Consider the following 52,152-nt stretch of genomic DNA (forward strand, 5'->3'; position numbering starts at 1 on the left):
AGGTCGCCCTCGACGACTTCGGCAGCGGCGTGAGTTCCTTCGCCTACCTGAAGCACTTCGGGGTCGACAGCGTGAAGATCGACGGCAGCTTCATCCGCAACATCACCCGCGACGAAACCGACCGAGCCATCGTGGAGTCCATGAATGCGCTCGCCCACCGACTGGGGGCGACGACGGTCGCCGAGTTTGTCGAAGACGCAGACACCCTGACGGCGGTCACCGCGATCGGGGTCGATTATCTGCAGGGCTATGCGTTCGGCCGACCAAGGCCTTTCGAAAGCGTGCTGGAGGCGCTCGCCCCGAAGCCCCCCCATCCCAATCGCGCCGCCTGACTTCAGCGGCAGGTTCCCGGGCTCTGGACCCGCGCGCACGGCGCCTGCCCGCGGCCGGTTCGCCGGAGCGGACGGCGGGTCGCGTTCGTCAGGTTCGTCCCGTGGCGCCGGGTCGCGCGGGAACGCGACGATCGTTCGGGCGCCGCGCGTCCCGCAGCGCTGTCTGGGCGGGCCGATCCTTCCGCCCTCGAGGGCCTCAGCGGCCGCCTGCCAGCAGACGGCGGGCCGCCTCGCCGACCGCAACGCCCCAACGCCACGGCCCCGCTGGCGTCGCCTCGCCGCCCAGGGCGGCGTTCAACGCCGCCATGTACGGCGAGTGCGGCCGTTCGAGCGCAATCGGCCGGCCCAGGTTCAGCCCGTTGATCAACTCGTCCCGACCGGCTGGCAGGCGGACCACGCGCTCCAAGCCGAGCGCCGCCTGCATCTGCTCAGGCGTCACGTTGATCATCGGGCTGTACTCATCGACGATCAGGGTGACGCGGCGACGGGCGTCCACGTCATGCGGCAGGCGCAGCAGGAGATCCTTGGCGTCCCGAAGCGCCGTGAACTTCTGCGGGCAGACCAGGTAGACGTCGGACGCCCAGCTTACGAAGGTGCTCAGGAGCAGGGCGTGGCGGATTCCAGCGGCGTTGAGCACCGTCTCGCCGAACAGAGACCGCACCGCCCGGATGGTCCTCAGAAAGGCTTCCGGAGAGACCGCCGTCTCATCGCTGGCCCGCACGGAGAGCGGCAGGAGCCGTAATCCGGAGCCAGGATGGTGCGCGAAGGCGGACAGCACCAGGGAGCGGTCGAGACGCACAAAGTCGCGGACGGCGTCCGAGATCGTGTAGGCCGGCGCAATGTCCAGAGCCGCCCCGGCCTCGCTGGCCGGCAGCTGGCAGTCGATCAGCAGCGCCTCGGGCTGGCGCCGTGCGCACAGGAGAGCCAGATTGAGGGCGAAGAGGCCCGCGCCGCCGCCCGGCTGTGCGCTCAACACGAGGGAGAAGGCGCCGGTGGCGGCGCGTTCGTTCTCCTCCAGCCTTCGCAAGTGTCTCTCCAGGCGCTCACGCCACGTGTCCGAGCTGGCGTCGCGATGGAGAAGCTCGGCGCAGCCGGCTCGCATGGCGGCAAGCACATCCCCGTCGTCGCCGGCGTCGCCCAGGACCAGCACGGCAAGGCTCGGGTGCGCAGACGCCACCCTCGCCACCATGTCCGGCAACTCGGCCGCGGCCAGTCCTTCGTTCAGGTCAAACAGCAGGAGGCTGGGCTTCAGCGTAGCCACGTCGTGGGCGACACCGTTCAGCGGACCCTGGAGGAGCGTAACGCCCGCCAGACCCTCCGCCGCCGCCCGCACCCGGCGATAGAGCCGCTCATCCTGGCTCACCAAGGCGATCCCGGGCATGCGCCTACCTCACGACGCCGGACGTGCGATGCGCGGACGTCCGGCGCTTTGCGGTCGAACCGCGTCGGGGCCCCTCGGGCGTTCGGCGTGCATCGGCCTCAGGGGACGATCTCGGCGTCCCGCCGCGCCGCTGTCGCTCGCGGTCGCAAGGGCAGGCGCGCTGCGTCGCTGGTCCCGCATCGAGGGCGACGCAGCCGCCCCCCGCATGGGCCCAAGCGGCTCGAGATGATCGCCAGGCCCGGCGCACGGCCGCGCGCGCTCGACGCTTAAGGCGAGACTGCTGGACTGGATCACGCCCCTTCCCCCAACCTGGCGCCGCTGATCTTCGCGAGGCTGACGGACAATGGCAAGGCTCGCGACGCCGCGTCGCGCGATCGTCCAGCGGCCTCGCCGCCGCCAGACGATGGGTCGGCCGATGCTTTGGCGGTCCTGACGCCTGTGCGCGCACCCGCCCGAAACGCCTTCGTGGGACGAACGCCAGGCCTGACCGGGCGGCGTCGCCGCGGCGGCCACGGGGCGCAAACCGCGCGCCGCCGCAGCTTCAGCCGACGGCCCTGCAAGCGCCCGCCAAGCCCTGCGGGCTTGCGGAGCCGTTCTCAACGTGGCTGCGGCTGCCCGGCTGGGACAGCAAGCCATGACCTTACCGCTCGCGGACGCCCGCTTTGGTCCGGTGGCGTTGGCGCATCGGCGCCCCGGACACCTTACGCCCGCGGCGTGGCGGCTCGACCGGCCGCCGCCCCACGACTAGGATCGCCAGCAAATCTTGCCTCTCTTGCAGAACCTTGGCGGCCTCCCGTCGCGCCGCAATGAGGAAGGACGCCGAGACTTGAGCGACACGCGCAGCCAAGCGGGCCGGTCGTCCGCAGCCTCCGGTCGCGGGGGCGCGGATCCGGCTTCGCGACCGTCCGCGGGCGGACGCCCTCAGCGCGATCTGCGGGATCGACCCTTCGCGCTGCGCCTGCAGAGGGCCTGTGACGAGAACGCGCAGGTTCCCGCGTACAACCACGGACGGCAGGCCTGGGTCCGCCACCAGCTGGAGCATCGGTTCGGGACGCGGGTCAGCAACGAGACGGTCAGCAAGTGGTTCACCGGCGTCGCGCGTCCGCGACCCGACAAGATCCGCCTCCTGGCCCAGCTGCTGGAGGTGGATGAGGCCTGGCTTGCGCTCGGCGGCGCGTTGGAGGTCGACTATCGGGAGCGCAAGATCCGCAACGCCATGGCCAGCGGGGCCGTGAACCTCGTCGCGGGCCTCATCCAGATGAGCGGCGGCCACCCGGCGTTTCCCGAGGAGAACGACGCGTGCGCCGGACGGGGCGCGCGCATCGACCTGTACGCGATCATCGCGGGCGCGCACTATGTATTGCACGTGACGCTGGCTGAGGCCCAAGGCGACGGCCGCTATCGGTTCCTGGTGCCCTATGGTCACGAAGACCGCACCGTGATCGGGGTCGTGCGGAAGGAACCGCTGAGTTGCGACCTCCTGAAGCTCCCGTCCGACCTGGTGGACACCCATGGCTTACGCCGCGGAGCGCACATTGAGGTGACGGTGCAGACGCCGGACGTTCTGACGGCCAGCGGCTATGCTTCCGGCTCGGACATCTGGCCACGAATCACCACCTTCGCCGAGCGGCTCTGAACAGCGGGGTCGGCCCCGGGGTGTGAGCGCCAGCCCCAATGTCGCGGCGTCGCGGGACGGCCGCCACGCTGCTGTTGACGAAGGCCTTCTCCTGCGGGCGCGGGCGGCTCCCAGGGGCCGCGGGTCACCTTTGGCGCGTCTCCGCCGCCTCGAACAGGGCGGTTGGACCGCCCGCCCCTGGCGAGGACGCCCATCCGCCCCGGCAGCGGGGCGTCTGAAGGTTCTCGCGCACGATCCACCTCGCCCGACGGCCGGCCCCTGCTCGAACGATCCCAGGCCCCGTGGGTCGTGGGCTCGGCGTGCGGGGGCTAGGGCGTCGCCTCCCAGCAGGCGACCACGAGCCGCCAGGTCACCGGCACGCCCGGCGGGTGTCCGCGATGCGACAAGGGGGCAGGCTCGCCGCCCCGCAGCGTCGTTTCGTGCCGGCACTCGCACTGATAGATGCCGGAATATTCAACCCGGGCGGGCGCCGCCCAAAACCGGTCGAAGTCGGCGGCGTCGCTCTTCCGCAGGACGCCCACGTGCTTGTAGATAGCCATGTCAGAGCCTTAAGACGCGGGCGTCGTCGGGGCTAGCGGGCGGCCCGTACGACCTGCAGGTCGTGCAGCGTCAGCTCGGCCTTTCCGAGCGGGGTTCCAGCGGCCAGGCCGGTGAGCACCCACCCCTGCGCCGCCCCGCTCCAGGCATAGCGCGCCACAATATCGCTCTTCGGCCGGGGCGGCCGGCCCTTCTCGCCGCCGAAACCCGACAGGGGGATGAAAGTCACCCGGCAGCTTCGACCGTCGGCGAGACCCAGGGCGGCGAAGCGCGGCTCCGCCGCCCCTGAGCCGGCTCGGGCGAACACCAGATCGTAGCGCTGTCGACCATCGTAGATCGCCAGCCGCCCCGCACAGGGACCCGCCGCCTGCGGCCTCAGCTGCAGCCGGAGAAGCTGGGTGAGCGGATCGACCGCCCCGGGCGCCCGTGGCGCGGGGAAGACCACCAGACGCGTCTTGGATCCCTGCTGCTGACGGTATCGCTCCGAGGCGAGCGCGGCGCCGCGCCGTCGCCCCTCCGACCGGACCACGAGCGCGAAGGGCTTGACGGCGCCGGCCAAGCCGCCGGTGCTGATGCGCGCGCCCGCCCGATAGCCGGCCGGCGTCAGGGCGGCGTCGTGCCGGACGTCGAGGAGCTTGATCACCAGGCGACCCTCGTAGGTCGCGCTGACCCGCGTCTGCGCCTGCGCCACGAGCGGCCCGGCGCCGGCGGCCAGGGCGAGCGCCAGCGCGGCGAAGCGGCTCCCTCGGCGCATGTGGATCAACGACGCCTCCTCGCCTGACAGTGAGCCTGCAGCGCCGTCCCCCGCCTGTCCAGGGCGCCGCAAAGTCCGTGACGGCGGCAGCGCTAGACGTTAGGTTACACAACTATGATCCCGCCGCTCGATGGACAGACCGTGCTCGATGTGTCGCGCGACGACCATGAGGCCCGGGCGAAGGCGACCGCGGCGCTGCGCGCCGTGGCCATGGACGACGCCAACATCCCCCACCCGGTGCGGCTCACCGCCGCCCTGGCGCTGATGGACCTGAAATCGGGTCGCAGCCTCGCCGAGACCCTCGCCTGGTTCGCCCAGGAAACCGGCGTGGACCTGGCTGAACTCCGCGCCTGACCGTATCGCGGGCGGCTTGCGGCAAGTTGGCTCGCGCGGCGTCTGTCGCCTTGACGGCCGTAGCAGCCAAAGGCATCTGCAAGCCGAGAAGCCGCTGGGCGCGGCGCGCACCACGGTCATGTTCGGACTGATCAGAAGATCCAAGCCGACGCGTCAGCGTTCGCTACCGCCGGGGGAGCGGGTCTACGCTGTGGGCGATGTCCACGGCCGAGCGGACCTGCTTCGCCCGCTGCTGGCGGCGATCGTGGAGTCGGCGCGGGGCGCAGGCCGCGCGACGGCGGTCTTCCTCGGCGACTATGTGGATCGCGGTCGCGATTCCCGCGACGTGATCGACGCGCTGCTGGACTTCCACGCCCACAGCGGCCTTCAGACTCGCTTCCTGCGGGGCAATCACGACGACACTCTGTTGCGTTTCCTGGAGGACGCACGCGTCGGCCCGACCTGGATCGATTACGGCGGCGCCGAAACCCTGGAGTCCTACGGCGCCCCCATGCCCGCCACGCGGCACGACGCCGACGCCTGGGAAGACACGCGCAGGGTGTTCGCCGAGCGGCTGGGGGCGCGGCATCGGGCGTTCTTCGAGGGCCTCGAACTCAGCTGCGAGATTGGCGACTACTTTTTCGCCCACGCCGGCGCCCGACCGGGCGTGCCGCTCGAGGCCCAGACGGCGCAGGATCTCATGTGGATCCGCTCCGAGTTCCTCAAGGGGCGCGGCGGCTGGGACAAGACGGTCGTCCATGGGCACACCCCGGAAGAGGCCGCGGTCCTGACCGAGCGGCGCATCGGCGTCGATACGGGCGCCTACGCCACGGGCCGGCTCACGGCGGTGGTGCTGGAGGGCGCCGATCGCCGCCTGCTCCAGGCCGTGGCGGCGCAGGGTCGGGTCGAGATCGAGGGACGAACATCGAGCCAACTTGAGGCGTCTGACGCCTTGAACTAGGAAATGATAATGCGTGCAATCATCACCTCCCTGCGGGCGGCCGTCGCCGTGGCGGCCGTGCTTGCGGCCAGCCCCACCTGGGCGCAACCCAGCGCGCCGAGCGCCAGCGTGCGGACCGCCGACGACTATCGCCTGGACGCCGGTGACCGGCTGCGCATCATCGTCTTCGGCGAGGAGAACCTGTCGGGCGAGTTCGCCGTGTCGGGATCCGGCGATGTGGCTTTCCCTCTGGTGGGCGCGGTGCCGGCCGCCGGCCGCACGATCGCCGAGCTGCAGGAAGCCATCCGCGTTCGGCTCGCCGACGGCTACCTGCGCGATCCGCGCGTCTCGGCCGAGGTCCTCACCTATCGTCCGTTCTTCATCCTCGGCGAGGTGCAGAAGCCGGGCGAGTACTCCTACCGCAACGGTCTGACCATCCTGAACGCCGTGGCCACCGCCGGCGGCTTCACCTACCGCGCCAACAAGAAGCGCGTTCTCGTGCGCAAGGCCGGGGATGGGCAGGAACAGGAGGTCAGGCTGCGCGCCGATACGCCGCTCTCGCCGGGCGACACCATCGTGGTGCGGGAGCGCTTCTTCTGACCCGGGCTCCCGTTCCGCTTCGCCGCAGCGCCGTCCGCGCTGCGAGGCTGCCGCTCGCCGCGGCCGCGGCGTTTGGCGCTTGCGGCTGGGAAACGGCGGCGCTGGCGCAGGAGCTCGGCGTCCTGCAACAGCCCCCCGCCTACGCCCGCGGCCGCAACACGGCCGTGCGCGAACGGCCGCAGCCCGGTTGGGAGCCGGTGTCCAAGCGTCTCGGGGCGTTCGAACTCTATCCGGAGGTGGCGGTCGGCGTGGGGGCCACTTCCAATGTGAAGAAGGCCGAGACGGACGAGCAGGGCGATCGCTACGTGCGCCTGCGCCCCGGCGCACGGCTGTTCTCCACCTGGTCGCGGCACGGCGTGGGGCTGGCCGCCTGGACGGCGCACACCCGCTACGATCGCAGCTCGGAAGACAACGCTACCGAGTACCTGGTTTCGGGCGCCGGTCGCCTGGACATCCAGCGCGATCTCTGGCTGGACGGCCGGCTCAGTCGGGCCCGCTTGGTGACGTCGCGGACCGACCCCGACGTGCCGGTGGACACCCTGGAGCCGGTCTACAATGAGCAGTCCCTGGCCTCGCTCAGTCTGTTCAAGACCACGGCGCGCATGCAGTTCGCCGCGGCGGTGACGGCCCAGAGCGACGACTACGGCGTGGTGGCGCGCGCGGGCGGCGCGCGGGCGGACTTCAACCGCCGCGACCGCGACTACTTCAGCTATGGCGGGCGCGCCACCTATGCCCTGTCGCCGGACTTCGCCGCGTTCGCGGCGGTCCTGCGCGAGACCTCCGAGCGGCCGAACGCCGTGGGCGATCGCCTGGATTACGACAACGTCAGCCTGCTGGGCGGGGCCAACTTCGACCTCACCAACCTCGCCCGCGGCGAGATCGGGGTGGGCTACCTGCGCCAGACCTACGAGGCGGCCGGGCTGGGCTCGGACTCCGGTTTCGCCTGGAACGCGGAGTTCCAGTGGTTCCCCTCCCAGCTGACCACGGTCAGCTTCAACGCGGCGCGCCGCAGCGCGCCGCAGCTGGACGAAAGCTCGCCGGGCGGCATCAGCACCAGCGCCGGCGTCACGATCGATCACGAGCTGCTGCGCAATGTGATCGTGTCGGGCCGGCTGTCCCGGGGCGATGTGGACTTCGCGCTCATCGACCGCAAGGATGAGCAGACCCGCGCCGGCGTTTCCGTGGGCTACCGCATGAACCGCCGGCTGCGCGCCGATCTCGCCTTCGACTACAGCAAGCTCGATTCCACCGGCGCCAACCGGAAGCGTTCCTTCGACGACCGCACGGTCACCTTCACCGTGTACGCCTATCCTTGACCGGACTCCGCTCACCATGACCTACGTCCCTGCCGCCCCGGCGCTTCCCTCCTGGGCCAATAGCCTGGTGCGCGGCCCGGCCGACCTGCGCCGGCTGGTGGTCACCGTGCGTCGCTACTGGCTCGTGTTTCTGGGTGTCCTGGGCGCCGTCATGGCCGCGGACATCGTCTACACCTTCACGCGAACGCCGCTCTACACGGCCAACGCCAGCGTGATGATCGACACCCGCCAGCGCTCGGTGAGCGACGTCAAGGAGGTGGTGTCGGATCTGGCGCCGCAGACGGCGGTGGTGGACACGGAGGTGGAGCTGATCCGCTCCCGGGCCCTCGCCGGCCGGGTGGTCGACACCCTGAACCTGACCCGGGACCCGGAGTTCAACCGCGCTCTGCGGCCCGGCCTCTTCGGCGGCCAGCCCCAGCCTGCCACCACCCCGGAAGCGCAGCGCCGGCATCGTGAGGCCACCATCAATGCGGTGATCAACCGCCTGAAGGTGCAGCGGCGCGGCCTGACCTTCGTCATCGACATCAGCTTCACCTCCGCCAACGCGGAGAAGGCGTCGCGCATCGCCACCACCTACGCCGACCGCTATCTCACCGCCCAGCTGGACGCCAAGGTGGAGGCCACCGCCCGGGCCAACCGCTGGCTGGCCGAGCAGGTCGACCAGCTGGGCGGCCAAGTGCAGCAGTCCGAGCAGGCGGTGGCGCAGTATCAGGCGCAAAGCGGCCTGCTGACGGCCACAGGGTCGCAGCTTACCGAGCAGCGGGTGTCGCAGCTGCTCGCGGCGGAAAGCCAGGCGTCCGCCGATCTCGCCGAACAGCAGGCGCGCCTGGCCACCGCGCGCCAGCAAATGGCCCGGGGCGGCGGCGGCGAAGACATCGGCGAGGCGATCGCCAATGACGTGGTCAAGCAGCTGCGGGTGCAGCTTTCCGAGGAGCAGCGGCGCCAGCAGGAACTGCTGCAACGCTACGGCCCGCAGCACCCGGAAGTGCTGAAGTCGCGCGAAACCCAGAACCAGATCCGCGCCAACATTCAAGGCGAGGTGCAGCGTGTGGTGAGCAGCCTGCAGGCCAACGCCAACGCCGCGCAGCAACGCCTCGCGGCGATCCAGAACGAGCTGGGTCGCGCGCGCGGCGAGCTCGCCCGCGGCAAGAGCGCGGAGGTGGGGTTGAACCAGCTCCAGCGGAGCGCGTCCGCCTCCAGCACGCTCTATCAGTCGTTCCTGGAGCGGCTTCAGGAGACCTCCTCGCAGCAGGGCTCGCTGCAGTCGGACGCTCAGCTCGTGGCGCCCGCCCAGCTGCCGCTGTCGCCCAGTTCCCCGAAGGAGGCCCTGAACCTGGCGGTGGGCTTGGTGCTGGGCCTGCTGCTCGCCACCGCCTCGGTGGTCGGCATGGAGATGTGGTCGGGGGAGGTGCGCACGTCCGAAGACGTGGAGCGGATGCTCGGCGCGCCGGCCATGGGGTCTGTGCCCACGACCCGCACCGAAAGCGCCACGCCGCCGGCGCAGTTCTTAATCGACAAGCCGTTGTCGGCCTTCGCGGAGAGCTTCCGCGGCCTTCGGGCGGCCCTGGGGCGCGCGGACCTGGATCGCGAGATCCAGGTGCTGGCGGTCACCTCCAGCGTGCCGGCCGAAGGCAAGTCCACCACCTCCCTGTGTCTGGCCCGCTCCTCCGCCCTGGCCGGTCAGCGCACCATCGTGGTGGATTGCGACGTTCGCCGCCGCGGCCTGGAGGAGATCCTGCACGCGCGTCCGACGGTGGGCCTCCTGGAGGTGCTGTCCGGCGAGGCGCCCCTCGAGTCCGCCCTGCTCCTGGACGAGCCGTCCGGGGCCATGATCCTGCCGGTGGTCGGCGCGCAGTTCACGCCCCGGGAGATCTTCAACACCAAGGCCTTCGCAGACCTGCTGCAGGCTCTGCGCGAGCGGTTCGACATGGTGATCCTGGATTGTGCGCCGGCCCTGGCCGTCGCCGACACCCGGGTGATCGCCAAGCAGGCGGACGCGGTGCTCTTCCTCCTGCGCTGGCAGAAGACCCCGGCGCGCGCCGCCCGTCTGGCGATGGACGCGCTCACCTCGGTGGGCGCGCGCATTGCGGGCGTCGCCCTGACCCAGGTGAACCTGCGCTCGCAGGCGGCCTACGGCTACGGCGACAGCGGCTACTACTACCGCGAATATGCCAAGTACTACAGCAACTGACCCGAAGGGGCGGCCCGGAGGGCCGCGGCGGACGGGACGCGCCCGGGGTCCAGCCGGCGCGCCATCGCCGCGTCGCCGGCGCCCACGCCCGAGCCGCCGCCGGACGTTGGCCCTCATCCCCTTGTGGCTGCTGGTCCTGGCGCTGCTCGCCGCCGCCGCCGCCCAGGGCCTGGCGCGGGAGGTCTGGCTTGCGGACCTTGTGGCCCTCAGCCGCAACCTCGTGGTCCTGGCCGCCCTCGGGCTGCTGGCGGCCTGTCTCGTCACCCGCCGCCTGTGGCTGGTTCTGGCCGCCGGCCTCGCCCTGGCGGTCAATGTGGCGCTGCTGTTCAACGCCAACGCCGGCCTGCGTCCGGCCGATGGCGTCGCCCCGGCGCAGGCGCCCCTGACGGTGGCGACCTACAACGTCGGCTGGGAGGACGCCGCCTTCGAGCCCTTCGCCGCCTGGGCGCGCCGCGACGGGCCTGAGGTGATCGCCCTGGCGGAGCTGTCGGACGGCTGGCGCCAGCGCCTCCCGGAGCTCGTGGACGCCTATCCCTATCGCGCCAGCCGACGCCTGGAGGGCGACATCCGTCAGGATGTCCTCAGCCGTTCCCCCATCCGGGATGCGGCCGCCTACCGGCCGGTGCCCTCCCGCAGCGCCGTGGCCGCCTCCGTGGAGACCCTGGCCGGCCCCCTGGAAGTGGTGGTGCTCGATCCGCCGAAGCCGAAGTCGCAGGCGGAGTGGCGGGCCCGCAACGCCTACCTCGCCCTGGCCGCCCAGTGGGCCAGCCAACGCGGCGCCGGCCGGCCGGCGGTGGTCACCGGCGTGTGGTACGTCACCCCCTGGTCGCCCACCTTCCGCGACACCCTCACGGCCGCCGGCGTGGCCTCGGTCCAGTCCCTCAGCCTTCCCTTGGCCGGTCCCGGGGCCCTCGGGCGGGTCGGCGCGCTGGTGGCCCAGCCTCTGGATCATCTCGCCGTGACGCCCACGGTGGCCACCGGCGGCTGCGCGCTGGGCCCAGACCTGGGCGGGGAGCATCGGCCGCTGCTCTGCCGCCTGCGGCCCTGAGCGCCCGGATCGCCGGTCAGGCTCCATGCGGACGCGTCGCCCCAGGCTGCTCTACCTGATCAACAGCTTCGACCGGGGCGGCGCCGAGCAGGCGCCGTTCCGCCTGCTGGCAGGCGGCGCGTTCGACGGCCTGGACGTGGAGATCCTCGCCCTGATGCGCGGCGCGGGCGCGTTGCCTGCCCGCGTTGCCAACACCGGCTGGATCGACCCGGCCCCGCAAATGACGCTTCGCCGCCTGGCCCAGGCCGCAGACGCCTTGCGGCCGCGGCTGCAGGGGCTCGACGCCCTGGTGCTGGCCCTGCCGCAGGCCAATCTGCTGGGCCGGCTGCTGGCGCCGACGCAGCGCAAGCCGCTAATCCTCTCCTTCGAACACAACACACGCCTGGCGAACCGCGCCTACGAGCTCGGCTACTGGATCACCTCCCGGCGGGTGGATTGGATGCTCAGCGACTGCGAGGAGACCGCTCGCCGCGCCCGGGCACGGCTCTACCGCCGCCCGCCGCCCCGCGAGACGGTGCTGCCGCTGGTGAGCTTCGCGCCAGGGCGTCCCTGGCCGCTCCGCCCCTTGGCCAACCGGCCCTTGGAGCTGGTGAGCGCCAGCCGCCTGACCGCGGCGAAACAGCCGGGCCGGCTGGTGGGGGCGGTGGCGCGCCTGCACGCCCTTGGCCGCCCGGCCCGCCTGACCCTCTACGGGGACGGCCCCCTGCGCCAGAGCCTGGAGGCGCAGATCCGCGCCGAGGGGCTGGAGACCTGGGTCCGGCTGCCGGGTCATGATCCCGGCTGGCGCGAGCGTGGCCCCGCCGACGCCTTCGTCCTCGCCAGCCGGCACGAGGGGCTGTGTATCGCCGCTCTGGAAGCCATGTCGGTGGGCCTGCCCGTGGTCGCCCCCGCCGTCGGCGGCCTGCGCGACTACGGTTCCGCCGGGGGCGCGCTGCTGACCTCGGATAAGCCGGCGGACCTCGCCGCCTCGGTTCTGCAGGTCGTGGGCGACGAGGCGCAGCGTCGCCATCGAAGCGAAGCCGCCGTGCGCCTGGCGACGACCCGCTATGGCGCAGAACAGGTGAACGCCCTCTACCGCCGCTTCAACGGCGAACTGCAGGCGGTCCTCGCCAGCCGGAGCTAGATGAGCCTGAGCGCCCCGAGGATCGCGGCCCAGAGAAGGCCAGACGCGCCGAAGGCCACGGCGAGACGCACGATCGGCGGCGGTCGGCGCTGCAGGTGCGTGGCGTGCAAGCTGGTGTCGGCCAAGGCGTCTCTCCCGAACCCTGCTTGGCCAACGCCGCAGCGGCGGAACGGTTGCGCGATCAATAGGCGCGCGGGTCGAAGAACAGCAGCGGCACGGTGCGCAGGAGGATGCTCAGCTCCAGGCGCAGGGACCAACGATCGATGTAGGCGTTGTCGGCGGCGATCCGGGCGCGCACCTCGTCCAGATCGCGCACCTCGCCCCGCAGGCCTTGAACCTGGGCGTAGCCGGTGAGGCCGGGGCGAGCGCGGAACCGCAGCGCATAATCCGGAATGGCGCGGCTCCAGCGGGTGTCGTGGCTGAGCGCGTGGGGACGCGGTCCCACCAGGGACATGTCGCCCCGCAGCACATTGATCAGCTGCGGCAGCTCATCCAGGCTAAGCCGCCGCAGGGTCGCTCCGATGCGCGTCACCCGCTGGTCCCCCCGCCGCGCCTGCTGGATGTCCGCACCGTCCTCGGCGACCGTCATGGACCGGAACTTGAGGATGACGAAGGCGGCGCCGCCCAGGCCCGTGCGCCGCTGCCGGAAAAGGGCCGGACCGCCGTCTTCGAGCCGCACCAGGCCGGTGATCAGGATCAGCAGAGGCGCCAGGATGAGCAAGGCCGCGCTGGCCACCACGATATCGAAGCCCCGCTTGACGGCGCTTCGCGCCACGAGCGCCGGCCGGGCGCAATCGCGCCCCGCCGTCAGGACTTCCCATTCCGCCATTGTCTCACCCCAAGGCCCGTAGCCTAGAAATCATTGTGCCGCGTTGCGTGCAAGATGTCCGTGTTCTGCCGACTTGCGACAACACGCCGCCGGGCGGCGCTTGCCATCCTGGCGCATTCCAAGCACAACCGTGCGACGGCGATGCGACGGGCTGCAACCGGGCGCCGGGCGAGTGCGCCCGGACCCGCCGCGGCGGGTCCGCCGCCGTGTCGGGGAGTGCGCGTGTTTATGCGAACCATGGAGCCACAGGAGGCCGGGGGTCTGACGGCGGGCGCAGGCCGAGGGCTGCTGCAGCGGCTCCTCTCCCCGCTGACGCGCGCCGCGCGTCGGCGGCGCCTGCGCAGGGCCATCGCGCAGGTGGTCGCGGCGCCGGCGTCGCCTCCTGCGGCGACTCTTGCTCCGCTGGCGGCCTGGCGCGCCTGGCGCCAGCGCGCGGCGCTCCGCAGCCTGGTGCCGCATGTGAACGGACGGTCGCGGCTGTGGGCCGCCCTCCCCCTGGGCTCGGCGGTCCTTCTGGCGCTCGCCGGCGGAAACCTGGCCGTTCGCCGGGCGAGCGTTCCGTCAGCGACGGCCCAGGCCCATGGCCCCGGCGCCGACCTGCGCCTGGCGTCCACAGCGGCTCCCGGGGACGTGCTCATGCTCTCCGAATGGGAGGGCTGCGTCGGCCTGACCGCAGCAGGACGCGAGCGGGTGCGTCAGGGCCTTCTGAACAAGGAGCACTGGACGGCGTGTCCCGCCGAGGCGGCGCCGATCCTCAGGGCCCATCCGCCGACCGAGTGACCGCTGCGCGAGCGCCTCAGTAGGCCCGGGGATCGTTGAAGATCAGCGGGATGGTGCGCAGCAGGATGGAGATGTCGCGTCCGAGAGACCAGGTCTCGATGTAGCGGTTGTCGGCAGCGATCCGGGCCCGCACCGCCTCCAGTCCGGTAACCTCTCCGCGTAGCCCCAGAACCTGAGCTTCGCCGGTCAGCCCGGGCCGAGCCCGGAAACGGTCGGCGTAGCCCGCGACCGCCGCGCCCCACGCGACATCATGGCCAAGGGCGTGCGGACGCGGCCCGACGAGGGACATGTCTCCCCTCAGCACGTTGATGAGCTGCGGCAGCTCGTCGAGGCTCAGGGCGCGGAGCACCCGGCCCACCGGGGTGATCCGGTCGTCCCCCCGCTGCGCCTGCCGCAGGCCCGGGCCGTCCTCCGCCACCCACATGGAGCGGAACTTCAGGATCACGAACGGCCGTCCGCCCAGCCCGGTGCGGCGCTGCCGAAACAGCACCGCGCCGCCGTCCTGCAGCCAGATGGCCAGGCTGATCAGCGCCAGAAGAGGGGCGAGCATCAGCAGCGCCGCCCCCGCCACGCCCGCGTCCAGCAGGCGCTTGGCGGACGATCGCGCCACGGGCGGGAGCGGCGACGCCAGAGGCGCGTCCGCGACAAGGAGGGTCTGTGACATGGAGGAGGGCTCGCCGACTGCTGTCGCTCCATAGGCGATCACAGCGTTCGCCGGAAGCGCTAAAGAGACGCACCGTTAAGGCGCGTGCGGCAAACTGCGCGGATTGCAGCAAAAGCAGGCTCTCCCATGACCGTGTGCGAACTGATCAGGCAGCTGCAGGCGGCGCCGCCGCAGGCCGAGGTGCGCGTGCTCTGCGGGGCCGACGGGGAGACCCGCCCGGCGGAGATCCTGCTGTCGTTCGATCCGCAGGCGTTTCCGACCCTGGCCCCGGATGGGCGCCCCACGGTCCTGCTGCGCTGATCACAGAAGCGCGGCGCTGAGCGCCGCCGCGCCGCCACCGAGCAGCACCATGAGAAGCGCCACCAGCAGCTCCGGCCGGAGGCCGAGAAGTCTTCGGCGGGTCTTGATGGGCTTGCGGCCGTGCGGCAAAACGGAGGTCCTCCGACGCTGACCATGCGGGCGGCGAGCGGGGTGGTCAATGCATCGGCTGCGCCACGCGAATCTGCCTAGGATCTGCGCTGCTCGAAAAAAAGGAGGGATCCCCGCCGTGCGACAGCCGCCGCGCCACGCCAGCCTCACGGCCGAGTTCGCCGCGCTGGCGGCCATGCGCGAGCGCTACCGCGGAGATTCCGACATGCATCGCCTGATCCTGCTCGTCATGGAGCTGTGCCTCAGCCTTGAGGCCGCCAACGACCATCAGCGGCGCGCCCGCGCCGCGGCGGACCTGAGCCGCGCCGTCGCGCGCTTCAAGCATCTGGCGCTCGGGCTTCGTGGCGCGGATCGCCGCACCCCCACCGGACTCTGAGCCGGGCCAGGCGCGCGGCCTATCAGCCTCCACAGGAGCTCACATGGGCGGCAGGATCACCGCATGGGGCTCGCGGGCGGCGCTTGTTCTGGTTCTGGCCGTCGCCTTCATCGGCGCCACCGACGCAAACGAGCGCTGGCGGTCTGGGTTGAAGCCCGATCAGGTCAGCCACGGGGCCTTGAGTTTCGCCCTGACCATCCTGCTTCTGGCGGCGTTCCGGCGCGTCCCGGCCTGGGTGTTGGGCGGCGGGGTGTTCGCCTTGGGCGCGGGGCTCGAGGGGTTGCAGGGCCTGGGCCTGTTCGCCGGCGACGCTCAGCTGCGGGACCTTATCTCCGACCTTTGCGGCGTGCTTGCGGCCGCCCTGCCCTACGCCCTGGGTCGCGCTCACGGACGCAGGGCCGCCGCCCGCGAGCGCCCGGAGCCGGCCACGCGGGCTTGACGGATGTCTTGCGCGAATCACCCGAAATGGGTTCCGTCCCAACGCTGCACGGGGGGAGCTGCGTGAGCGCTGAGACGAAGGCCGAGGTGCACGCGCTGCGGATGCAGCTCCATCGGCAGGAGGGCCGTCTCGCGGCGGCTCTGGAGGTGATCGACCTCCTGCTCGCCCTGGCCAGCGCCGACCAGCCGCAGCCTATGCTGGACGACGTGCGCGACCAGCTCCTGGCGCGCTGCCGGCAGGACGCCCACCCCGCCCAACGCGGCAGCTACACGGCTGTCATCGAGGCGCTGTTCGACAAGCGCCGGGACGCCGACACGGTCAACTAGCCGGGCGGCCGCGGCGTTGGAGAACCTCCACGAAGGCGGCGCGCGTCGCGCGCGCCACCGCGTCGATGGCGAACTGCTGGTTCGCCCAGGCGTGCAACGCCGCGCTGCGTCGCAGGCGCTCCGGCGCGGCGAGGCCGAGCATCGCCGCCAGGCCGGCGCTGAGGCGTTCCGGGGTGGCGTCGCGCGTCACCACGCCCAGGTCGGGGTCGACCAGCTCTTCCACCCCGCTGGCTGGCGCGCAGACCGGGATCAACCCGGCCGCCAGGGCTTCCAGCAGGGCGTTGCTCTGTCCCTCGCGAAGGGACGGTGACACGAAGATGTCGTGCCTCAGGAGTTCGGCTGGCGCATCGCCGGTGTGGCCGGGCAGCGCCACCCGTCCGGCGAGCCCGCGCTCGGCGGCGAGGGCCGCCAGCGGCCGCCGCTCCGGTCCGTCGCCCAGAATCGTCAGCGTCCACGGCCGATCCCGCGGCAACAGGGCCGCCGCCTCGATGAGGCGCTCCACGCCCTTGTCTGGCACCAGCCGGCCGGCGTAGACCAGGCGCGTTCCATCGCGGCCGGGTCGCGCCGCCGCGAAGGCGGCGCTGGGCACCGGCGCCACCCCATTGGGGATCCGGTAGATCCGCTCGCCCCCCACCCCTTCGCGGCGCAGGTCCTCGGCGATGGTTGTGCTGTTGGCGATGAAGCCGGCGGTGTCGCGCACCACGCGTCGCGCCACAAACCGCCCGTAGAGATACTTCTTGCGCCGCAGGGCGGCGAACTCGGACGCCTCGCCGCCGCCGCCGGGCTTCACGAACACCGGCAGGTTCGCCAGGGCGCCGCCCAGCAGCGGTCCGGCCACGTGCAGCCGGTGATGGAAGACGTAGGCCAGGTCAAGCTCGGCGCGGCGGGCGACGATGCGCCGGGCGGTGCGGGCGGTCCAGGCGAGCGTGGCGCCCAGGTGACGCCCGCCCGACGCGGGCAGGGCGCTCAGGCGCAGGCGTTCCAGGCTGCCGTAGGCTGTCGCCTCGACGCCCTCCGCACCCGTCACGGTGGGCGCGAGCAGGCGCACCTGGCAGCCGAGGCGCCCCAGAGCTTCAGCCAGCAGCGCCGCCTGGCGCTCGGCCCCGCCATGCACGTCCGGCGGAAAGCTCGGGACCACAAGCAGGATGCGCAGCCGCGGCTCGGCGGCTCTCATGGACGGGCCAGAACGATGTCGCAGCTCACCGGCCGGTGGTCCGACCCCACGGCCGGCCCGAGGCGGCAGTCCTGCGCCGCCAGGCCGGACGAGATCGCCACGTGGTCGATGGGCGCGCCCAGTCCCTTCCGGCCGTCGATGAGGCGGGTGGGGGCTGGCCACAGGCCCGGGTCGGCGGAGCGCAGGGCGTTGGCGGCCAGGAAACGCCGGAAGTGTCCGGACCATGGGGCGACGTTCCAGTCCCCCATGATGATCTTCTCCGCCGCGGGCGGGCAGTGGGTCCCGATCCAATAGGCGGCGTACTCGAGGTCGGCGTTGCGCTCGAGCCACTGGGCGCGGTTGCGGATGGTCTGCGGGTGAATGGAGGCCACGCAGATCGGCCGGCCCGCATGCGAAATCACGGCGAGGGTCACCGGCCGCCGCCCAGGCGCGCTCAGGAAGCGGGGCGCCGTCAGCGGCAGGCGCGAGAACAGCTCCACGTTCCGGGCCCGGTCCGCCGCCGTCACCCGGTCCCAGGCGGCCAGGGGCGAGCGGTCCACGGCCGCGTCCCAGGCCGGGTTGGCCTCCTGGATCGCCACCACGTCGGGGTCGGTGCGCAGCAGCCAGTCCTGGATCTGCGCGCGCCGCGGATTGCCGCCGAGAATATTGAAGGTGACCACAGTGAGCGGCTCGGCGGCGGGCGCAGGCTTCGGCGCCCCCAGGCGGGCGGCCAAGCCTGGTGAGACCACCACCAGGACGCCGGCCGCGGCCGCGGCCAGCAGCCAGGGCCAGGCGCGCGGAACCCAGGCGCAGACAAGCAGGAGCGGCAGCAGGCTGAGCGCGACCCACCAGGGGCGGAAGTGGTTCACGGCGTCGAGCAGATATACTCCGCTGGCCAGGCTGGCGCCGGCCTGCAGGGCCACGAAGATCGCCAGCGCCGCCAGCACGGCGATCTTCGCCGAGCGGCTCCAGCGCGCCGAGGGCCGTCTGCTCCGTCCGCCCCCGCGACGGCGGCCGGCGCGCGGCGGCCCGCCGCCGGGCCGCCGGGCTGCGCCTGGCCTGTCGCCGCTCCGCTTGCCCTGGCCCCTGTCCGCCGCCGTCATGGGCGCCTCCCCTCGCGGCTTCTCCCTAGACCGCCTGGGCTCGCCGCGGCAACCGTGGCGGATTGTCAGCCCGCGTCGCTGCCGCTTGACTTCGCCGCCGGCCTCGGGTGGATCGGGAGCCGGTAAGCTGGCGAAGCCGCCGGCAAGGACGCCCCGCTTGACACCGCTCGCCGTCGCCGCTGCGCCCGCCCCCGCCCCGCCGGCGGGGCGCCATATCGACTTCCTGTTCGCGCTGTCGGTGGCCTTGCTGTTCACCAACATCGAGATCCGCCTGGACCAATACGTCGAATGGCTGCGGATCCGCATCTATCCCACACTGCCGGTGATGGCCGTCACCACGGCGCTGGCCCTGGTCGGGGTGGGTCGCGAGCGCCCGCTCCTGCGCACGCTCAGCTGGACCCTGCTGCTCTTCGCCTGCGTGCACGTCGCCAGCGCCTTCAGCCTGCGGCTGAGCAACGGCGTGCGCGAACTCCTCCAGGGGGGCCTGGTGTTCGCCTTCACCCTCGCCTTCGCCGCCCGCTATTCCACCCACCCGCTGCGCCAGTTCGCCGCCATGTTCGCGCCCATGGCCGCGATCATCATGGCCTACAACATCGGCTGGCACCTGGTGAACGGCTACTACTGGGGCTGGAAGCGGCTGGACGAGCCGAAGGCGCTGTTCGACCTGGCGCCGCTGCTGGTCGCGGCCTGGATCTGGACCCGCCCGCGGTTTCCGGCCGTGCTGGGCTCCCTTCTGCTGGTGGGCGTCGGCCTGTTGATCCTGCTCTCCGGGGAGCGGAAAGCCTATGTGGCCTTCGGCCTGGCCCTGCTCCTGCTGTTGAATCCAAAGCACCCCGCCGCCTACCTGGCGCCCCTGGTGGGTCTCGCCGGCCTGTTCGTGGCCGTGGAGGTGATCGACTCCACCTATGTCACCCGTCAGGTGCAGACCCTTCTCGCCGCGGTGGGCCTCGGCCCCACCCCGGACAGCATCAGCAGCGTCATGCGCGAATGGCAGGTTCGCGTGGGGATGATCCTCTTCGAGACCGCCCCCGTGTTCGGGATCGGGACCAACGGCTTCCTGGAGGTGACCCAGCGGGAATACACCTCCGCCGAGTACTACTATGTGGGCCTGCACGGGGAGTTCCTGCGCATCCTGGTGGAGAACGGCGTGGTCGGCGTGGCGGTCTACAGCGCCATGCTGCTCTTCGCGGCCGGCCGGCTCCTGCGCCCGGCGCCGGGTCAGTTCGCCAACTCGCGCGAGTACCGCACCGCGCTCCTGTGGTTCGCAAGTCTGCTGGTCTACACCTCGTTCGAAGGCGCCAACCAGCTGCTGATGGTGCTCCAGTTCAGCCTGGCCTACGTTCCGCTGCTGAACTTCGGGCCTCATTGGCGCCCGCCGCCCCTCTCGGCGCCGGCCGCCGCCGTGCGGGCGCCCGAGGGTCCCGGGATCGCGGCCTATCCGCAGCTCGCCGGGGCTCAGCGGCTGGGCCAGTCCTCCGGCAGCGCATAGGCGCGCACATAGTCCACCTGCAGGATGGAGGGGTTGTCCGCCGCCTCCAGCCCCTTCTGGTGCATGGTGAGGTCCACCAGCATGTACAGCGGTGAGCGATAGGCGGGCTGGGTGGGATATCGCGCCAGCGGAACCCCGTCGTAGTACATGGTCACCCAATCCCGGTCGACCAGGACGCCATAGCGGTGGAACCCGGTCCGGAGGTCGAGGATCGGGATCTTGTGCGAGCGATACCAGGGCCGCTCGATCCCGCCGATGTTCCATCCCACCGGCGGCTTCAGGTGCACCGCCACGTGCAGGCGCAGCGGGTCTGTGCCGTAATGCTCCAGCACGTCGATCTCGCCCCGGTCCTGCACCGGATCGGTGTAGTTGTGCTGGGTGAGCAGCCAGAAGGCCGGCCAGGTGGCCTTGCCCGGCGGCAGCTTGGCCCGCATCTCGAAATAGCCATAGGTCTGGGCGAAGCCGCGACCCTTCCCGTCCACCGTCTGCATCAGACCGCTGCGCCAGCCCGTGGGCGTGCGCCGGGCGTGGATTTCCAGCAGCGAGCGCTCCGAGGGTCGCTTTGCGCGCCGATCCGCCCGCAGGAAGAACGGGCCCTCGGGGCCTGGAGGGTCGAACTTCGCCGCGCCGAAGTCGCTGTGCACCGGGGCGTACCAGGGGCCGGCGCCCCCGTCCGCGGTCACGGACATGCGCTCGAACTCGTCGGAGAAGGTCAGGCGGAAGGGCCTGAGATCAAGGGGCGGGAAGCGCGGCAGGTCTTCCCACTCGGCGGTGGGCGCCGGGGTCACCGGCCGCAGCGGCGCCACCCAGGAGACCTCCTGGGCGACCGCCCGGAGCTTGCCGAGGATCGCCTGGCCGGCGCCCGGCGGCTTCTCCAGGGCCTGTCGCCAGACGGCTTCCTCCGCGCGTATGGCGGCCAGGCGAGCGCGGATGTCCGCGGCCGTCTGCGCCGTCATCTGCCCACGGTTCATCGCCTGCTCCACCCGGGCGAGCGTCGCGCGGGTGAGGTCCTCGAACCCCAACCTTTGCGTCCAGGCGTGAGGATCGGCAGTCGCCGGCGCGGCCGGGGTCCCGCCCTGCGGATTGACCGGCGCAGACGGCGCGGCGCCCACGAACATGGCGGCGAAAACGGCGGCCAGCAGCACTCTTACCCCCATGGTCGACGCCTCCCGGCAGGCTACCAGCGCCGCCGCGGCGCCTCAACCGTTCCTGGCCTGCGACAGCAGAGCGGCCAGCTGGCGCAGGCGCACGGCCCAGGAATGCTCCGCATGGTAGCTGCGCCACGCGGATCGGGCGAGTTCGGCATAGGCGCTGCGGGCGCGAAGCCAGGGCTCCACCTCGTCGGCCACCCGACCCACATCGTCGAAGCTGAAGGCGAAGCCGTTGACGCCCGGCCGGACGATGGACGGCAGGCCGCCCACGTCGGAGCTGAGCGTGGGCACGCCGAAGGCGTGCGCCTCCAGCAGGGCGATCCCCATGGCCTCCGCCCGGCTGGGCGCGAGCAGGAAGTGGGCGCTCTCCAGCGCCCGGAGAAAGCGCGACGCGTCCTGCGGGCGGGACTTGTCGAGGAAGCCCAGCGCGGTCACGAAGGGCGGCGCCGCGGCGCCGCGCCCGGGGTCGGCCCCGATCGCCCGCAGCGCCGCGGGCCGCCCCCCGGCCCGCCGCGCCCCGCGCGCGGGGGGGGGCAGTGTCGGCGCCCCCCCCGCGGGGCCCCGCGGGGCGGCGCCGCGGCGCCGCGCCAGGGGTCGGCCCCGATCACCGTCAGCTCGGCGGGCAGCCCGCGGGCCCGCAGCGTCTGCACGAGCGCCACAGCCCGGTCGCCGCCCTTGCGCCACCAGTCCACGCCCACAAACAGGAAGCGCAGCCGCTCGACGCTGCGCGCCGCGATGGCGGCGTCCACCTCGGTGGCGTCCGGGCTGGTCTCCAGGCCAGGCGCGAAGGGCGCGTAGACCAGCTTGTGGGCCTGCTCCGGATGCCGGCGGGCGAGGCCCGCCTGCGCCCAGCGGGAGGCGCATAGCACCCGCCAGGCGTTGCGGAGGGCCTCGCCCTCCTGCGCCTGCGCCGCCCTGCGGTTGGCGATGCGCGCCCACGACCCGGGCAGATAACTGTCCCAGAGGTCCTCCACGGGCGCGTCGCACCAGTAGACGATCCGCGGATGCCGCGCGGCGGCGGCGCTCACCACGTCCTGGCAGAACACCACCTCAGCGTCGGCGTCCGCCAGCAGACGGCGGATCTGGATTTCGGTGCAACGGCGATGCAGCGCGCTCGCCCGCGGCAGGTAGCGCCGGCGCACCAGGCGCGCGGCGGCTTGCGCCGCCCGAGCCAGGCGGAGAGACCCTGCCGGTTCCGCCCGCCGTGTCGTGACCGCGAAGCCGCCGGCGCGAAGGTGGCGAATGGTCCAGAACGGCTGGCCCGACCAGTCGTTCGACTGCGCGGGATCGGCGCGGGTGAGGTAGAGCACCCGCAGCGGCGCCTCATGCGCGTTCTCAGCCATGCCACACCCGGTCCGCCACGAAGGCCGCCAGCCCCACCAACGCGCAGAGCACCGCCGTGCGGCCTACGCTGCGGTCGGCGAAGCGCAGGCGCCGGCGCCCGAACCAGGCGCTCGTGAGGGTGAAGAGCAGGTTCGCCGCCACCGCCGCCCAGGGCGCCGCCAGCACGCCTTCGGCGCGCACCAGCAGCAGGGTGAGCCCAAGGTTGGTCCCTGCGGCCAGGGCGGTGATCGGCGCCAGGGCGGCCGGGCGCCGATCCACGAAGTAGCCCGCGGCGAAGACGTAGTAGAAGTTCAGCACCCAGCCGGCGAACAGCACCACGGGTATGGCGTCATAGACGTCGGCGAAGGCGCCGTTGGCGTCCACCAGTCTCGCCAGCGGGCGGCAGAGCGCAAGCGCGGCCAGGAAAAGGGCGAGACCAGCGGCGAGCACCAGCTTGGCCGCCGCGCGCGCCCGTTCGGGGGTGTTATCGCGCTCCGCCGCCAGCGCCGCCGGGATCCAGGCCTTGAGCAGGGGCGCCTGCGCCAGCTTCAGCAGATCCCCCAGCCGGGCGAAGAAGGTGTAGGCCCCCGCGCCGGCGAGGCCGGCGGTGAGCAGCACAACCCACCGTCCCGCCAGGTTGTTGAGCTCCGACAGGCTGCGGTGGACGGTCATGGGGCCGGAGTAGCGCAGCAGGTCGACCAGGCCGGCCAAGCGCGGCCGCCGGGCGCGCAGGGCGAACGCCAGGAAGCCGAGGAACAGCGGCGACCAGGCCAGGGCAGCGCAGACCGCGCTGGCCAGCACCTTGTCGGCCGCACGGGGCAGGAGCAGCAGCAGCAGCAGCACGTTCAGCAGGCTGGGGACGGCCTCCAGCAGCGCCTGGGCGATCGGACGGTGATCCATGCGCAGGATCTCCAGCTCCTGATAGGCGAACGCCCGCATCAGGTAGCTCAGCAGATAGATCTTCAGGGCCAGGGCGAAGCCGCCCAGGCCGACCGCCGCCAGGGCCGTGGCCGGCGTCAGGGCCACGAGCACAGCCATCGCCGGCGCATAGGCCAGGTACCCCGCCAGGGCGGCGTCAAGGGCGCAGCGCCGGACGTCGCCGCCCTCCGCGGCGAACCGCGGCGCCGCCACCCGGAAGAGGCCCAGCGGGGCGACATCGGTGACCATGAACCCCAGCAGCGCCACGGCCCCGACGAAGCCGAACTCGGCGGGGGTGAGCGCCCGCACCAGCAGGGCGAACGCCAGCAGGTCGAGCGCCTTGAGGCCGAACTGCCCGACCCCGTAGACGGCCACGGCGCGAAGGAAGCGCCCGTCCGGCGCCAGGCGCGCTCGCAGGCGGGCGATCGGGTCGGCGGGCTCGGCCATTCCCTCAGCCCTGCAGCGACGACAGGCGCCCATAGGCGCGCTCGATGCGCGCCGCCTGCCGCGCCAGCCCCTCCAGCCCTAGCCGACTGACCTCCGCACGCTGGTCCAGGGCCCGGCGAACCCGCGCCACCGCCGCCTCGCTCCAGCCGGGCTGGGTCAGGCCTAGCGCCGAGAACGGATAGTCCATCTGCTGCAGAACGCCGGTGAGCTTGAACACCTGCGGCTCCAAGGTGATCACAGGCGCGCCGGCGGCGATCGCCAGGATCGCGGCGTGCAGCCGGCTGCTCACCACGGCCGCCATGCCCCCGTACAGGTCCGCCAGGGCGTGCGGCCCCGGCTGCCCGTGAATGACCTGAATCGGCGCGTGGCGGGCCAGGCGCGCCGCCAGGGGCGCGTCGTGGTTCATGGCGTTGCTGACGAACACGAGCTTGCGCCCCAGCCCCGCCAGGCCCTGGACCAGCCGTTCCCACTCCGGATCGTCGGGCGCGGCGATCACACCGTTCAGCGCAAGGCCGATCGGGGCGTCGGGCGCAAGCGGCCGCGGGGGAACGCTGGGCGGCCAGCTGAACACCAGGTCGGGCGCCTCCTCGAGCCGATCGGGCGCAACCCCCAGGGACTGGGCCACGTCACGCGAGCCGGCGTCGCGAACCAGCACCAGGTCTGCGGCGCCGTACACCTGCGAGAGGACGGGCCAGAGGCGGGCGTCCTCGAGTTCGAGACTGTGGTTGACGATGGCGGTGCGCTTTCCGAGCCGCTGGGCCAGCCGCACCATCAACAGCAGCCGGAACACCGCATCGCTGTCGCCGCCGGGGTGGATCTCGCCGGCCGGGTTCCACACCACCAGGTCCGCCCAGGCGATGTCGGCCAGGACGCGGTGGAAATCGGCCGCCTCGATGAGGCCAAAGCGCGCCAGGTTGCGGCGCAGGCCGATGCGCCGCTTCAGCGCCCGCACCAACCCCGGCAATTCCCGGCCGCTCGCGTCGAGCTGCGGACGGATCGGTTGACCCGCCTGCGCGGCCGCCGCGGCGGCGGCGGCCGGCGCGCGACGGGCGGCGCGGGCCAGCCAGGCTTCGCCGGCGGCGAAGCGCCGCTCCGGCGCCGCCCCCAGCCGCCAGGCTTCCAGGCGCCGGGGGTAGCGATCCACCGTGCGCAGATCTTCGACCGCCGGGTGGCGGCTCAGCAGGTCGATCAGGCAGTGCGAGAGCGCCGCGTTGCCGGCGTTCTGGGTGGCCAGGCGGGTGATCGCCGCCACGCGCAGCCCGCTCCGCCGCCCATCCTGCGCGGCCAGCCGCAGATGGGCGCGGCCGCTCATCGCCGCGCCTCGTAGAACGGCGCCATCGCGTGCGGCGAGACCAGGGCTTCGCTGCGGCGGCCGTAGAAGTAGGTCCCCGCGGCCACGTCCTCGTGCCCGCGGGTGCGGCCGTCGAACCACGGCAGCCAGCAGAAGGCCAGCCCGGCCGCGCGCCCCAGGACGCGCCGGCCGGTGACCGCGGTGACGAAGCCGCGCACCGCCCAAAGCAGGGCGGTGCCCGCGCCGCCGGTGACGCCGGCGTCGATGAGATCGAAGCGCCGGAACAGCCAGCGATGCCCGCTGAGCGTGAAGCGGGTGAAGTCGTAGGCGCCTTCATGCACGTGCTGGAGGAAGGGCGTGTCGGCGAACACCAGCCCCTCCGGCCGCAGGACCCGATGGATCTCCGCCACCACCTGCGCGGGCTCCAGCACGTGCTCCAGCACAGCCTGAATCCACACCGCGTCGAAGGCGCCGTCCGTGAACGGCAGGTTATGGGCGTCCGCCAGCAGCGCCGTGTGGGGCGACGCATAGATGTCCGTGCCCACGACCGCGAAGCTCTCGTGGAGGCGTTCCGCGCCCGAGCCCACCTCGCCGCCGCCGATCACAAGCACCCGCGCCGAAGGCGGCAACCTGTGCGCCAGGTCGGCCGCGGCGCGTTCCGCGGCCCGGTTGCGGCCAAACAGCCATTGCTTCACGGACCGGCGCCAGGCGGAACGCGCCACGGGCGAGGCCCCCTCCGCGGACAGCACGCCGTCCCGGGTGAAGATGGACCGGCTGAAGTCGATCAGCACCGGCTGCCCTCGCACCGTGGCGAACTCGCCGCAGGTGCGGCACTGCGCCGGCGCAGCCAGCGGACCGGCGCAGCGGGGGCAGCGCAGGATCTCCAGGGGCGGCAGCTTGCTCATCCGGGACCCGACGGCCCTCCTTGGGGTCCGGCGCTCGGGCGCGCCGGCCGGCTAGACGTTGCTGAAGCGACTGACGTTGATCATCCGGTAGGCCTTCAGCAGCTCGGCGATCCCGTCGTCGAGGCTCCACTCCGGCCGCCAGCCCGTCGCCTCCAGCTTGTCGTTCGAGACGATGTAGTCGCGCTTGTCCGGATCCTTGCCGATGTCGGACTCCAGAACCACGAAGTCGGGGACCTGCGCCCGGATGCGTTCGCAAAGCTCCAGCTTGGTCAGGTTCGCCGTGGACAGGCCCACGTTGTAAGGCTCGCCCCGCATGGCGTCATAGTGGTCCATGGCGTGCAGGAAGGCGCCGGCCACGTCGCGGATATGGATGTAGTTGCGCCGGAAGTGGCCTTCGAACACCACGACGAAGCGGTCCCGCGCGGCGCGGTAAGTGAAGTCGTTCACCAGCAGATCCAGCCGCATCCGCGGCGCGGCGCCGAACACGGTGGCCAGCCGCAGGGTCACCCCGCCGCGCTCGAGCACGGCCTGCTCCGCCTCCACCTTGGTCACCCCGTAGAGCGACACCGGCCGTAGCGGCGACTCCTCGGTGCAGAAGCTGTCCGCCTCGCCCACCCCGTAGCCGGAGTTGGTCGTGGGGTAGACCACCTGCTGGTCGGCGCTCAGCCGGCTGACGAGGTCGCGCACGGCGTCGCGGTTCACCGTCACCGCGCCGATCTGGTCACGGGCGCAGAGCGGCGCGCCCACCAGGGCCGCCAGGGGGATGAACAGGTCATGCGCCCGCGCCATCTCGTCGAGCAGCCGGGTGTCCCGGGCGTCGCCGCGCACCGGCTGGAACCCCGCGTAGCGACAGCACTCCGCCAGGGGAAACCCGTCTTGCGCGAAGGTGTCGAGCACCGTCACCTGATGGCCGCGGGCCAGCAGGGCCGGAGCCAGGATCGAGCCGATGTAGCCGGCGCCGCCGGTGATGAGGATCCGCATGCCTACTCCGCAGCCGCCGCCGTCAGGTTCGCCGGCCGGAAGCTCGCGCCCAACTCGTGGGGCAGGCTTGCCGGCATTCGGCGGGTGGGGTGCATAACGACCGCACCGGCGACGTCAATCTCCACCGGAACCACGGGAAAGGGTGAGACCGCCTCGCGGACCGCCGCCAGGCGCTCCGGCTCCACCAGCAGGAACACCGCGCCGCCGCCGCCGGCGCCGCAAAGCTTGCCGCCGTAGGCCCCGGCTTGCAGGGCCCGTTCGTAGAGCTCATCCACGGTGCTGGTGGTCACCCCCGAGGCGAGGCGCCGCTTGAGCGCCCAGCCCTCGCGCAGCAGTCGGCCCAGCTCCCGGATCGGATCGCCCGGGCGCTCCAGAAGGTCCACGCAGGCGCCGACCAGGTCGTAGAGCGCCGCCAGTTCCGCGTCGGTCTGTCGCCGGCGGATGGCGTCCAGCTGATTGGCCGCCGCGTCGCTCGCCCGCCGCACCACCCCGCAGTGCACGAGAACGAGGCAGCTGTTCAGCCGCGCAAGCGTGGCCGGGGACGCCGCCACCGGGGTGACGCGGATGTCGCCGCCGTCGAAGTCGAAGCGGTTCAACCCGCCGAATGCGGTGTGCAGCTGGTCCTGCACGCCCACATTTTCCTGCAGCAGATCGTGCTCCACATGCATGGCCATGCGGGCGAGCTCGGCTTTCGACAGGGCGCGCCCGAACAGCGTGCTGATCAGGTTGACGAAGCCCACGGTGAAGGCCGACGACGACCCCAGGCCGCTGCCGGCGGGGAAGTCGGACTGCGTGCTGAGATCGAGCCGCTCCCCCACCCGCCAGAGGCGCAGCACCTCGCGGACGATGGGATGCTCCAGGTCCTCGATGGAGCGGACGGTCTCAAGCTGAGAATAGGCCAGGCGATAGTTGTAATCCTGCCAGCCGTTCAGCTTCAGCGCCGAGACGTAGATGTAGCGATCAATGGCGAATCCCACCACGGCGCCGGGCCGCCGCTCGAAGTACGGCCGGTAATCCGTGCCGCCGCCGAACAAGCTCACCCGGAGCGGCGTGCGCGTCAGCCCCAGCATCCCTTCCCCCAAGCCCTCTTCCGTCACATCTCATGGTTGATGGCCCCTGGGCGAGTCAAACCGCGATTCGTCGCGGGGTCCGGCTCGGACTGAGATCCAGGCCACGGCGCGCAGCCGCATGGCGGTAGGCGGCCTGCACGCTGGGATAGACCCGTTCGGGGGTCCAGGCGCTCACGTCGGTGGACGCCGCCGCCGCCGCCAGCCGCTCGCGCCGCACGCTGTTGCGCAGAAGGGACGCCGCCTCCAGGGCGGCGGCGGGCACATCGTCGGCCAGGACGCCGTTCTGTCCGTCGCTCAGGATGTCCTCCAGACCCGGCAGGCGCGTGGCGACGATGGCGCGGCCCGCGGCGAGGTACTGCACCAGCACCCGCGGCAGGCCCTCGCGTTCGGAGGTGTGGACGCAGACGTCCGCCAGGGCGATCAGGCGCTCCGGATCCGACCGATGGCCCAGGAAGCGAACCCGGTCGGCCAGGCCCAGCGCCAGCGCGGCGCGTTGCGCACGCGCCACCTCCGGACCATCCCCGGCGAAAAGGATCTTGGCGTTCTCGGGCAAGCTGGCGCTCGCGAGAGCCTCCAGCAGCTCCACATGCCGTTTCCGGGGCTCGAAGGCGGCCAGCATCAGGAGCGTCGGCGGCTTCTGCAGATCCGGCCCGACGTCCAGCAGCGCGCGCCAGTCCTCGGGCCAGGCGGCGCCCGCGAAGCGCGCCACATGCATGGGGCTGAGCTGCACGAAGTGATCTTCGGGCCGGCCCAGGCCGTGCGCCAGGTAGTCCCCGCGTACGGACGGACTGACATCCACGAAAGCATCCGTCCAGGCGGCGCAGGTCTTCTCCGCCAGCAGGTAGATCAGGCGGCGCGTCGGGTCGATGTTGGTCCAGGGCAGGATGTGCACGCCATGCACCACGCAAGGCACCCGCTCCAGGCGGGCCGCCAGTCGCCCAAGCACCCCCGCCTTGCTCTGGTGGGTGTGCACGAACCCCGGCTTCAGGGCCCGGAACATCGCCCGGATCTGCCCCACGGCCGCCACGTCATCCAGCGGCCGGATCGGATGCACCAGCCGGTCCAGCTGGTAGACGTCGAACTCCCGCCGCGCTTCCGCCACCATGGCGGTGTCGAACTCGCGCCCATGGATGAGCACGACCTGATGGCCCTCCGCCTGCTGCATGCGGCAGATGGCCAGGGTGTTCTCTTCCGCCCCGGCCCGCAGCAGGCGCGTTAGGATGTGCACGATGATCATGCTGGGCGTATCCCGTCGCCGGCGCGGTCGCCGAGCTCCCCCTGGTCCTGGCAGACGCCGCCTAACAATGTTAGGAGCCGTTTGCAAATCTGGCGCTTGACGCAAAATGACGCCGTTCAGCCGCCCTGTTGGTAAGCTGGATCACCGTGTCGCGCCTAGCCGGGCGCATTGCCGCATTCTTCGGCGACCCGGGGACATTATGCTCGACTTGGCGGCGGGGTCATGCTTGGCGTCGCACAAGAACGCGCGCCGGCCGGGGGCCTAGAAGACAAGATGACGGAGCAGAAAATCGCCATGTCCGACACGATGGTGATCCCCCGGCAGGACGAGCCGGCCGCGCCCGCGGCTGGGCCGGCGGCGTCCGCAGACCTCGAGCGCGGCTACCCGGAAGAGCGCTTTGAACCGGCGCGCCTGCTGACCATCTTCCTGTCCCGCTGGCGCCTCTTCGCCGCCATCGTGGCCGGCTGCTTCCTGGCCGCCCTGGCGGCGAGCCTGCTCACCAAGCCCAAGTACACGGCGACCTCCACGGTGGTCCTGGAGACGCCGGCGGCCAGCGGGGACACCGCGCCGCGTCCGGTGGACACCGCCACGGTGGACACGGAGGTGGAAGTCGTCCGCTCGCGCGTGCTGGCGCAGAAGGTGTCGCAGGCTCTGGCGCAGCAAAAGGGCCGGCCGGCCAGCGAGCTGCTGCCGACGGTGGAGGGCGGGCTGAAGGTCAGCCGCGCCGGCCTGACGTCGGCGATCAACATCAGCTTCACCGCGCAGGACCGGGAGCTGGCGCGCGACGTGGCCAATCTCTACGCCAACGAGTACTTGGTGGCCCAGCGGGAGACCAAGGCGCTCGCCGGCCGCACCTCGGGTGCGTTCCTGAACAATCGACTCGCGGCGTTGAAAGCCGATGTGGACAAGGCCAACGCCGCCATCGCCGCCTACCGGCAGGCCAACAACCTCACCGCCACGCCCGGCGCCTCCTACACGCAAGGCGAGGTTTCCAGCTACAATCAGCAGCTGGCGAGCGCCCGGGCCAATCTGGCGGAGACCGAGGCGCGCCTGCAGCTCGCCCGGGCTCAGCTCACCCGCGGCGGCGGCGGCTCCAACGAATCCTTCGACTCGCAGGTTCTGCGGCAGCTGCGCGCCCGGCGGGCGGAGCTCAGCGGGCGCGTCGCCCAGCTGTCGGACCGATACGCCGACCAGCACCCGGACCTGCTGAAGGCGCGCAGCGAGCTGACCGACCTGGACGCGCAGATCGCCGGCGAGCTGCGCCGGGTGATCTCCGGGCTGGAAGCCGATACGCAGGTGTCGCGCCAGCGCGTGGCCTCGCTGCAGGGCAGCCTCGGGGCGGCGCGCGGCACTCTGGCCAACGACACGACGGCCTCCATCGAGTTGGCCGAGCTGGAGCGGGCGGCGGAAGCAGCGCGCGGCGTCTACATGGACTTCCTCAATCGAGCGAAGCAGACCAGCGCCGCCAGCGGCGGCGAGCAGCCGGACGCGCGGGTGCTCAGCCTTGCGCGCACCCCCGGCAAGCCGAGCTCGCCCAACATCCCCATGAACCTCGCTCTGGGTCTGCTGTTCGGCCTGGGGGCCGGCGCCGCCGGCGTGCTGCTGGCCGAGCGCCTGCAGTCCAGCCTCACCACGGGCCGCGACGTGGAGAACCAGCTTGGCCTGCCGTTCCTCGGCGCGCTGCCGAGCCTGGACTCCGTCGCCGAGGCGGAACATCGGCGCCTGTCGCCGGTGGACTATCTGATCGAAAAGCCGCTCTCCAGCTTCTCCGAAGCCATCCGGTCGCTGCGCACCAGTCTGCGGACCGTCCGCGACGGTCGGGCGGCCAAGGTGGTCGTGTTCACCTCCGCCCTGCCCTCCGAGGGCAAGTCCACCACGGCGGTGTGCGTGGCGCGCTCCGCCGCCCAGGGCGGCGGGCGCGTGCTGATCATCGACTGCGACCTGCGCCGGCGGAATGTGAACAACCTGCTTGGCATCGAGCCGGAGCAGGGGCTGCTGGAGGTCCTCACCGGCAAGGCCCGCTGGCAGGACGTGATCGTCAAGGATGAGGCGTCGGGCCTGGACGTGCTGCCGCTGGCCCACAGCTCCTTCACGCCGGAGGACGTGTTCGACACGGCCGCCATGAACGCCCTGCTGCGGGACGCCGCGTCGGCCTACGATCTGGTGATCGTCGACACGGCGCCGACGCTGGCGGTGTCGGACACCCGGGTCATCGCGGCGAAGGCCGATGCGGTGATCTTCCTGGCCAAGTGGCGGCAGACGCCGGTGCAGGCGATCGATTCGGCCCTCAAGCTGCTCGACAGCTCCGGCGCCTACATCGGCGGGGTCGTGCTGAGCCAAGTCGATATGAAGCGGCAGGTGCGCTACGGCTACGGCGACCAGACCTACTACTACGCCAAGTACCGGAAGTATTATCAGGAGGAACCGGGCGCCCGCTGACGTGCCGCCGTCGCAGACGACGCCAGGCGCGCCGCCGCCGCCCAGGGGGCTGGCGCCGCGCGGCGTGCTGGTGGTGGGCGCCAGCGGCTTCATCGGAAGCCGCCTCGTGCGCAGCTTGGCGGCGGACCCGGGGATCGGCCAGGTGCGGGCCGCCGACCTGCGGGCGCCGCAGGCCCCCCTGCCGGCCGGAGTGGACTTCCAGATCTGGGATGTTCGCGGGCCGGCGCCGGCGGGCCTGGCTGACGGCCTGGACCTGATCGTCAACCTGGCGGCGGTGCATCGCACCCCGGGACATCCGCCGGAAGCCTATTATGAAACCAATATCGCCGGGGCGCAGAACACCTGTGAGCTGGCGGAAGCCGCCCAGGTGCCGGCCCTGGCGTTCACCAGCTCGATCTCGGTCTATGGGTCGGGCGAACGGGTGATGGACGAGAGCACCCCGCCGGATCCCGGCACCCACTACGGCCGCTCCAAGCTGCTGGCGGAGCAATGCTATCGCGCCTGGGGCCGGCGGCGGCCGGGACGCAAACTGGTGATCGTGCGCCCGGCCGTGGTGTTCGGGCCGGGTGAACAGGGAAACTACACGCGTCTGGCCGCCGCCCTGCGCGGCGGCTACTTCGTCTATCCCGGTCGGCGCGACACGGTGAAATCGGGCGGCTCGGTGGACGAGCTGATCCGCAGCCTGCGTTTCGCCCTCCAGCACCCTGACCCCGAGATCCTGTATAACTTCGCCTTCCCGGAGCCGCCGACGACGGAAGCCATCGTGCAGGCGCTGTGCGCCGTAACCGGCTGGCGCGCCCGCCCCCCTGCCATTCCCCTCCCCCTGCTCATGGCCATCGGCGCGGCCGGAGAGGTCTTCGACCGGCTGGGCTGGTCGAACCCCTTCCATCGCGACCGCATCCGCAAGCTGGTGGAATCCACACGGGTGGACCCCGGCTGGCTCAGGGCGCAGGGCTTCCAGTTCCACGAGGATCTGACCGTCGCGCTCGCCAAGTGGCGGGACGAGAGCGACGGCCGTTTCGTGTGAGAACGGTGGTCAGGCGGCCGCGCCGGCGGCGGCGGGCGCGCCAAGCCGGCTGACCAGCGCCTCGTACTCCTCCCACAGCGCCTTGGGCGTGTGGTCGCCGAACTTCTCGTAGAACGGCGGGATGAGGGCGGCTTCCTGGCGCCAGATGTCCGCGTCGACGGTCAGCAGCAGGTCGAGCTGCGCCTCGCTCAGGCCCAGGCCGTCCACGTCGAGGCTGCCGGGCGCCGGCAGGCGGCCGATCGGGGTCTCCACGGCTTCCGCGCGGCCCTCCAGCCGGTCGAAGATCCACTTCAGGACGCGGCTGTTCTCGCCGTAGCCCGGCCACACGAACTTGCCGCGCTCGTCCTTGCGGAACCAGTTGACGAAGTAGATGCGCGGCAGTTTGGCGGGATCCGCCTTCTCGCCCATCTCCAGCCAGTGGCCGAAGTAGTCGCCCATGTTGTAGCCGCAGAACGGCAGCATGGCGAAGGGATCGCGGCGCAGCTCGCCGATGGCGTTCTCCGCCGCGGCGGTGCCTTCCGAGGCCACGTTGGAGGCCATGAAGACGCCGTGGCGCCAGTCGCGGGCCTCGTTCACCAGCGGCACCGCCGAGGCGCGACGGCCGCCGAACAGGATCGCCGAGATCGGCACGCCGGCGGGGTCCTCCCACTCGCCGGCGATCACCGGGCACTGGGCGGCCGGAACCGTGAAGCGGGCGTTCGGGTGGGCGGCGGGCGTGGCGCTGTCCGGAGTCCAGTCGCGGCCCTGCCAGTCGGTCAGGTGCGCCGGCGGCTCCGCGGTCAGCCCCTCCCACCAGACGTCGCCATCGTCGGTGAGCGCCACGTTGGTGAAGATGCAGTTGGAGTGCAGCGCATCGATGGCGTTGCCGTTGGTCTCCACGCCGGTGCCTGGGGCGACGCCGAAGAAGCCGGCTTCCGGGTTGACGGCGTACAGCCGGCCGTCGTCGCCGAAGCGCATCCAGCAGATGTCGTCGCCGATCGTCTCGGCCTTCCAGCCGGCCAGCGTCGGCTGCAGCATGGCCATATTGGTCTTGCCGCAGGCGCTCGGGAAGGCGGCCGCCACGTAGCGGACCTCGTTCTGCGGCGACGTCAGCTTCAGGATCAGCATGTGCTCGGCGAACCAGCCCTCGTCGCGGGCCATCACCGAGGCGATGCGGAGCGCGAAGCACTTCTTGCCGAGCAGGGCGTTGCCGCCGTAGCCCGAGCCGTAGGACCAGATCTCCCGGGTCTCCGGGAAGTGGACGATGTACTTGATCTCGTTGCACGGCCACGGAACGTCGGCCTCGCCCTGGGCCAGCGGCTTACCCACGGAGTGGACGGCCGGGACGAAGAACCCGTCGTCGCCCAGCTGGTCCAGCGCGGCCTTGCCCATCCGGGTCATGATCCGCATCGAGACCGCCACATAAGCGCTGTCGGTGATCTCGACGCCGATGGCGGAGATCTTCGAACCCAGCGGCCCCATGCAGAACGGCACCACGTACATGGTGCGGCCCTTCATGCAGCCCTTGAACAGGTCCTTCAGGTCGGCCCGCATCTCGGTCGGGTCGAGCCAGTTGTTGGTGGGGCCGGCGTCCTCCGGCTTCTCCGAGCAGATGAAGGTGCGGCTCTCCACCCGAGCCACGTCGCGCGGATCGGAGACCGCATAGAATGAGTTCGGGCGCTTCGCCGGATTGAGCCGCTGCAGGGTGCCGGCGGCGACCAGTTCGTCGGTGAGCCGGGTCCACTCCTCCTCGGATCCGTCACACCAGACGACCCGGTCCGGCTCCGTCATCGCGGCGATCTCGCGAACCCACTGGACCAGCTTCGCGTGGTTCGTCGGCGCGGAATCCAGTCCCGGAACCGTCTCCTTGATCATCTGCCCCTCGACTCGTCCTTGCGCCCAGCCGCGCCCCAAGGTTTGCATAGTCAGTCCCCGGCCCGCAGGCGAGGCTGGCGCGGGATGCGCTGCGCGGCTAATTGGCGCAGAGCGCCTTCGCGCCCTGGCGTGGGACAGCGTCAGCAACGACTCTCCCGCCCCGCGGCTCAGCTCTAACCTCCGGATCCTCCGCTCCATGGCCACCTACTCGTTCGCCACCATCACGCCCGAGGAGGCCCGCCGCTTCAATATCCTGGACTACGACACCCTGGTGTTCCCCTCCGGCTCCGCGCGTCAGGTGGTCGTTCAGTACGCGCCGCAGTCCGACGGCTTCGGCGTCTACCGTCTGACGCTCGGCGCGCGGACCGTGGAATTCCCGCAGGCCGGCGCCTTCTTCGGACTGCCTGCAGCCGCAGAAGCCGGTCGGCTGCGTTTCAGCGACGGCTCTTCCCTGTTCATCGGCAGCGATCGCGCCGACACCTTCGCGCCCACGGGGGTGCAGGCCACCCGGCCGCTGGCGCTCTACGGGGGCGAGGGCAACGACGAGCTGAGCGGCGGAACGCGGGACGACGTCCTGCAAGGAAACCAGGGCGCCGACAGCCTCTACGGCGGCGAGGGCGATGACCTGATCTATGGCGGCCAGGGCGATGATCTCCTGGCGGGCGACGACGGCGCCGACACCCTGCAGGGCAATCTGGGCGCCGACACCCTGGACGGCGGCGCTGGCCGTGACGTGCTGTATGGCGGCCAGGGCGACGATGTCCTGGCGGGCGGCGACGACGCCGACCTTCTGTTCGGCGATCTGGGCGCCGACACCTTGAATGGCGACGACGGCGACGACCGCCTCACCGGCGGGGCTGGCGATGACCTTCTGGTCGGCGGCCGCGGCGCCGACACCCTGATCGGCGATCAGGGCCGTGACCTGCTCCGGGGCGGAGCGGGTGTCGATTCGCTCAATGGCGGAGCCGGCGACGACACCGTCGAGGGGGGCTCCGGCGCCGACCTGCTGCGGGGCGGATCCGGCGGCGATCTCTTCCTGTTCGCGCCCACCGACTCCACCGTGGCCGCGCCCGACATCATCTTCGACTTCGATGAGGACGACACCCTGGACTTCCGCGGCCTGACGGCCGCCACGCCGCTCAACTTCCGCCTCCTGACGCCGGCCGCCGACGCCACGGTGGCGCTGGCGCGCGCGCAGGCGGCGCTGACCACCACCACGGCGCTGACCTACGTGGCCGTCCCCGTGGGCGAGGACATCTACCTCTATGTGGACAGCTTCGGCGTCGATCAGGCGTTCAGCCTGGTGATCCTGCGGGATGCGAGCTTCTTCAGTCCGTTCACCGCCATCATTTGAGGCGATCGCCGCCCGGGTCCCGCCGCGCGCTGATGGCCAGCCGAGGCAGGGGTTCGGGCGACGGCGGCGCGGCAAAGGTCTCGGCCACGAAGTCGATCACCGCCGCCCCGACCTGGGCCTGCGGCGTAGGGTGGCGCTTCCGCTTGCCCTCAGGGTGCGGCAGGGCGAGCGGACGCCGGGCGCCACCCTGGCGCAGCGCCAGGAGCTCGTCGCGGCCGCTGGCTGCGATCTCCAGGAACGCCGGCTGGGCTGGCCGAATCGCGCCGCGCCAGACCTCGAGCCGCACCCGCTCCGTAAAGACCTCCCCCGCCGTCTCCAGGCGTCCGCCGTGCCCCTTCTCACGCAGCTCCCGCACGATCGCTTCAAAGAGCGGCTCGGCCCAGTCGCGGGAGAAGCGGTCGAAGCGCTGCAGCGCGCGGGCGTGCGCGCGGCGTTCACCGCGCCAGAACATCCAGAAGCGAGGCTTTGCGGGGACGGAGGCGTTCATGAACCGGTGCAGAGTGAGAGCTGCGCAGGCGTTCCGCCGGCCGCGACCGCCGGCGATCACGGCCGACTGGGAGGCCGGCGCCGCACGCGAGCCGGAAGTTGGAGCATGACGCCCCGCTCGTTTGCGAGTCAATGCGCTCGGCCAGGCGCGCGACCGCGCATCAGTCGCCCGGCCGCCAGGCAGCGTAGACAAGCCGGGCGCGCCCATCGCGCGGAGGCTAAGCGCTTGTGCAGCTTCGAAGCGGTCCGGGGCGCAGCTGCTGTGCGGAACGGCGGCGAAGCATCCAATGAGGGGCTTTGCTGTCGGGGGTTTTGACAACCCAGGCTGGCTTCTAAGGCCGACCGGACCTGATCACCGGCCCTCCGCCTGCGAGGCCGCGCACTTCGCTGTAGCCGGGGCCGCCGCCCGGATCTCGTCCCGGTTCTGTGGCGGGCGCTGGATCGCAGCGCGCGCCGCGCGCAATCAGTTCGAGGGCAAGCTCCAGATCACCGGGCTGAGCGGCGCCCCGGTGCAGAAGGACTCCACCGCATCCTGACTCCAAAGGGTCAGCCGCACGATCTGACCCCCGGCCGTGCGCTGCTTGTGGAGAGAGACGTCGGCCCAATCTGGAGGGTCGTTCTCGAGCAGGAAGCCGAAGAAGGCGGTCGCCACGTCTTCCGCCACCTCGTCCGTCAACTCACGAGTCACCAGTTCCACCATCTCGCCCCGACCCTGGTCGCTGCCTGTAGCCCCGCCTGTTCATAGCAGATGACGCAGTTTGGCGAATGCGACTCTTCGACAGCGGCCGCTCGTCGCCGCCGCTTGCACGCCGCGCAAGCAGGGGCGCATCGCGCCGTTGCAGAGGCTGCCGTCGACCGGCCTCGTCTGCGGCGCTGCGGTTCAGCTTACGTCGGAAAAGGTGGGCGCTGTCGGCCGTACGACGCGCGCGCATCCGCCTGCTCAGCCATCCTAGCGGACACCCGTCGTCGGAAGGTCGTCGGCTTCGTCCGGCCCTCCAACACCAGCGAGTTGGCGGCGACGAGCTGCGCCCTTGCCTTGATCTCGGTTGCGAGGAGGTCAAGCATCTGACCGGCGCCTGCAGGCATCGCTCGGACCTCATCCGCGGCGGCGGCCACCGCGTTCGCGATCCCGTGGGCGAGCGCATGCACGCGGCGAACCGTGGCGGGCCCGGCCAGGCCGCACGCTTCGGCCATGCGCCGCCAGTGGCGCGCGAGAGTATATGGCGCCCCCTGTTCTTTCCGCCGGTGTCCTGAGCATGGTTCTGGGTGATGTTCGCGCATCCCAGCCTGGACATGAGATCATAGAGAGGCGCGAGCTCGACCTGCCGAGGGCGGATCAGGATGGCGTCGTTCTTGGCGTGAGCGTCGACGTTGCCGATCGCGATGTTGAAGATCACGGCGTCGCGAACCCGCGTGATGTCTCGGGCTGTCATCTCACGCCTGACGACGCGAACATCTCCGCGAGTGACGGCCCCTTCACCCCTGATCGATTGTGTTCGTACTTCGCGGCCGGAGGACGGCCGAGGGCCTGGCAGACGTCCTCCTGGTGCAGGCGCATCACGCCGCCGTCGGCTTCAACTTGCCGGTCGTAGCGTTCGACCAGCAGATAGGTGCGCGCCCCGGCGCGCCCGGCCGTCACAAGCGCCGCCCTGAGCCCGCACCGCCGCGCCAGCACCATGCAGAGGGCTGCGTTCTCGACGCTGCCCGTGAGCCGCGGATTGTCGGGCTTCAGGATCAGGGTCGACGCGGCGCCGTTCACGGGGATCGCCGCCGAAGCGCGTGAGCGGAACCTTCTCCTGCGCGCCGGCGACGCTCATCGAGACGCCTTCCTCGCCCACCAGCAACGGCCGAGCTGGCAGCTCGTCGATGATGCGCTCGAGAGCTGGCTCGCCGTCCAGCGTGATCGCCTGCTGATCTTCGACCGGCCGTGGCGCTCCGACGGAAAGGACGCCGGCCAGGTCGCGTCCCTGGTCTCCATAAGGCCAAGCACATCCTGACGCGTCACGCCGAGCGCACGTGTCGTCGCCTGCAGCGGCTCCCCCTCAGGGAGCAGGTTCATCAGCCATGGCGTGACCACGTCGGGACCGTGTTCGGGCGCGCCGAGCCGCAGGGTCAGCGAGACAGGAAAGGCGGCCGGTGAGCGCCGCCAAGCATCGAGGTACGCGAGCCTCGGCCCCTCCGGGGTCGCCTCCACACCAGCGACGGGATCGGCTCCGGAGAAGAGGGTCAGCGTCAAGAGCTCGAACCATCGTCCGCCGCGTCGACGAGGCGAAGGCCGACCGCCTTCGCAGCCGCGAGGGCCTTCCCCAGCTGAGCCGTTGGCTTGCCCCGCTTGAGTTCGACGACAAAGCGCGCTCCGACGCCAATCGCCAACGCCAGATCCCGCTGGGTCAGGCCGAGCGCTCGCCGCTTGCGGGCGACGCGCGCGCCGAAGGCCGATGGTGTCTCGATAGGCGGATTCTTACCGCTCGGGAAGATCAGCGCGCCTGACCAGCCTGTGCGGCAAGATCATTCCCGAGCGGCAAGACGAAGGCCCAGCGTCTAGCGCCCGATCTCTGCCAATGGCTCGTTGCCATCGCTCGGGTCACACGATGGCGAATAAACAAGCGGCTGGCACGAAAGATCGGCGCAGGGCGCGCCGCAGTCTCGCGCGTGTCCTGGGCGATCAGTCGCCGCGGCCGCAGGGGCGCGGGCGCGCGGGCGCGGGCCCTCGCAGCTCCGACGTGGTCCCCAGGTCCGCGGCGGCGCCCTCGCTCCGCAGGGCCAGCACGGCGCCCAGGGCGTGGTAGAGAGAGGTCGCCGGCGCAGGCTCCTCCAGGAAGCCGCCTGCTGCGTCCAGCTTGTCGTGAAACGCCCCGGCCACCGGCGTGGCCAGATAGCGCGCAAGGCTGCTGGCGCTGGCGACCACGTCCGCTTCCGCGCCGAAGACGACGTCGGCCCGCAGCCGTTCGGCCTGGGCCCAGAACCGGGCCACCGGATCGCGGACGCGAAAGTCCGGCCACACCGAACCCACGACCACGTTGCGCGCATCCACGCCCCGACGGCCGGCCGCATAGAGCCTGTGCGCGGCCGCGATCGCCGCCTCCGATCCGCGCCGCCGGCCCCAGCGATCGAGCAACCAGGCCCACTCGAACTGATGCCCGGGCTCGATGAGCCCGCCCTCCTCGGGCCCTAGCGGCCGCCAGTCGGGCGTGAAGAATTCCTGCACCACGCTTGCCTGCGGGTCGAAGAACCGCCGCAGGGCCAGAGACGCGATCTCGTCCGCCGTCTCGCGCCAACCCTCCGGATCCAGCGCCTCCCAATCGAGCGCCGCCTCGAACAGGTGCATGTGGGCATTGGCCTGGAAGGGCTGATCGCCAAGCTCTCGCCACCCGCCGCCGCCATGGCGCAGGGCCTCGAGGCTCCGGAGCAAGGCATCGGCCCGGGCGTCGCAGCCGCCGTCCAGCGCCTGCATCGCGGCCATGGCCAGCAGAGAGAAGGCCTGCTCGTACAGCGGCGTACGCCCGTCGGCCGTGGTCTCGTCCGCGTGCAGCGCCATGATGAACAGCCCGTTCGGCGCCGCATAGCGGTGGAGGTAGCCCTCGTACCCCTGGCGCGCGAGCGCCGCGAGGCGGGTGTCCTGGGTCAATCGGGCGACCGTGGCGAAGACCCAGATCTGTCGGGCCTGCACCCGGGCGCGCCGCAACAGCCCCGTCGGCGCCCCGTCGCGGGTCAGGGCCTCCTGGAAGATCCCGCGCTCCGCGTCCCAGCCCGCGCTGCTCCAGAGCGGCAGCGCCGCCTGGGTGAGCCAGCGCCGCAAGCCGGCGCCGGCGGACGCGGCGGTTTCGATCGCGTGGCTCATGGCGCCGTTTCCTAGCGAGCCGGCGCCATGCCGCCAACAGGCCTTGCGTCGAAGGCGACCTTGGCGCCGTGGGTGGCGATCGGCGGCCGGCGCCGCCGGCGGCCCGCGCGGCGCCGAGCGCCGCCAGGTTGCGGCGGGAGCTGATCCGGATCCGAGCGGTGCGCGGCGACTCGCACGTGAGAGGGCGCGCGGAACCGATGAGCGTCGTTCTGGGAGAAGACAAGCCTTCGCCTGGCGCGCCGCCTGCGCACAACCCACAGGCGGTGATCCTGTCGCAGGCCCGCACGGGCCCGCAAGGCTGCGGCGAGAAGTCCTCGGCCTTGCCCGCAGGGCTCTACGCCGCTAGCGAGGGGCGGGGGTTGCGTCAAGGACGGCGCACTTGGGGGAAGTATGCGCGTTCTGTTGGCCGAATGGGACCTGTTCGCCGCCGTCGGCGGCGGCCAGACCGTCTATCGTGGCCTGATCACCGCCAGCCCCGAGGCCGAGTTCTACTACCTACAGGCGCAGGAGCCGGCTGAAGCCGCGCGGCCGGCCAACGCCCGGCCCATCCCCGCCCCGGACCTGCCGCCCTCGACCATCGACTTCGGGGCGCAGCACGCCTTTGCTCACCCCTACCTCGAAGCCGAGCGCGTGGCGGAGGCGGTGGCGAGGGCGGCGCCCCCGGGCGGGTTCGACGTGGTGGACGTCCCGGACTATCGCGAACTCGGACTTTTCCTGCGCCAAGCGCTGGAACGCCGGGGCGTCCGGGTCGGGCGCCTAGTTCTGGCGCTGCACGGAACGATCTCCTCGGCCCTGCGGGGCGGTTGGCCCTGGGAAGGCGATGCGCGCCGGCTGTTCGCGGGGATCGAGCTGCGGGAGCGGCTGCAACGGCAGGCGGTGGACGGGCTCTACGCCATCAGCGACGCCTACGCCGACGAGATCGAGCGCCGGTCGGGGCGGCGGATCGCCCGGTTGGATCCCCTGAGCTTCCTGCCGCCGCCTGCGCCGGCGGGCGTCGCTGTGGGCGACGGGGCGCCGGATCTGGTGTTTCTCGGGCGAAAGGAGAAGCGCAAGGGGCCAGACCTTCTGCTGGACCTGGCCTGGGCCCTGCCCCGCAGCGCGTACGGCAGGCTGCGGCTGATCGGCGGCGAGGGACGCAATCACCAGGGCCGGGACGGCGGCGAGATCCTGCGGACGGCGGCGGCCCTGCGGGGCCTCGACTTCGAAGACGCGCCCGCCATCGGGCCGCAGGCGATCGAGGCGATCTTCCGCAGCCGCGCCGTGGTGCTGGCGCCGTCGCGCTACGACCAGTTCAACCTGGTGGCGCTGGAAGCGCTGCTGCAGGGATGCCCCACCGTCATCGCCCCGACGGCCGGCGTCGCCCGATTCGTGCGCGAGCGGATCCCGAGCCTGCAGGACTGGATCGTGCCCTTCACCAGCGCCCGCCCGGCGGCGCCCTGGCTGCAGTCGGTGCTCGCCGGCTACGACCACGCCCGCCAGACAGTGGCTGCGGCGGTGGAGGACGCCCAGCTGGTGGGCGCGCCGCTGGCGCTTGCCCGCGTCTACGCCGATCTGGACGCCCCCAGTCCCCGGGCCGCCGCCTTCCTGCGGGGCCTGGGCGAGACCTTCGCGGTGCGCGGCCGGGTCAGCCTCGGCGGCCCGCGCCCGCCTCTGCCGCAGGACCGGGGTCTGGCGGTCAGCCTCGTGGCGGCGGGCGCGGCGCTGAAGGCGGGGGCGGCGCTCACCCGCCTGCGGCAGGGGCCCGGCGCCCGCCTGAGCGCCGCCTGGGGCGCACTCCGCAGGCCGCGGCCTCCGCTGGAGGCGCTGCTGCAGGCGCGCATCCGCCGCACCTATCGGCTGGAGGGCCGCGCCGGCGCAGAGTTCGGCATGGCGGGCAGCCTGCCGGGCGTTCGCCGCCACCTGGCCGGTCATCCCGAGACCCGTGGCGACGACCGCGCGCGCAAGATCCGCTATCTGAACCAGCTCGTCGACGAGCGGCGCGTGGAGCGCGCGCACTGGTTCACGGAGCTCGCACGCCTGGAGCGCCTGGAAGACCAGCCGTTGCTCGCCGCGACCTACGAGGCCCGCCTGCTGCGCTGGCTCGGGGCCGAGGCTGCGCCCCTGCGTCATCCGGTGGCCCGGGAGCTGGCCGCCCTGGGCTATGCGCAGGAGGCCGCCGCCGTCGTAGCCATGGCCGAGGCCGGGGATGATCCCGCGGGCGCGCCGCGCGCCCTGCTGGACCAGGCGTTCGCCGCGCATCGCCAGGTCCCCACGCCGGGCGCGCTTGCGCGGGTGGAGCGGCTCGGCGAGGCCACCGACCCGAAGGTGTCGGTCGTGGTCTCCCTCTATGACGCGGCGGACAAGCTGCCGATGTTCCTGCGGTTCCTGCGGCAGCAGACCCTCATCCGGGACGGACACGCCGAAGTCGTGCTGGTGGACAGCGGCTCGCCCGCCGCGGAGTTCGCCGCCCTGGAGCAGGTCTGGCGCGAGGACCCGTTCCCGGCCGTCTATGCCCGCTCAGCGCGCCGGGAAACCATCCAGGCCGCCTGGAACCGCGGCCTCGCCCTGGCGCGCGGCGAGCACCTGGCCTTCCTGGGGGTGGACGAGGGCCTGCGCCCGGACGGGCTGGAACAGCTTCACGCCGTCCTGGCCCGCCGCCCCGAGATCGACTGGGTGATGGCGGATTCCTTCATCACCGAGGTGGACCGCAAAGGGGCCTTCGACCGCGACGTCATGCCCTACGACCGGGCGGGCTTCGCCCCTTGGCTGCACTACCTGGACTCCAGCTACATCAGCTACGTGGGCGGGCTGTACCGGCGATCGGTCCACGATCGGTTCGGCCTGTACGATCCGAGCTTCCGGGCGGCCGGCGACACGGAGTTCAAGAACCGCGTGCTCCCGCATCTGCAGGTGGCCCACCTGGCCCAACCGCTGGGGGTCTTCCACAACTATCCGGACGCCCGGATGACCCAGCATCCGCGCGCCGAGCTGGAGGATCTGCGGGCGTGGTACCTGCACCGCACGGCCGGCGGCATGGCCTACGCCTTCGACCGGACCGGCCTCGACGCCCCCATGGCCCTGCTGCGCGCCAGCCTCGGCTATCGCAAGGCCTACAAGCGCGAGATGAGCACGGACATCGATCTGGCCGCCGCCCTGGCGCTCTATATCGCCGCCCGGCCGGACGCGCCGGACGGGTTTGCGGCGGTGCGACAGGACGCCCTGGCGCTGCGAAACCGTTTGCGCGCCCTGGAAGCGCGGCGAACCCGCTACGAGGGCGTCGGCGCCCAGTACCAGTTGGCCAGCGACATCTTCGCCGCACGCCAGCTCGCCGCACGCCTGGCTGAGCGCCTGGGAAGCGGGCCGCCGGCCCTCGAGGTGTTCAACGACAACCGCTACGAACAACATTTCTGGTCCTGGAGCGTGCCGCGCAGCCGCCGCCAGGCCTCGCCGTCCTGACAGCGCCGCAAGGAGCCTGCGTCCGATGAGCTTTTTCGATCTCGCCTGCCGCAGCTGCGGAAGCCGGCGCGTGGAGCTCTTCCTCGATCTCGGGGAGCAGCCGCATTGCAACCGCCTCATCCCCCCGGAGCTGGCGGACCGCCAGGAGCCCGCCTACCCGCTGCGCGCCGGGTTCTGCCACGACTGCACTCTGGTGCAGATCGACTACACGATCCCGAAGGAGGACATGTTCTCGGACTATCCGTACGTGTCCGGCACCACCCGCACGCTGACCGAGCACTTCCAGGACACGGCGCGGCGTCTGACCGCCGCCTATGGATTGGCTGAAGGCGATCTCGTGGTCGACATCGGCAGCAATGACGGCACGGCCCTGAAGGCCTACCAGGGGCTGGGGCTGCGGACCCTCGGCGTGGAGCCCGCCGGCAATGTGGCGGCCCTCGCCAAGGCGGCGGGAGTGCCGACGCTCAACACCTTCTTCAATGATCCCACGGCGGAAACGATCCTGGAAAGCCACGGCGCGGCCCGGCTGATCACGGCGGCCGGCGTCTTCTTCCATCTGGAGGAGCTGCACAGCGTCTGCGAAGGCGTTCGCCGGTTGCTGGCTCCCGACGGGGTGTTCTGCGTGCAGGCGATCTATCTGGGCGGGATGATCGAGAACACCGCCTTCGATCAGATCTATCACGAGCACCTCTGCTACTACACGCTGCGGAGCCTCTCGGCTCTGCTGGAGCCGCACGGCCTGGAGGTGTTCGCGGTGGATCTGAAGCCGATCCACGGAGGGACCCTGGAGGCGCATGTGGCGCTGAAAGGCGCCCGGTCCCCGGCCGACAGCGTCGCTCGCCTGCGGGAAGCCGAAGCCGCCGCCGGGCTGGACCGGCTGGACACCTACCAGGCCTTCGCCGAGCGGGTCTGGCGGCTGCGCGACGACCTCGTCGCGGCGCTGGAAGCGCAGCACGCCCGTGGGCGCACGGTGCACGCCTACAGCGCGCCCGCCAAGGGCGCCACCCTGCTGAACGCCTTCGGCCTCGACACGCGACTGATCGCCTGCGCCGTGGAGCGCAATCCGCTGAAGTTCAATCGCCTCATCCCCGGCGCCCGGATCCCGATCCGCGACGAGGCCGCCACGCCGCGGCCCGACGCCTACCTGATGCTGGCGTGGAACTTCCTGGACGAGTTCCTGGTCAAGGAGCGCGGCTTCCTGGAGGCCGGGGGCGAGTTCATCGTACCCGTGCCGCAGGTGCGGGTGATCGGCGCGCAGGACCTCCCCCGTTGAGCGGCGCAGCCGTGGTCGTCGGGGCCACCGGGTTCCTGGGCCGCAACCTGGTCTCCGCCCTGGCGGCGGAGGACCGGCCGGTGATCGCGGTGAGCGGCCGCGGCGCGCCGGTCCCCGGCGCGCATCGCGCGGTGACGCTTTCGGAACTGGGCCATCTCGACCTGCCGCCGGAGACGGTCGTCTTCCACCTGGCCGCGCGCCGGTACGACGCCCGGACCTTCGCCGCCGAGCAGCCGCAGGTGCTGGCGGACAACGTGGCGATCACCCAGCAGGTCTATGAGATCTGCGCCGCGAAGGGCGTCGGCGAGGTGCGCCTGGCCAGCTCCGTGGCCGTCTACCCCGCGTCCCGCGTGGTGATGGACGATGGCGAACCGCTGGACCTGAACGGAGCGCCGCACGCGGGAGAGGCCTTCTACGCCTGGTCGAAGCGTTGGGGCGAGATCCTGGCCGACCTCTACCGGGCCAAGCATGGCGTCTCCACGGTGGCCTTCCGCATCACGAACCCCTACGGGCCGCATGACACGCGCGACCCCGCCGCCGCGCACGTGGCCACCGCCTTCGTCCTGCGCGCCCTGGAGGCCGGCGATCAGTTCCTCCTGCGCGGTCGGCAGGTGGAACGCGACTTCGTCTTCGCCGGCGATGTGGCCGACGTGTTCCGGCGAACCGCCGCCTGGCGCCAGCGGCATGAGACCTACAATCTCGGCTCCGGAGTCAACACCAGCCTGGAACAGCTGGCGCGCGCCGTGCTCGCCGCCAGCGGGTCGGAGAAGCCGCTCGTGTTCGCCGAGGCGCCCGCGAGCGGCCCGGCGCAACGGCGGATCGACGCCACCCGCCTGCAGGCCGCCTTCCCCCGGACCTGGACCCCGCTGGACGCGGGTCTGGCGGCGACCGTCGCCTGGGCGCGCGGCGATGGCTGAGCCGATCCTGATCCTGGGCGCAGACGGCTTCGTCGGCCGGAACCTCCGGCGCTGGTGCGAGCAACGCGGACGGGCGGTCCATCTGGTCGGCCGCGCGGCGGGGGACCTGACCGACCCGCAACGGGTGGACGCCGCGTTCCGCGACGCGCCAGCCTGCGGCCGGATCATCCACCTGGTGACGCGCCAGAGGACCGGCCCGACGCAGTACGAGATGCAGGCCGAACTGCTGAGCATCAACGCCCGCATCCATCTCAACGTCCTGGAGGCATGGCGTCGGCGACAGCCGCAGGCGAAGCTGATCAGCGCCGGCAGTTCCTGCGCCTATCCCGATCGGGCCGAACCGCTCGCCGAGTCCCTGCTCGGCGCCCCCGGCGCCCATCCCTCGGTGGCCGGCTACGCCCAGGCCAAGCTGCTGCTGGCGCAGGGCAGTCGCCTTTATGGCGAGCAGTATGGCCTGGATTGGCTGCATTGCATCTTCGCCACCCTCTACGGCCCCTTCGACCATCCCGAGCCCGATCGCAGCCACTTCGTTGGCGGCATGCTTCGGCGCGCCCAGGCCGAGCAGGCGGCGGGGGCCGCGGCCTTCACGGTCTGGGGCCGCCCGGAGGTGGTCCGCGAGGTGCTGTTCGTGGAGGACCAGATCGAGGCGCTGTTCGCCGCCGATGCGGTCGCCAGTCGGGAGGTGCTGAACTGCGCCGCCAACACGCCGATCACGGTGGGCGCTGTGGCCGAAGCCATCCGGGGGGCGCTCAACTGGCGTGCGCCGATTTGCTACCCGGAGGGCAGCTTTGCGAGCGCTCCGGCCAAGGTGTTGGATTCCAGCGCCTTCCTGCGCCGCACCGGCTGGCGGCCCCGCTGGTCGCTGGAGGCGGGGCTCGCCGCGACGCTGGGGCGCCGGGCGGACTGAGGCGCGGTCCCCGTGCCCCGGCACGCCCCTTCTATCCCGCGCCGTCGGCGGCTCGACTCAGGTCCACGACGAGAACGGCAACCTCGACGGATGGCGCCAACACCTACCGGTACAACGCCGAGAACCGGCTGCTGCGCGCCGGGACCACGATGGGCGTGGGCGCTCAGATGCCGAGTCTTCAAGACGGTCGGTCCCGCTGACGGATTCCGCCGTCCAGAAATGGTGCGAGACCTTCGCCTGCGCCGCGACCTTATCCCGCGATTCCGGAAATCTGCCATTTTGCGGGATAATACCTGTATTTGTTGGATTTATCCCGCAAGTCTGGAGTTTGTATGAAATGCGGGATAAACTGCGGCATGCTCACGCCTTTCACCGACGAGCAGGCGCGCGCGCTGGTGAACCTCGACCAGCACTACCGCGCCTGGATGGCGGCCGAACAGGCGCTCGCCGCCTTGCCCTACGACATGAAGCGGAAGGAGATCTCCGGCCGCGCCTACCTCTACGAAACCGTCGACCGCGACGGGAACGGACGCAGCCTCGGCCCATGGTCGGACGAGCAGGCCGAGCGCCTCACCCGGTTCAAGCAGGCCAAGGCCGACGCACGGGCGCGCCAGGAGGGCGCGCGGGCCGCCCTGCTGGAAACCGCGAACATCTGCGGCGCCCTGCGCACGCCGATGATCGCCAATGAAGCCGGTCCCCTCCTGCGCGAGGCGGATCGACGCGGCATGCTCGGGGGCCAGCTAATCGTGGTCGGCACGAACGCGGTGGCCGCCTACAACCTCGAGGCCAATGGCTTCATCCGGGAGGCGCCGGACGAGACGCAGGATTTCGACCTCGCCTGGGCTGCCAGCGAGGAGCCCGCCAGGGAGGACGTCCTGTGGCAGATGCTCAAGGCCGTCGACCCTACCTACACCGTCAACATGGAGCGCGGCTTCCAGGCGCGGAACGCCAGGGCCTATGAAGTGGAGGTGCTCGTGGCGCCCTCGCGAATAGGCACCATGTACCCGCGTGACCGTCCACGACCGGTCCCCCTCCAGGAGCAGGAGTGGCTGCTGCGCGGGCGCCCCGTGGACCACGTGGTCATCTGCCGAGACCGGACCCCTGCGCGCATCGTCGCGCCCGATCCGCGCTGGTTCGCGCTGCAGAAGCTCTGGATGTCTGCGCAGGCAAAGCGCAATCCACAGAAGCGGGGCAAGGACGCCAAGCAGGGCATCGCCCTTCTGAACGCCGTCTGGACTGCGATGCCGCAATACCCGCTGGACGATGCCTTCCGAGCGGAGCTGCCGGAGGAATTGCTCCCCCCCTACGAAGCCTGGAAGGCCAAGCGCCCCCCCAGGCCCGCCCCCACCTGGTGACGGGCGGCAGGGGGGGCGAGGCCAGCGTCCCAATCGGAGCGCCGGGGCGTGGTCTGGGCATCGCCATCGCCCGCGACACGGACACGCGCCGGGGCGGGCAGTCGCGAGAGGTCGCAAGCAACCCGCAGCCGAAGCCGCAGCCATGGAAGGAGCAGAGCACGTGGTCGGCGGCATAGGGTGAGCGCCGCATCGACATCGGATCAGCAGCACCGGACGTTGGCGCGTGCTCGTTGAAAGATCGCGTCAGCTCTTCTCTGCGATGGTGGGGCATTGTTCTGTGGCCGCCAAACCCTTGACCACGGCAATGTCCGCGGCGCGCTTCTCAGCATCAGCGAGGACCGAGTCTGGCGAGACCAACGCGTCGGCGGAGGGTGGTCCGCGGCGGGCGGCCATAGCAGGTCGTTGAATCGCCGCCGCCCGTGGACCTGTCGTCCGCTCGGGGGGAGCTCGGGAGGAGACCGCGTAGTCGAATCCGCGTCAGGGCGGCAGCCCTGAGGGCGTCATCGGAATGGCGACACGCGAGGCCGGCGGATCGCTCCGTCGGCCCCCGTGGAATCGCGCCGAGAGCGTCTCCAGAGCGCGGGGAAGGACCACGGGTTCGAGCTCCATTTGCTTTGACGCTCTCCGAGAGGCCTGGAGCTGCGCGTAGCTCGCCAGAGCGCTCCCGTAGATGGGCAGGCTGCCCTTGAAGCGCGATGGCCGACGCGCCTCGAGCGCGCGCTTCGCCTCGCTGTCCGCCTTCCGTTCCTCGCCCGCGTAGATGTCGGTGATGCGCGCGTTCACCGCAAAGAGGTCGCTCCGGAGGACCGCCTCTTCGTCGCCCACGCCTCCCTTTTCCTGGACCAGAATGGCTGGGGCGACGCACCGGCCGGGTGACCTCTCCCCGCTCAGGCTGGGCTCTCCAGGAAAGAGGCCTGCGTCGCTTCGCCTGGCGGCGACCGTCGGGCGCTGCCGGGCGCTGGAGGCGTATCGACCAGACCCTGAACGGGCGCTCAGTAGCGGCATAGCGCCAGAAGGGGCTCGCGCGCGGGGTAGAAGCGCACATCGCGGCAGTGGGCCGGCGCCTCGATCCGACCCACTGGACGTCAGCCCTGGATGGTGGCGGAGCCCTCTTCGCTCGGGCGCCCCCTCGGCTTGCCCTACAGACCGATGTTGGCGTCGTCCCATTCCTTCAGGGCACGCAAGATCGGCTCCATCGTCCGGCCGAGGTCCGACAAGGCGTACTCCACCTTCGGGGCGCCTGCGGATAGACGGTGCGGGTGATCAGGCCGTCTTGTTCTATCTCGCGACGCTGATGGGTCAGCATCCGCGGGGTGCAGTTCTGCACCAGGCCATGTCCGCGCCCGCCGACGCGGCCCTGCCCGCCGGCCGCGTCGGCCGGGCGGAAGGTGGTGGCGTCCACCGGGAAAACAGCGCATCGCCAAAAGCCGCCGTTCTCGCGGCGGTACAAATGGACTTCTCCGTCCACGACGGTGTGGCTTTCCATCTGCCTGCCTCAATCGCCGGATGAGCCGGCCTATGGGTGAGGCCTGTGCAATTTCGGCGCACGACGCTAAGTCGCTGAAATGGCGACGTGAGTTCACGACCTCTCGGTGCGGAATGCGCTTAGGGGTCAGGACGGGGCGGCGGCGTGGCGTCGCTGGCCTGCGCCAAGGCCTCGAAGCGTTCCGCCAGGAAGCGGCACTCGTCAGCCAGCTGCAGGTACTGCGCGCGGCGCAAGGGCAGCTTCGCGGCGGCGGCCAGCCGATCGAAGCGCCCTGCCTGCCGCAGGTAGAACGCCGCGCGCTCCTTCGGGGTGGTCGGCATGCGCTCTTTCCGCGCCCTCTCCTCAGCGCCGCCGAGGGGCGCCCGCCGGTCTGCAGCAATGATGCGCCGCGGGGCGATGCCCCGCGACATGGCGGCCCCTGACCTCAGATCCCAGGCGCGGGCGGGGTCTGGCGCCTGGGCCGGCGCTCAGGCGGGAACACCCAGCCGTCCAAGGCTCTCTCGCACGCGCGTGACGGCCTCGGCGTCGGACGCCTGAGCCGCAGCCGCCTGCAGGTCCTCGATCGCCTCCGCCGTGCGGCCGAGCTTGGCGCGCGCCTGCGCCCGATTGAACCGAGCCCAGTAGGGGTCGAAGCCCTGCGCCAGGGCCGCCCCGTAGAGCGCCTCGGCCCGCGCGAGCTCCTGGCCTTCCACCTGCAGCGCTTCGGCCGCCAGATAAAGCATGGCGGGATCATCGGGCCGGCGCACGAGCACCGCCTCCGCCAGCTTGCGCGCCGCCGCCGGCGCCCCGGCATGGAAGCGCGACCAGGCGAGCTCCCGGGCCCGTGGCGCGAGCCGTTCGGCCTCATCGGCGGATGCGTCCAGCAGCGCCTCGGCCAGGAGCGTCTCGTCGGCGCTCCCCGCGCCCGCCTCGCGCCGCAACGCGCGGGCCAGGCGCCGCGGGTCCACCGCGCCGCCCGCCGCCGCCGCAAGCGCCTCCAGCTCAGCCACGGACGCGCCGTTCAGCCGGGCGAGCTCGAACCGCAGCAGGCGCGCGCCGGCGTCCCGGCGGGCGCCAAGCGTCGCCTGGAGCCGCGCCTGCAGCCCCGGCGAGGCGGCCACCGTGCGCAGCACCGCGTCGAGCATCGCCTCGCCGCCCGTCCGGGCCAAGCCGCGCGCGGCGGCGCAGACCCGCGCCAGCGCCAGCACCTGGCCGGCCGTAAGGTCGCCCGCCTCAGGCGGGGCCAGCAGCAGGCGGGCACGGAACAGCGCCAGGCCCGCAAGATCGAAGGCGGGTTCAGGTCCCTTGGCCAGCAGGACGCCCAGGGCGGCGCCGGTGTGCCCCTCCTCCAGCAGCAGGACGACCTCCTCCGCCGCGCCGGCCAGGCCCGCGATCGCCTCTTGGGCGTCGCTCGGGGCCGACAAGGCGGCGCGCTCGGCGGCCCAGGCGAGGCGGACAGGCCGCAGCACCTCATGGCGCTCCCGGGGGGTGCGCGCCGCCGCCGCCGCGGCGAGGCGGGCCGTCCGCTCGGCCTCGCCGATCGCCTCGCCGGGCTCGCGGCGCGCCGCCAGAGCCTCGCCCATGCGCCGGTGCGCCCAGTAGGCGTCGTAGCCCGCCGCCAGGGCCCGCCCATAGGCCTCCAGCGCGGCCGCGGGTCGCCGCTGCAGGAGTTCGCTCTCGCCGAGCAGGTAGTTGATCTCCGCTGATCCAGGATCGAGCGTCAGCAGTTCGTTCAGCGCCGCTGCGCTTTGCGGCAGCTCGCCGGCTTCATAGGCCCGCCACATGGCCCGGCGAAGCAGCCCAAGGGCGGCGGCCCGGACGTCGCCACGGGCGCGCCGGACCAGGGCGCAGAGCCGGCGCCAGCCGGCCGGCGGATCGAGCCCCGCCAGCAGCACCTCCCCCCGGCGAAGCTCGCACCAGGTGGCGTCGTAGCCCAGCGCCTCGGCCGCATCGTAGAGCGCCGCCACCTCCGGACCCAGCTCCCCCAGCATCCGCTCGGCCTCGGCCTGCAGGTAGAGCGCCGCGGCGCTGCCGTCGCCGGTGAGCCGGCGCGCCTTGGCCGCCTGCCGGGCGACGGTCGCGGCGTCGCCCGTGCGGAAGGCGGACCAGGCGAGTTCGCAGAGATGCTCGCTGAGCAGGCGCCGGTTCTCGTCCGACTCGGCCGCCGTCTCCGCCCGTTCGAACGCCGCTTCCGCCGCGGCGGCGTCCCCGCGCAGCTGCGCGATCCAGCCCACCAGGCGCCAAGACCAGAACGGCGCAAAGCCCGCCTCGGCGGCGGCGGCGGCATGCTGCGCCGCGGCCTCCAGGGGCTCGCGCGGTCCTTCGGTGACCAGCAGGGCCCACAGGTAGTGCAGATCGCCGGACATCTGCGTCGGCCAGGCGACGGCCACATGGTCGATGAGCGCGAACGTCCACGCGCGCTCGCCGGCGTGGAAGGCTCGCCAGATCTCCGCCCGGACGCGGGCGGCCTCCCCCGGCGCGACCATCCGGCCCGCCGCGAAGGCCGCCGCGGCCCGCTCCGCCGCGGCCGCCTGCGGCTCCGACCCGGCGCGCCGAGCCCGGTCGGCCCGCACTCTGAGAATCGCCACCGGATCGCCGCCGCAGCGCAGCGCCGCCTGCAGGTCGCCCGCGGCGGCCCGCTCCCCGGCCGGGGTCGCCGGTCGCAGGGCCGCGCGCCGCAACCGCGCGGTGGCGTCG

The 52,152-nt window shown here is 71.9% G+C and carries 53 protein-coding genes and 2 pseudogenes (1 of these 55 cut by a window edge); 24 read left to right on the forward strand and 31 right to left on the reverse strand.

All coding sequences use genetic code 11. The annotated features are described in order from the left end of the window. Positions 1-332: the 3' end of an EAL domain-containing protein gene (locus tag ACE3Q8_RS15705; RefSeq protein WP_374471232.1), read on the forward strand. It extends 1,780 nt beyond the left edge of the window; 332 of the gene's 2,112 nt are visible here — the last part of the coding sequence; its start codon lies off the left edge, out of view; the stop codon is at positions 330-332. Between the two features lie 196 nt (positions 333-528). Here the strand turns inward: ACE3Q8_RS15705 and ACE3Q8_RS15710 are convergent, their stop codons facing one another. Next, positions 529-1,713, reverse strand: coding sequence for a hypothetical protein (locus ACE3Q8_RS15710; RefSeq protein ID WP_374471233.1), 1,185 nt, complete (start codon positions 1,711-1,713; stop codon positions 529-531). Between the two features lie 826 nt (positions 1,714-2,539). Here ACE3Q8_RS15710 and ACE3Q8_RS15715 point away from each other — a divergent pair. Next, positions 2,540-3,349 (forward strand): helix-turn-helix domain-containing protein, encoded by an 810-nt coding sequence (locus ACE3Q8_RS15715; RefSeq protein ID WP_374471234.1) that lies wholly within the window; start codon positions 2,540-2,542, stop codon positions 3,347-3,349. Positions 3,350-3,657: 308 nt separating this feature from the next. On the opposite strand, the gene ACE3Q8_RS15720 is transcribed toward ACE3Q8_RS15715, so the two are convergent. Together ACE3Q8_RS15720 and ACE3Q8_RS15725 are read right to left on the reverse strand one after the other, a co-directional pair. After that, positions 3,658-3,888, reverse strand: coding sequence for a hypothetical protein (locus ACE3Q8_RS15720; protein ID WP_374471235.1), 231 nt, complete (start codon positions 3,886-3,888; stop codon positions 3,658-3,660). A gap of 32 nt (positions 3,889-3,920) precedes the next feature. After that, positions 3,921-4,649 carry a hypothetical protein gene (locus ACE3Q8_RS15725; protein ID WP_374471236.1) on the reverse strand — a complete coding sequence of 243 codons (729 nt, stop codon included), beginning with the start codon at positions 4,647-4,649 and terminating at the stop codon, positions 3,921-3,923. 105 nt (positions 4,650-4,754) lie between these two features. Between ACE3Q8_RS15725 and ACE3Q8_RS15730 the strand changes: the two genes are divergently transcribed. The 7 genes from ACE3Q8_RS15730 (at position 4,755) to ACE3Q8_RS15760 (ending at position 12,191) form a co-directional block, all read left to right on the forward strand. Continuing rightward, positions 4,755-4,994 carry a hypothetical protein gene (locus ACE3Q8_RS15730; protein ID WP_374471237.1) on the forward strand — a complete coding sequence of 80 codons (240 nt, stop codon included), beginning with the start codon at positions 4,755-4,757 and terminating at the stop codon, positions 4,992-4,994. A gap of 190 nt (positions 4,995-5,184) precedes the next feature. Then, complete coding sequence (locus ACE3Q8_RS15735) at positions 5,185-5,934, forward strand: metallophosphoesterase family protein (RefSeq protein WP_374471238.1); 750 nt, start codon at positions 5,185-5,187, stop codon at positions 5,932-5,934. A 9-nt stretch (positions 5,935-5,943) separates the two neighbouring features. Then, positions 5,944-6,513, forward strand: a complete 570-nt coding sequence (locus ACE3Q8_RS15740; protein ID WP_374471239.1) for a polysaccharide biosynthesis/export family protein — start codon at positions 5,944-5,946, stop codon at positions 6,511-6,513. A 164-nt stretch (positions 6,514-6,677) separates the two neighbouring features. Further along, positions 6,678-7,829 carry an outer membrane beta-barrel protein gene (locus ACE3Q8_RS15745; protein WP_374471240.1) on the forward strand — a complete coding sequence of 384 codons (1,152 nt, stop codon included), beginning with the start codon at positions 6,678-6,680 and terminating at the stop codon, positions 7,827-7,829. Positions 7,830-7,845: 16 nt separating this feature from the next. After that, on the forward strand, positions 7,846-10,020 hold the full coding sequence (locus tag ACE3Q8_RS15750; RefSeq protein ID WP_374471241.1) for a GumC family protein: 2,175 nt from the start codon (positions 7,846-7,848) through the stop codon (positions 10,018-10,020). Positions 10,021-10,126: 106 nt separating this feature from the next. Then, on the forward strand, positions 10,127-11,068 hold the full coding sequence (locus ACE3Q8_RS15755; RefSeq protein WP_374471242.1) for an endonuclease/exonuclease/phosphatase family protein: 942 nt from the start codon (positions 10,127-10,129) through the stop codon (positions 11,066-11,068). A gap of 25 nt (positions 11,069-11,093) precedes the next feature. Next, positions 11,094-12,191 carry a glycosyltransferase family 4 protein gene (locus tag ACE3Q8_RS15760; RefSeq protein WP_374471243.1) on the forward strand — a complete coding sequence of 366 codons (1,098 nt, stop codon included), beginning with the start codon at positions 11,094-11,096 and terminating at the stop codon, positions 12,189-12,191. Here the strand turns inward: ACE3Q8_RS15760 and ACE3Q8_RS15765 are convergent. Further along, complete coding sequence (locus ACE3Q8_RS15765; RefSeq protein ID WP_374471244.1) at positions 12,188-12,316, reverse strand: hypothetical protein; 129 nt, start codon at positions 12,314-12,316, stop codon at positions 12,188-12,190. The genes ACE3Q8_RS15760 and ACE3Q8_RS15765 overlap by 4 nt on opposite strands. 56 nt (positions 12,317-12,372) lie before the next feature. Then, positions 12,373-13,020: a sugar transferase gene (locus tag ACE3Q8_RS15770; RefSeq protein ID WP_374471245.1), complete on the reverse strand. Its 648-nt coding sequence runs from the start codon at positions 13,018-13,020 to the stop codon at positions 12,373-12,375. 222 nt (positions 13,021-13,242) lie between these two features. On the opposite strand from ACE3Q8_RS15770, the gene ACE3Q8_RS15775 reads away from it, so the two are divergent. Continuing rightward, positions 13,243-13,800 (forward strand): hypothetical protein, encoded by a 558-nt coding sequence (locus tag ACE3Q8_RS15775; protein WP_374471246.1) that lies wholly within the window; start codon positions 13,243-13,245, stop codon positions 13,798-13,800. A 16-nt stretch (positions 13,801-13,816) separates the two neighbouring features. Here ACE3Q8_RS15775 and ACE3Q8_RS15780 read toward each other — a convergent pair whose 3' ends face one another. Then, positions 13,817-14,464, reverse strand: a complete 648-nt coding sequence (locus ACE3Q8_RS15780) for a sugar transferase (protein WP_374471247.1) — start codon at positions 14,462-14,464, stop codon at positions 13,817-13,819. A 126-nt stretch (positions 14,465-14,590) separates the two neighbouring features. Here ACE3Q8_RS15780 and ACE3Q8_RS15785 point away from each other — a divergent pair, with 126 nt between their 5' ends. After that, positions 14,591-14,764: a hypothetical protein gene (locus ACE3Q8_RS15785; protein WP_374471248.1), complete on the forward strand. Its 174-nt coding sequence runs from the start codon at positions 14,591-14,593 to the stop codon at positions 14,762-14,764. On the opposite strand, the gene ACE3Q8_RS15790 is transcribed toward ACE3Q8_RS15785, so the two are convergent. Beyond that, complete coding sequence (locus ACE3Q8_RS15790; RefSeq protein WP_374471249.1) at positions 14,765-14,893, reverse strand: hypothetical protein; 129 nt, start codon at positions 14,891-14,893, stop codon at positions 14,765-14,767. 118 nt (positions 14,894-15,011) lie between these two features. On the opposite strand from ACE3Q8_RS15790, the gene ACE3Q8_RS15795 reads away from it, so the two are divergent. The 3 genes from ACE3Q8_RS15795 (at position 15,012) to ACE3Q8_RS15805 (ending at position 16,034) form a co-directional block, all read left to right on the forward strand. Then, positions 15,012-15,269, forward strand: coding sequence for a hypothetical protein (locus ACE3Q8_RS15795; protein WP_374471250.1), 258 nt, complete (start codon positions 15,012-15,014; stop codon positions 15,267-15,269). 43 nt (positions 15,270-15,312) lie between these two features. Next, positions 15,313-15,708 (forward strand): hypothetical protein, encoded by a 396-nt coding sequence (locus ACE3Q8_RS15800; RefSeq protein WP_374471251.1) that lies wholly within the window; start codon positions 15,313-15,315, stop codon positions 15,706-15,708. Between the two features lie 62 nt (positions 15,709-15,770). Beyond that, on the forward strand, positions 15,771-16,034 hold the full coding sequence (locus ACE3Q8_RS15805) for a hypothetical protein (protein WP_374471252.1): 264 nt from the start codon (positions 15,771-15,773) through the stop codon (positions 16,032-16,034). On the opposite strand, the gene ACE3Q8_RS15810 is transcribed toward ACE3Q8_RS15805, so the two are convergent. Together ACE3Q8_RS15810 and ACE3Q8_RS15815 are read right to left on the reverse strand one after the other, a co-directional pair. After that, a complete protein-coding gene (locus ACE3Q8_RS15810; protein ID WP_374471253.1) occupies positions 16,027-17,208 on the reverse strand; it encodes a glycosyltransferase in 1,182 nt (393 codons plus the stop codon). The genes ACE3Q8_RS15805 and ACE3Q8_RS15810 overlap by 8 nt on opposite strands. Continuing rightward, positions 17,205-18,290, reverse strand: a complete 1,086-nt coding sequence (locus tag ACE3Q8_RS15815) for an endonuclease/exonuclease/phosphatase family protein (protein WP_374471254.1) — start codon at positions 18,288-18,290, stop codon at positions 17,205-17,207. The genes ACE3Q8_RS15810 and ACE3Q8_RS15815 overlap by 4 nt, the downstream gene beginning before the upstream one ends. Positions 18,291-18,447: 157 nt before the next feature. Between ACE3Q8_RS15815 and ACE3Q8_RS15820 the strand changes: the two genes are divergently transcribed. Further along, entirely contained in the window at positions 18,448-19,779 is a 1,332-nt protein-coding gene (locus ACE3Q8_RS15820; RefSeq protein WP_374471255.1) for an O-antigen ligase family protein, read from the forward strand. Here ACE3Q8_RS15820 and ACE3Q8_RS15825 read toward each other — a convergent pair. The 9 genes from ACE3Q8_RS15825 to ACE3Q8_RS15865 are packed head-to-tail and all read right to left on the reverse strand — an operon-like array spanning position 19,746 to position 29,102. After that, entirely contained in the window at positions 19,746-20,936 is a 1,191-nt protein-coding gene (locus tag ACE3Q8_RS15825) for a glycoside hydrolase family 16 protein (RefSeq protein ID WP_374471256.1), read from the reverse strand. The genes ACE3Q8_RS15820 and ACE3Q8_RS15825 overlap by 34 nt on opposite strands. 42 nt (positions 20,937-20,978) lie before the next feature. Further along, complete coding sequence (locus ACE3Q8_RS15830) at positions 20,979-21,365, reverse strand: glycosyltransferase (RefSeq protein WP_374471257.1); 387 nt, start codon at positions 21,363-21,365, stop codon at positions 20,979-20,981. Further along, complete coding sequence (locus tag ACE3Q8_RS15835; RefSeq protein ID WP_374471258.1) at positions 21,362-22,273, reverse strand: hypothetical protein; 912 nt, start codon at positions 22,271-22,273, stop codon at positions 21,362-21,364. Before ACE3Q8_RS15835 ends, ACE3Q8_RS15830 begins: the two co-directional genes overlap by 4 nt. Further along, on the reverse strand, positions 22,266-23,618 hold the full coding sequence (locus ACE3Q8_RS15840) for a lipopolysaccharide biosynthesis protein (protein ID WP_374471259.1): 1,353 nt from the start codon (positions 23,616-23,618) through the stop codon (positions 22,266-22,268). Before ACE3Q8_RS15840 ends, ACE3Q8_RS15835 begins: the two co-directional genes overlap by 8 nt. A gap of 4 nt (positions 23,619-23,622) precedes the next feature. Further along, positions 23,623-24,930: a polysaccharide pyruvyl transferase family protein gene (locus ACE3Q8_RS15845; protein WP_374471260.1), complete on the reverse strand. Its 1,308-nt coding sequence runs from the start codon at positions 24,928-24,930 to the stop codon at positions 23,623-23,625. After that, positions 24,927-25,814 carry a methyltransferase domain-containing protein gene (locus tag ACE3Q8_RS15850; RefSeq protein ID WP_374471261.1) on the reverse strand — a complete coding sequence of 296 codons (888 nt, stop codon included), beginning with the start codon at positions 25,812-25,814 and terminating at the stop codon, positions 24,927-24,929. The genes ACE3Q8_RS15845 and ACE3Q8_RS15850 overlap by 4 nt, the downstream gene beginning before the upstream one ends. A 51-nt stretch (positions 25,815-25,865) precedes the next feature. After that, a complete protein-coding gene (locus ACE3Q8_RS15855) occupies positions 25,866-26,795 on the reverse strand; it encodes an NAD-dependent epimerase/dehydratase family protein (protein WP_374471262.1) in 930 nt (309 codons plus the stop codon). Between the two features lie 2 nt (positions 26,796-26,797). Further along, the gene (locus ACE3Q8_RS15860) at positions 26,798-27,865 is read right to left on the reverse strand and encodes a kinase (protein ID WP_374471263.1); all 1,068 of its coding nucleotides are present in this window, start codon (positions 27,863-27,865) and stop codon (positions 26,798-26,800) included. A 55-nt stretch (positions 27,866-27,920) separates the two neighbouring features. Beyond that, positions 27,921-29,102 carry a glycosyltransferase gene (locus ACE3Q8_RS15865; protein ID WP_374471264.1) on the reverse strand — a complete coding sequence of 394 codons (1,182 nt, stop codon included), beginning with the start codon at positions 29,100-29,102 and terminating at the stop codon, positions 27,921-27,923. A gap of 273 nt (positions 29,103-29,375) precedes the next feature. On the opposite strand from ACE3Q8_RS15865, the gene ACE3Q8_RS15870 reads away from it, so the two are divergent. Further along, the gene (locus tag ACE3Q8_RS15870; RefSeq protein ID WP_374471265.1) at positions 29,376-31,541 is read left to right on the forward strand and encodes a GumC family protein; all 2,166 of its coding nucleotides are present in this window, start codon (positions 29,376-29,378) and stop codon (positions 31,539-31,541) included. 1 nt (position 31,542) lies between these two features. Next, positions 31,543-32,568: an NAD-dependent epimerase/dehydratase family protein gene (locus ACE3Q8_RS15875; RefSeq protein ID WP_374471266.1), complete on the forward strand. Its 1,026-nt coding sequence runs from the start codon at positions 31,543-31,545 to the stop codon at positions 32,566-32,568. A 9-nt stretch (positions 32,569-32,577) separates the two neighbouring features. Here the strand turns inward: ACE3Q8_RS15875 and ACE3Q8_RS15880 are convergent, their stop codons facing one another. Continuing rightward, positions 32,578-34,422, reverse strand: a complete 1,845-nt coding sequence (locus ACE3Q8_RS15880) for a phosphoenolpyruvate carboxykinase (GTP) (RefSeq protein ID WP_374471267.1) — start codon at positions 34,420-34,422, stop codon at positions 32,578-32,580. Positions 34,423-34,618: 196 nt separating this feature from the next. Between ACE3Q8_RS15880 and ACE3Q8_RS15885 the strand changes: the two genes are divergently transcribed. Next, complete coding sequence (locus tag ACE3Q8_RS15885) at positions 34,619-35,776, forward strand: calcium-binding protein (protein ID WP_374471268.1); 1,158 nt, start codon at positions 34,619-34,621, stop codon at positions 35,774-35,776. On the opposite strand, the gene ACE3Q8_RS15890 is transcribed toward ACE3Q8_RS15885, so the two are convergent. The 8 genes and pseudogenes from ACE3Q8_RS15890 to ACE3Q8_RS15925 form a co-directional block, all read right to left on the reverse strand. Continuing rightward, entirely contained in the window at positions 35,769-36,263 is a 495-nt protein-coding gene (locus ACE3Q8_RS15890; RefSeq protein WP_374471269.1) for a hypothetical protein, read from the reverse strand. The two genes, ACE3Q8_RS15885 and ACE3Q8_RS15890, sit on opposite strands and share 8 nt — an antisense overlap. Positions 36,264-36,725: 462 nt before the next feature. Then, complete coding sequence (locus ACE3Q8_RS15895) at positions 36,726-36,950, reverse strand: hypothetical protein (RefSeq protein WP_374471270.1); 225 nt, start codon at positions 36,948-36,950, stop codon at positions 36,726-36,728. A gap of 197 nt (positions 36,951-37,147) precedes the next feature. Next, a complete protein-coding gene (locus ACE3Q8_RS15900) occupies positions 37,148-37,456 on the reverse strand; it encodes a hypothetical protein (RefSeq protein ID WP_374471283.1) in 309 nt (102 codons plus the stop codon). A gap of 86 nt (positions 37,457-37,542) precedes the next feature. Beyond that, positions 37,543-37,695: pseudogene (locus ACE3Q8_RS15905) on the reverse strand (HipA domain-containing protein); the annotation flags it as partial. Beyond that, positions 37,692-38,021 (reverse strand): HipA domain-containing protein, encoded by a 330-nt coding sequence (locus tag ACE3Q8_RS15910; RefSeq protein ID WP_374471271.1) that lies wholly within the window; start codon positions 38,019-38,021, stop codon positions 37,692-37,694. The gene ACE3Q8_RS15910 and the pseudogene ACE3Q8_RS15905, both read right to left, overlap by 4 nt. Before the next feature lie 54 nt (positions 38,022-38,075). Continuing rightward, positions 38,076-38,498 carry a HipA N-terminal domain-containing protein gene (locus tag ACE3Q8_RS15915; RefSeq protein ID WP_374471272.1) on the reverse strand — a complete coding sequence of 141 codons (423 nt, stop codon included), beginning with the start codon at positions 38,496-38,498 and terminating at the stop codon, positions 38,076-38,078. Further along, positions 38,495-38,743, reverse strand: coding sequence for a helix-turn-helix domain-containing protein (locus ACE3Q8_RS15920; RefSeq protein WP_374471282.1), 249 nt, complete (start codon positions 38,741-38,743; stop codon positions 38,495-38,497). Before ACE3Q8_RS15920 ends, ACE3Q8_RS15915 begins: the two co-directional genes overlap by 4 nt. A gap of 184 nt (positions 38,744-38,927) precedes the next feature. Continuing rightward, the gene (locus ACE3Q8_RS15925) at positions 38,928-40,103 is read right to left on the reverse strand and encodes an AGE family epimerase/isomerase (protein ID WP_374471273.1); all 1,176 of its coding nucleotides are present in this window, start codon (positions 40,101-40,103) and stop codon (positions 38,928-38,930) included. Between the two features lie 402 nt (positions 40,104-40,505). Between ACE3Q8_RS15925 and ACE3Q8_RS15930 the strand changes: the two genes are divergently transcribed. The 5 genes from ACE3Q8_RS15930 to ACE3Q8_RS15950 all read left to right on the forward strand — a co-directional run bounded on the left by ACE3Q8_RS15930 (position 40,506) and on the right by ACE3Q8_RS15950 (position 47,990). Next, entirely contained in the window at positions 40,506-43,538 is a 3,033-nt protein-coding gene (locus ACE3Q8_RS15930) for a glycosyltransferase (RefSeq protein WP_374471274.1), read from the forward strand. A gap of 25 nt (positions 43,539-43,563) precedes the next feature. Then, a complete protein-coding gene (locus ACE3Q8_RS15935) occupies positions 43,564-44,811 on the forward strand; it encodes a methyltransferase domain-containing protein (protein WP_374471275.1) in 1,248 nt (415 codons plus the stop codon). Beyond that, positions 44,808-45,728 carry an NAD-dependent epimerase/dehydratase family protein gene (locus ACE3Q8_RS15940; protein WP_374471276.1) on the forward strand — a complete coding sequence of 307 codons (921 nt, stop codon included), beginning with the start codon at positions 44,808-44,810 and terminating at the stop codon, positions 45,726-45,728. The genes ACE3Q8_RS15935 and ACE3Q8_RS15940 overlap by 4 nt, the downstream gene beginning before the upstream one ends. Then, positions 45,721-46,635: an NAD-dependent epimerase/dehydratase family protein gene (locus tag ACE3Q8_RS15945; protein WP_374471277.1), complete on the forward strand. Its 915-nt coding sequence runs from the start codon at positions 45,721-45,723 to the stop codon at positions 46,633-46,635. The genes ACE3Q8_RS15940 and ACE3Q8_RS15945 overlap by 8 nt, the downstream gene beginning before the upstream one ends. A gap of 356 nt (positions 46,636-46,991) precedes the next feature. Then, complete coding sequence (locus ACE3Q8_RS15950; RefSeq protein ID WP_374471278.1) at positions 46,992-47,990, forward strand: GSU2403 family nucleotidyltransferase fold protein; 999 nt, start codon at positions 46,992-46,994, stop codon at positions 47,988-47,990. Positions 47,991-48,467: 477 nt separating this feature from the next. Here the strand turns inward: ACE3Q8_RS15950 and ACE3Q8_RS15955 are convergent, their stop codons facing one another. Further along, positions 48,468-48,815, reverse strand: coding sequence for a hypothetical protein (locus ACE3Q8_RS15955; RefSeq protein ID WP_374471279.1), 348 nt, complete (start codon positions 48,813-48,815; stop codon positions 48,468-48,470). A 314-nt stretch (positions 48,816-49,129) separates the two neighbouring features. Then, positions 49,130-49,296 (reverse strand): annotated as a pseudogene (locus ACE3Q8_RS15960) (winged helix-turn-helix transcriptional regulator). Here ACE3Q8_RS15960 and ACE3Q8_RS15965 point away from each other — a divergent pair. Beyond that, positions 49,264-49,500: a hypothetical protein gene (locus ACE3Q8_RS15965; RefSeq protein WP_374471284.1), complete on the forward strand. Its 237-nt coding sequence runs from the start codon at positions 49,264-49,266 to the stop codon at positions 49,498-49,500. The pseudogene ACE3Q8_RS15960 and the gene ACE3Q8_RS15965 sit on opposite strands and share 33 nt — an antisense overlap. A gap of 95 nt (positions 49,501-49,595) precedes the next feature. Here ACE3Q8_RS15965 and ACE3Q8_RS15970 read toward each other — a convergent pair whose 3' ends face one another. Together ACE3Q8_RS15970 and ACE3Q8_RS15975 are read right to left on the reverse strand one after the other, a co-directional pair. Further along, complete coding sequence (locus ACE3Q8_RS15970) at positions 49,596-49,796, reverse strand: hypothetical protein (RefSeq protein WP_374471280.1); 201 nt, start codon at positions 49,794-49,796, stop codon at positions 49,596-49,598. Between the two features lie 147 nt (positions 49,797-49,943). Beyond that, positions 49,944-52,152, reverse strand: a 2,209-nt coding sequence (locus tag ACE3Q8_RS15975; protein WP_374471281.1) for a hypothetical protein, incomplete at its 5' end; no start/stop codon positions are given.

This window comes from Phenylobacterium sp., from assembly GCF_041913825.1.
GTDB lineage: Bacteria > Pseudomonadota > Alphaproteobacteria > Caulobacterales > Caulobacteraceae > Phenylobacterium.

What these genes read in the sequence shown, in the direction of transcription:
- ACE3Q8_RS15750 (WP_374471241.1), top strand. Translation starts at nt 7,846, where the DNA reads ATGACCTACGTCCCTGCCGCCCCGGCGCTTCCCTCCTGGGCCAATAGC.
- ACE3Q8_RS15785 (WP_374471248.1), top strand. Translation starts at nt 14,591, where the DNA reads ATGACCGTGTGCGAACTGATCAGGCAGCTGCAGGCGGCGCCGCCGCAG.
- ACE3Q8_RS15860 (WP_374471263.1), bottom strand. Translation starts at nt 27,865, where the DNA reads ATGCTGGGGCTGACGCGCACGCCGCTCCGGGTGAGCTTGTTCGGCGGC.
- ACE3Q8_RS15925 (WP_374471273.1), bottom strand. Translation starts at nt 40,103, where the DNA reads ATGAGCCACGCGATCGAAACCGCCGCGTCCGCCGGCGCCGGCTTGCGG.
- ACE3Q8_RS15780 (WP_374471247.1), bottom strand. Translation starts at nt 14,464, where the DNA reads ATGTCACAGACCCTCCTTGTCGCGGACGCGCCTCTGGCGTCGCCGCTC.
- ACE3Q8_RS15950 (WP_374471278.1), top strand. Translation starts at nt 46,992, where the DNA reads ATGCTCACGCCTTTCACCGACGAGCAGGCGCGCGCGCTGGTGAACCTC.
- ACE3Q8_RS15840 (WP_374471259.1), bottom strand. Translation starts at nt 23,618, where the DNA reads ATGGCCGAGCCCGCCGACCCGATCGCCCGCCTGCGAGCGCGCCTGGCG.
- ACE3Q8_RS15730 (WP_374471237.1), top strand. Translation starts at nt 4,755, where the DNA reads ATGATCCCGCCGCTCGATGGACAGACCGTGCTCGATGTGTCGCGCGAC.
- ACE3Q8_RS15880 (WP_374471267.1), bottom strand. Translation starts at nt 34,422, where the DNA reads ATGATCAAGGAGACGGTTCCGGGACTGGATTCCGCGCCGACGAACCAC.
- ACE3Q8_RS15850 (WP_374471261.1), bottom strand. Translation starts at nt 25,814, where the DNA reads ATGAGCAAGCTGCCGCCCCTGGAGATCCTGCGCTGCCCCCGCTGCGCC.
- ACE3Q8_RS15710 (WP_374471233.1), bottom strand. Translation starts at nt 1,713, where the DNA reads ATGCCCGGGATCGCCTTGGTGAGCCAGGATGAGCGGCTCTATCGCCGG.
- ACE3Q8_RS15825 (WP_374471256.1), bottom strand. Translation starts at nt 20,936, where the DNA reads ATGGGGGTAAGAGTGCTGCTGGCCGCCGTTTTCGCCGCCATGTTCGTG.
- ACE3Q8_RS15935 (WP_374471275.1), top strand. Translation starts at nt 43,564, where the DNA reads ATGAGCTTTTTCGATCTCGCCTGCCGCAGCTGCGGAAGCCGGCGCGTG.
- ACE3Q8_RS15720 (WP_374471235.1), bottom strand. Translation starts at nt 3,888, where the DNA reads ATGGCTATCTACAAGCACGTGGGCGTCCTGCGGAAGAGCGACGCCGCC.
- ACE3Q8_RS15855 (WP_374471262.1), bottom strand. Translation starts at nt 26,795, where the DNA reads ATGCGGATCCTCATCACCGGCGGCGCCGGCTACATCGGCTCGATCCTG.
- ACE3Q8_RS15845 (WP_374471260.1), bottom strand. Translation starts at nt 24,930, where the DNA reads ATGAGCGGCCGCGCCCATCTGCGGCTGGCCGCGCAGGATGGGCGGCGG.
- ACE3Q8_RS15885 (WP_374471268.1), top strand. Translation starts at nt 34,619, where the DNA reads ATGGCCACCTACTCGTTCGCCACCATCACGCCCGAGGAGGCCCGCCGC.
- ACE3Q8_RS15770 (WP_374471245.1), bottom strand. Translation starts at nt 13,020, where the DNA reads ATGGCGGAATGGGAAGTCCTGACGGCGGGGCGCGATTGCGCCCGGCCG.
- ACE3Q8_RS15900 (WP_374471283.1), bottom strand. Translation starts at nt 37,456, where the DNA reads ATGGCCGAAGCGTGCGGCCTGGCCGGGCCCGCCACGGTTCGCCGCGTG.
- ACE3Q8_RS15970 (WP_374471280.1), bottom strand. Translation starts at nt 49,796, where the DNA reads ATGCCGACCACCCCGAAGGAGCGCGCGGCGTTCTACCTGCGGCAGGCA.
- ACE3Q8_RS15870 (WP_374471265.1), top strand. Translation starts at nt 29,376, where the DNA reads ATGACGGAGCAGAAAATCGCCATGTCCGACACGATGGTGATCCCCCGG.
- ACE3Q8_RS15945 (WP_374471277.1), top strand. Translation starts at nt 45,721, where the DNA reads ATGGCTGAGCCGATCCTGATCCTGGGCGCAGACGGCTTCGTCGGCCGG.
- ACE3Q8_RS15800 (WP_374471251.1), top strand. Translation starts at nt 15,313, where the DNA reads ATGGGCGGCAGGATCACCGCATGGGGCTCGCGGGCGGCGCTTGTTCTG.
- ACE3Q8_RS15810 (WP_374471253.1), bottom strand. Translation starts at nt 17,208, where the DNA reads ATGAGAGCCGCCGAGCCGCGGCTGCGCATCCTGCTTGTGGTCCCGAGC.
- ACE3Q8_RS15760 (WP_374471243.1), top strand. Translation starts at nt 11,094, where the DNA reads ATGCGGACGCGTCGCCCCAGGCTGCTCTACCTGATCAACAGCTTCGAC.
- ACE3Q8_RS15835 (WP_374471258.1), bottom strand. Translation starts at nt 22,273, where the DNA reads ATGGCTGAGAACGCGCATGAGGCGCCGCTGCGGGTGCTCTACCTCACC.
- ACE3Q8_RS15815 (WP_374471254.1), bottom strand. Translation starts at nt 18,290, where the DNA reads ATGACGGCGGCGGACAGGGGCCAGGGCAAGCGGAGCGGCGACAGGCCA.
- ACE3Q8_RS15865 (WP_374471264.1), bottom strand. Translation starts at nt 29,102, where the DNA reads ATGATCATCGTGCACATCCTAACGCGCCTGCTGCGGGCCGGGGCGGAA.
- ACE3Q8_RS15890 (WP_374471269.1), bottom strand. Translation starts at nt 36,263, where the DNA reads ATGAACGCCTCCGTCCCCGCAAAGCCTCGCTTCTGGATGTTCTGGCGC.
- ACE3Q8_RS15740 (WP_374471239.1), top strand. Translation starts at nt 5,944, where the DNA reads ATGCGTGCAATCATCACCTCCCTGCGGGCGGCCGTCGCCGTGGCGGCC.